Origin of the sequence: Streptomyces sp. NEAU-YJ-81 (genome assembly GCF_017592595.1) — a bacterium.
Lineage (GTDB): Bacteria > Actinomycetota > Actinomycetes > Streptomycetales > Streptomycetaceae > Streptomyces > Streptomyces hygroscopicus_B.
The window spans coordinates 1-57671 of record NZ_JAGFNO010000019.1 but is presented as its reverse complement, the minus strand read 5'-3'; the positions used below and the strand labels follow the sequence as shown (position 1 = coordinate 57671).

Sequence of the window (57671 nt, the reverse complement as noted above, 5' to 3'; positions counted from 1 at the left end):
CTGCAGCCGCTCCGCCACGGTCCAGCGGTCGTTGCCCGATCCGTCCAGCACCACCCGGACGACGTCGGCACCGCTCGTCGCCAGGCCGTTCACCGTGGCGGTCACGAGGGCATCGTCGGCGTGCGACGCGGGGAGGACGACGAGCCAGGTGCCCGAGAGGGCCGCCTCGGTGGCGGCCGCCAGCGGCTTCCAGACCACCTTGTAACGCCAGCTGTCCACCGTGTTCTGCTCACGCCGCTGACGACGCCAGGACGACAGCGCCGGAAGCAGCGCCGTCAGCGACGACTGCTGCTCCTCGTCCTCCACCTCCAGGGTGCGGACCAGAGCCTCCAGGTCCTCGCGCTCCACCGCCTCCCAGAAGCGCGCGTCCACCGCGTCCGCGGCGAGACCGTCGGCGGTGGCCTGCAGTTCCGCGGCCGACACCTCCAGCCAGTACCGCTGGCGCCGGAAGGCGTAGGTCGGCAGCTCGACACGGCGGGCGCCACGGCCCTCGAGCATGGCGGTCCAGTCCACCGTGGCGCCACGCACGAACACCTCGGCGGCGGAGGTCAGGAACCGCTCCAGGCCGCCCTCGTCACGCCGCAGCGTGCCCACGACCACCGCCTGCGCCTCGGCGGCCTCCACCGTCTGCTGCACCGGCAGGGTGAGCACCGGGTGCGGGCTCGCCTCGATGAACACGGTGTGACCGTCATCCAGCAACTTGCGGGTGGTGGCTTCCAGTTCGACGGTCTGCCGCAGGTTCCGGTACCAGTACTCCGCGTCCAGACCGGCCGTGTCCACCAGCTCACCGAGCACCGTCGAGTAGAACGGCACCTCCGAGGAACGCGGCTCAAGGTCCGCCAGGACCTTCAGCAGCTCCTCGTGGATCGCCTCCACGTGTGCGGAGTGCGAGGCGTAGTCCACCGGAACCCGGCGAACACGGACCTCCTCGCCCTCCAGCCGCGCGACCATCTCATCCAGCGCACCCGGATCACCCGAGACCACAACGGACCCCGGGCCGTTGACCGCGGCGACCGAGATCGCGCCGTCCCAGGCGGCGATACGCTCCCTGACCTGGTCGACCGGCAGCCCGACCGACACCATGCCACCACGCCCCGCAAGACCCACCGCGATCGCCTGCGACCGCAACGCCACCACCTTCGCGGCATCCTCCAGCGACAACGCACCCGCCACACACGCCGCGGCGATCTCACCCTGGCTATGACCCATCACCGCATCCGGCTCCACACCCACCGAACGCCACAACTTCGCCAACGACACCATCACCGCGAACAACACCGGCTGCACCACATCCACCCGATCAAAACCGGGAGCACCCTCGGCACCGCGCAGCACATCCGTCAGCGACCAGTCCACGTAAGCCGACAGGGCGGTCTCACACTCGCCGATCGCCTCCGCGAACACCGGCGAGGACTTCAACAAGCCCACCGCCATACCGACCCACTGCGCACCCTGCCCCGGGAACACGAACACCGAACGGCCGGCGTCGCCGGTCCTCCCCCGCACCACTCCGTTCGAGGTGGTGGCGTCCTCGGCGACCGCCTCCAGACGCTGGAGGAGTTCCTCGCGGTCGGCCCCGGTCACCACGGCCCGGTGCTCGAAGGCGGACCTGGTCGAGGCCAGCGAGAGGGACACGTCCGCCACGCTCAACTCCGGGCGCTCCGTGAGGAACTCCCGCAGTCGTCCGGCCTGCGCCTGCAGCGCCTCCCCGCTTCGGCCCGACACCACCCACGCCACCGGACCGTCGACGGCCTCGGCCTCAGCGGCCTCGGTCGGCTCGGCCTCCGGAGCCTGCTCCAGGATGGTGTGCGCGTTGGTGCCGCTCATGCCGAACGAGGACACGGCGGCGCGGCGCGGGTGGTCCCGGTCCGGCCACGGGGTCGAGTCGTGCAGCAGGGAGACGGCGCCGCCGGTCCAGTCGATGTGCGGCGAGGGCTCGTCCGCGTGGAGCGTCTTCGGCAGCACGCCCTCGCTCATGGCCATCACCATCTTGATGACGCCCGCGACACCGGCGGCGGCCTGCGTATGACCGATGTTGGACTTGATGCCGCCCAGCCAGAGCGGCTGGTCCACGGGCCGGTCCTGCCCGTACGTGGCCATCAGCGCCTGCGCCTCGATGGGGTCACCCAGTGTGGTGCCCGTACCGTGCGCCTCCACCGCGTCCACCTCGGCGGCCGACAGCCGGGCGCTGGTCAGCGCCTGCCGGATGACCCGCTGCTGCGATATGCCGTTGGGCGCCGTCAGGCCGTTGGACGCGCCGTCCTGGTTGATCGCCGAGCCCCGGACGATGGCCAGCACCTTGTGGCCGTTGCGCTGCGCGTCCGACAGCCGCTCCACGAGCAGCATGCCGACGCCCTCGCCCCAGCCGGTGCCGTCGGCCGCCGCCCCGAACGGCTTGCAGCGGCCGTCCGCCGCCAGGCCGCGCTGCCGGCTGAACTGGACGAACGCCGACGGCGTGGACATCACCGTGATGCCGCCGGCCAGCGCGAGCGTGCACTCGCGCTGGCGCAGTGCCTGAACGGCGAGGTGCAGGGTCACGAGAGACGACGAGCACGCCGTGTCCACGGAGAGCGCCGGGCCCTCGAGACCCATGGTGTAGGAGATCCGGCCGGAGACGATGCTCGCCGCGTTGCCCGTGCCGGAGTGGCCCTCGACATCTTCCACGGTCTCGGCGGCACCGAGCGTGAGCATGGAGTAGTCCTGGCCGTTGGTTCCGACGAACACGCCGGTTCTGCTGCCCCGCAGGGACATCGGGTCGATGCCCGCCCGCTCGAACGCCTCCCACGACGTCTCCAGCAGCAGCCGCTGCTGCGGGTCCATCGACAGCGCCTCGCGCGGCGAGATCCCGAAGAACGCCGGATCGAACTGGTCGGCGTTCTCCAGGAAGCCGCCCTCGGTCGTATAGCTGGTACCGGGACGGTCCGGGTCCTCGTCGTAGAGGGCGTCGATGTCCCAACCACGGTCCATGGGGAATTCCGAAATCGCGTCGGTGCCCTCCGCCACCAAGCGCCACAGGTCCTCCGGAGAGTTCACCCCTCCGGGGAACCGGCAGCTCATGGCGACGATCGCGATCGGTTCCTGGTCCGCTGACTCGGCCTCGAGCAGGCGCTGGCGAGTCTGCTGGAGATCCGCGGTCACCCGCTTGAGATAGTCGAGAAGCTTCTCTTCGTTCATTGTTATGTCACCCATGGAAGTAGTAAGGAACGACCCTCGGGAACCGACCGCGCCAGCTCAGGAGATCCCAAGCTCCTTGTCGATGAAGTCGAACATCTCGTCCGACGTCGCCGACTGAATCTTGTCCGAAACCGCCTTCTTGCCCGAATTGCTGGAATCCTGCTCCGCCTCTCCCCACTTCAGAAGGAGCGTCTGCAAGCGCGTCGTGATCCTCGGCCGGTCCACGTCGTCGGCGGAGATCGTGGCCATCGCCGCTTCGATCCGGTCCAGCTCGCCGAGGATCGGTGCGGCCGCCGAGATCCCGTCCTCGACGACGTCGGTACGCAGGCGGCGGGCGAGCGCCACGGGCGTCGGGTGGTCGAAGACGATCGTCGCGGGCAGGCGCAGGCCCGTCGCCGCGTCCAGCCGGTTGCGCAGTTCGACGGCGGTCAGCGAGTCGAAGCCGAGTTCCCGGAAGGCCCGCTCGGACTCGACCAACTCCACCGACGGGAAGCCCAGCACCATCGCCACCTGCGTGGTGACCAGGTCGAGCAGCGCTCGTTCCTGCTCCGCCTCCGACATTCCGGCGAGCCGCTCACGCAGTTCGGAGCCACCGGTCTCGAACTGCGCCGCGGTGCCACCGCTGATCGCGGCTTCCAGGATCCGGCGCGCCTCGGGCACCTCGTCCAGCAGTCGGCTGCCCCGAACGGCGACGTAGGAGGGTACGAATCGCTCCCAGTCGAGGTCGGCGATGGCCAGGTGCGTCTCCCGCAGGTCGAGGGCCTGCTGGAGGGCCTTGACCGCCAGCTCCGGGGTCATCGCGGCCATACCGCCGCGCCGCAGCCGCTCCTCCAGCGCCCCGTCGACCGCCATGCCGCCCTCGGCCCACGGGCCCCAGGCGACCGAGGTGGCCGCCAGTCCCTGGGCCCGGCGCTGCTGCGCCAGGGCGTCGAGGTAGGCGTTGGCCGCCGCGTAACTGCCCTGCCCGGCGCCGCCGATGGCTCCGGCGAGCGAGGAGAACAGCACGAACGCGGACAGGTCGAGGCCCTCGGTCAGCTCGTGCAGATTGCGGGCCCCGTCCACCTTGGGACGCAGCACGCCCGCGACCCGCTCCACCGACATCGAGTCCAGGACACCGTCGTCCAGGACACCCGCCGCGTGCACGACCGCGTTCAGCGGGTACCGGTCCGGGATGGCGGCCAGTACGGCGGCGAGGGCGTCGCGGTCGGCGGCGTCGCATGCCGCGACGGTCACCTCGGCGCCCAACTCGACGAGCTCGTCACGCAGTTCGGCGGCCCCGTCGGCCTCCAGGCCACGGCGGCTGGTCAGCACCAGATGCTCGGCACCGGCGCGCGCCAGCCACCGGGCCACCTGGCTGCCCACTCCCCCGGTGCCACCGGTCACCAGCACCGAGCCCCGCGCACTCCACGGCTGAGCCGAGGTCTGCGGCGCAGCGGCCCGCACCAGGCGCCGGGTGAACACGCCGGACGTGCGCACGGCCACCTGGTCCTCGAACTCGCCCGCGCCGCCGCCCAGCACACCGGCCAGCCGGTCCGCGGCCCGCTCGTCCAGCGTCTCCGGAAGGTCGACCAGACCGCCCCAGAGCCGGGGGTGCTCCAGACCGGCGACCCGGCCGAGGCCCCACATCTGCGCCTGGGCGGCGCTGCGCAGGGTGTCGGAGCCGGTCACCGACACGGCACCTCGCGTGGCCACCCACAACGGGGCCTCGACACCGGCGTCCACGAGTGCCTGCAAGGCAATGAGGTTCAGCGCGAGTCCTCGCGGCACAACCGCGTGGTCGGGGCTGGGGTTCTCGTCCAGGGCCAGCAGAGAGAGCACCCCGCTGACGGCCCCGTCCGACGCGCCCTCGGCCGCCGTGCGCAACCGCTCGGCGACCGCCGCGCGATCGATGTCCACGGCACCGTCGAGCACGATCCGCGCCACCTCCGCGCCCTGCCGCTCAAGCGTGTTCACCGCTGAGGTGACCAGCTCGTCGTCGGCGTGCGACGGGGGAACCATGATCATCCAGGTCCCGGTCAGCGCCCCCTCCGAGAGCTCGGACACCGGGGTCCACGCGATCTCGTAGCGCCAGCCGTCGACCGTGGAGCGCTCACGATGGCCCTTGCGGTAGGACGACAGGGCGGGCAGCACCTCGGTCAGCGAGGCGTCTCCGTCCACGTGCAGCGCGGTGGTCAGCGCCTCGAGGTCCTCACGCTCGACCGCGTCCCAGAACCGGGCGTCGACCGAGTCCACGGAGGCGGGGGCGGCGGAGGCATCGCTCTCGGGGTTCTCCAGCCAGTAGCGCTGCCGCTGGAACGCGTACGTCGGCAGCTCGACCCGCCGGACGTCCTGCCCGGCGAACATGACCTCCCACTCGACGGTGACGCCGTGGACATTAAGTTCGGCCAGCGCCGTGGTCAGCGACTGGGCCTCGGGGCGGTCCTTGCGCAGCGCCGGCACCACGACGGGAGCCGAAACCTCCTCCGCCGTCAGGCATTCGCGCGCCATCGCCGAAAGCACGCCGTCGGGGCCCACCTCGAAGAACCTGGTCACACCCGCGGTTTCGAGGGAGCGCATCCCGTCCAGGAAGCGCACCGACTCCCGGACGTGCCGCACCCAGTACTCCGGCGAGCACACCTCATCGGCACCCGCCGACTTGCCCGACACGTTGGAGACCAGCGCGATCGAGGGCGGGGCGAACGACAGCCCCTCGACGACCTTGCGGAAGTCGTCCAGCATCGCGTCCATACGGGGCGAGTGGAACGCGTGGCTGACCCGCAGTTGACGGGTCTTACGGCCCTGCTCCGCCCACTGTCCGGCGATCTCCATCGCCGCTTCCTCGTCACCGGCGATGACGACAGAGGTCGGGCTGTTGATGGCCGCGATGCTCACCTCGGCCTCACGACCGGCGAGCGACGCGGCGAGCTCTTCCTCGGACGCCTCGATGGCGACCATCGCGCCGCCCTCGGGAAGGGCCTGCATCAGGCGGCCACGGGCGGCCACCAGCGTGCAGGCGTCCTCCAGGGAGAACACCCCGGCCACATGCGCGGCGGCGATCTCACCGATGGAGTGACCGATCACCACATCCGGGGTGACACCCCACGCGGACAGCAACCGGAACAACGCCACCTCGATGGCGAACAGCGCGGGCTGGGTGAACGCCGTCTGATCCAGCAGTTCGGCGTCCGCACTGCCCTCCGCCGCGAACATCACATCCCGCAGCGGACGATCCAGCAGCATGTCCAGGTGCGCGCACACCTCGTCCAGCGCACGGGCGAACACCGGGAACGCCTCGTACAGCTCCCGGCCCATGCCGAGGCGCTGCGCGCCCTGGCCCGAGAACAGGAACGCCGTGATGCCCGTGGGAGTGGCGACCGAGCGCACGACCCCCGGAACCTCCTCGCCGGTGGCGACGGCTTCGAGCCCGCGCAGCAGCTCCGCGCGGCCCGTGCCCGTCAGCACGGCACGGTGTTCGAACACCGACCGGGTGGCGACAAGGGAGTAGCCCACGTCCTTCAGGCTCAGCTCCGGCCGTGCGGTCAGATGTGCCCGCAGCCGCCGCGCCTGGGCGCGCAGCCCGTCCGCGCTCCGGGCGGAGAGCGTCCAGGGAGCCTCGCCGCGGTCGTCGGGAACCGTCTCGTCGGCCGGTCGCGCGTCATCGGCGTCCGACGGGGCCTGCTCGATGATGGTGTGCACATTGGTGCCGCTGACGCCGAACGCGGAGATGCCGGCCCGGCGCGGCTGTCCCGTCTCCGGCCACGCGGTGGCCTCGGTCAGCAGCCGCACCTCACCCGCCGACCAGTCCACCTGCGGCGACGGCTCGTCCACGTGCAGCGTCTTCGGCAGCACGCCGTGCCGCATCGCCATGACCATCTTGATGACGCCGGCGAGTCCGGACGCGGCCTGAGTGTGACCGATGTTCGACTTCAGCGCGCCCAGCCACAGCGGGCGGCCCTCCGGCCGCTCCTTGCCGTAGGTGGCCAGCAGCGCCTGTGCCTCGATCGGGTCACCCAGCGACGTACCGGTGCCGTGGGCCTCGACCGCGTCCACCTCGGCGGCCGACACCCCGGCGTTGGCCAGCGCCTGACGGATCACCCGCTGCTGGGACGGGCCGTTGGGCGCCGTCAGGCCGTTGCTCGCACCGTCCTGGTTCACGGCGGAGCCCCGCACGATGCCCAGCACCTGGTGACCGTTGCGCCGGGCGTCCGACAGCCGCTCCACGAGCAGCACGTTGGCGCCCTCGGACCAGCCCGTACCGTCCGCCGCGGCCGCGAACGGCTTGCAGCGGCCATCGGGCGCGAGCCCGCCCTGACGGCTGAACTCGACGAACGCCATCGGGGTCGCCATCACCGTCACGCCGCCGACCAGCGCCATGGAGCATTCGCCCTGGCGCAGCGACTGGGCGGCCAGATGCAGGGCCACCAGCGACGACGAGCAGGCCGTGTCCACCGTGACGGCGGGGCCCTCCAGGCCGTAGGTGTAGGCGAGGCGGCCGGAGACGACGCTGCCGGCGTTGCCCGTCAGCAGATGGCCCTCGACGTCCTCGGGCACCGTCGTGAGGTTGGTGCCGTATCCGGAGCCCGAGAAGCCGACGAACACGCCGACCTGGCTGCCCCGCACGGTCGTGGGGTTGATGCCCGCCCGCTCGAACGCCTCCCAGGAGGTCTCCAGCAGCAGCCGCTGCTGCGGGTCGGTCGCCAGCGCCTCACGGGGCGAGATCCCGAAGAAGCCGGGGTCGAACTCGCCCACGTCGTAGAGGAATCCGCCTTCCCGGGCGTAGAACGTGCCCGGCCGGTCCGGGTCCGGGTCGTACATGCCCGACAGGTCCCAGCCGCGGTCGGACGGGAACGACGAGATGGCGTCACCGCCGCCCTCGACCAACTGCCACAAGTCCTCCGGGCTCCGCACCCCACCGGGGAAGCGGCAGCTCATGGAGACGATCGCGATGGGTTCGTCGTCCGCGCCGGACCCGGCGGGGGCACCGGACCCGGCGGTGAGCGCCAGGGACGATGTGCCGAGCACCTCGGTGCGCAGATGCGCCGCGAGCGTCGAGGCGCTGGGGTAGTCGAAGACCAGCGTGGCGGGAAGGCTGAGACCGGTCTCGGCGGTCAGCCGGTTGCGCAGGTCGACCGCGGTCAGCGAGTCGAAGCCCAGATCACGGAAGGCCCGGTTCGGCTCGACCATCTCCGCGGAGGCGTAGCCGAGCACGGAGGCGGCGTGCTTGCGCACCAGATCGAGCAGTGCCCGGTCCCGCTCGCCCTCGGTGAGCGGCTTCAGCCGCTCACGCAGCTGCGCCCCGGCGGTGTCGGCGCTCTCGCCACCGTCGCTCTTCGTTTCCAGCGCCTGGACCTCGTCGAGGTCGCTCAGGAACGGGCTGGGCCGGACCGCGGTGAACGAGGGCGCGAACCGCTCCCAGTCCACGTCCACGACCGTCACCACACCGTCGTCCCCGGCCACCGCGCGTTCCAGAGCGGCGATCGCCAACTCGGGTGCCATCGCGGGCAGTCCGCGCCGTGCCAGCTGCTCCCCCGCGTCGTCCCGGGTCGCCATGCCGCCCTCGGCCCACGGGCCCCAGGAGACGGCGGTGCCCGCGAGACCCCGCGCACGGCGCTGCTCCACCAGCGCGTCCAGGAAGGCGTTTCCGGAACCGTAGACGCCCTGGCTGCCGCCGCCCCAGATACCGGAGATGGACGAGAAGACCACGAACGCGTCGAGCTCACGGTCGCCGAGCAGCTCATCCAGGTTGACGGCGCCCGCCACCTTGCCCGATACCACCCTCGCCGCGTCCGCGAGCTCCGTCTCCAGCAGGGAGGCCGCGATCGTGACGCCCGCCGCGTGCACCACTCCGGTGAGCGGCTGGTGCTCCGGCACGGCGTCCAGGACGGCGGCGAGCGCGTCGCGGTCCGCCGCGTCGCACGCGGCCACCGTCACCTCGGCGCCCATGCCCTCCAGCTCCGCCTTCAACTCGGCGGCGCCTTCGGCCTCGAGGCCGCGGCGGCTGGTCAGCACCAGGTGCTCGGCACCGCTACGGACCAGCCAGCGGGCCACCTGGCCGCCGAGCCCGCCCGTGCCGCCGGTCACCAGCACCGTGCCACGCGCCCGCCACGTCGTTCCGTCGCCGTCGGCCGCGGCCGACCGCACCAGACGGCGTGCGAAGACACCGGAGCCGCGCACCGCGACCTGGTCCTCGCCGCCCTCGACGGACAGCACACCGGCCAGCCGCTCCGCACCGCGCTCATCCAGCGACTCGGGCAGATCCACCAGACCGCCCCACAGCGGTGCCAGCTCCAGCCCGGCCACCCGGCCCAGCGCCCAGACCATCGCCTGTGCCGGGCTGGTGAGCCGGTCCGAACGCCCCACCGACACGGCGCCCCGCGTACCGCACCACAACCGGGCCGGGATCTCGGCCTCGACCATGGCCTGCACCAGCACCAGGGTCAGCGCATAGCCGCCCGACAGCGCCGGGTACCCCGGGCAGGGCTCCTCGTCCAGGGCGAGCAGCGACAGCACACCGCCCAGCTCGGGCGTCTCCGCGGCCACCTCGCGCAGCCGCTCCGCCAGCGCGTCCGCGTCGAGGTCCCGCTCGTCCACCGTGACCGGGACCACGCCCGCGCCATGCCGCTCGAGCCCGGCGACAACGTTGGAGACCAGTTCGTCCTCGGCGCGGGATGCCGGAACCACCACCAGCCACGTCCCCGACAGCGAGCCGTCGGCGACGTCGGAGAACGGCTTCCACGACACCCGATAGCGCCAGCCGTCGATCGTGGACTGGTCGCGGTTGTTGCGGTGATACGCGGAGAGGGCGGGCAGCACCGCGCTCAGCGGCGCCTCACTGTCGACGGCCAGCGTCCCCGCCAGCGACTCCAGGTCCTGGCGCTCCACCACGTCCCAGAACCGCGCGTCGACGGAGCCGGTGGCATCGGCCACGCTTCCACTGGGCGGCAGGCCGAAGCCGTCCAGCCAGTAGCGCTCGCGCTGGAAGGCGTAGGTCGGCAGCTCGACACGGCGGGCGCCACGGCCCTCCAGGGTGGTGAGCCAGTCGACCTTCTTGCCGCGCGCGAACACCTCGGCGGCGGAGGTCAGGAACCGCTCCAGGCCACCCTCGTCACGCCGCAGCGTGCCCACGACCACGGCCTGGGCCTCGGCGGCCTCGACGGTCTGCTGAACGGGAAGGGCGAGCACGGGGTGCGGGCTCACCTCGATGAAGGTGGTGTGTCCCTTGCCGAGGAGTGCGCGGGTGGTGGCTTCCAGCTCGACGGTCTGGCGGAGGTTGCGGTACCAGTACTCCGCGTCCAGACCGGCGGTGTCCACCAGCTCACCGGTCACCGTCGAGTAGAACGGCACCTCGGACGAACGCGGCTGAAGGTCCGCCAGGACCTTCAGCAGCTCCTCGTGAATCGCCTCCACGTGTGCGGAGTGCGAGGCGTAGTCCACCGGGACCCGGCGGACCCGGATCTCCTCGCCCTCAAGCTGGGCCACCATCTCATCCAGCGCACCCGGGTCACCCGACACCACGACCGAGCCGGGACCGTTGACCGCCGCGACGGAAATCGCACCGTCCCAGGCGGCAATACGCTCCTTGGCCGCATCCGCCGACAGGCCGACCGACACCATGCCACCACGACCCGCAAGACCCACCGCGATCGCCTGCGACCGCAGGGTGACCACCTTCGCGGCATCCTCAAGCGACAACGCACCCGCCACACACGCCGCCGCGATCTCGCCCTGGCTGTGACCCATCACGGCATCGGGCTCGACACCCACCGAACGCCACAGCTTCGCCAGCGACACCATCACCGCGAACAGCACCGGCTGCACCACATCCACCCGGTCAAAACCGGGGGCACCGTCAACCCCGCGCAGTACATCCGTCAGCGACCAGTCCACGTAAGCGGACAGGGCCGTCTCACACTCGCCGATCGCCTCCGCGAAGACCGGCGAGGACTCCAGCAGCCCCACGGTCATGCCGACCCACTGCGCCCCCTGGCCGGGGAACACGAACACCGAGCGGCCGCGCACGTCCGCCACACCACGCGTCACACCCGAGGCGATCTCGTCCCCGGCCAGCGCGCCCAGCCGCTCCAGGAGCTCTTCACGGTCAGCCCCCGTCACCACCCCACGGTGCTCGAACACCGACCGGGACGCCACCAGCGAAAGCGCCACATCGGCGGCGCCCAGCTCCGGGCGCTCGGCCACGAACTTCCGCAGGCTGCCCGCCTGGGCCCGCAGGCCGGCCGCGCTACGGCCGGACACCACCCAGGCCACCGGGCCATCGGCGACCTCGGCCTCGGCCTCCTGAGCCGCCTCGGCCTCCGGGGCCTGCTCCAGGATCGCGTGCGCGTTCGTCCCGCTGATGCCGAACGAGGACACGCCCGCCCGCCGGGGCTGCTCCGACTCGGGCCAGGGGGTGGACTCGTTCAGCAGCCGGATATCGCCCTCCGACCAGTCCACCTGGCTGGACGGCTCATCCGCGTGGAGTGTCTTGGGCAGGACGCCGTTCCGTATGGCCATCACCATCTTGATGACCCCACCGACACCGGCGGCGGCCTGGGAGTGGCCGATGTTGGACTTCAGCGAGCCCAGCCACAGCGGCTTGTCCTCCGGCCGGTCCTTGCCGTAGGTGGCCATCAGCGCCTGCGCCTCGATCGGGTCGCCCAGCGACGTACCCGTACCGTGCGCCTCCACCGCGTCCACATCGACCGGTGTCAGGCCCGCGTTGCTCAGCGCCTGGCGGATCACCCGCCGCTGCGAGGGGCCGTTGGGCGCCGTGAGCCCGTTGCTCGCGCCGTCCTGGTTGATGGCCGAGCCCCGGATGACGGCCAGCACCGGGTGTCCGTTGCGCCGGGCGTCCGAGAGCCGCTCCAGGAGGAGCAGGCCCACGCCCTCCGCCCAGCCCGTGCCGTCGGCGCCCGCGCCGAACGCCTTGCACCGTCCGTCGGGGGCCAGCCCGCCCTGGCGGCTGAACTCGACGAACATGCTGGGGGTGAACATGACGGCCACGCCGCCCGCGAGGGCCAGTGAGCACTCCTCCTGACGGAGCGCCTGGCAGGCCCAGTGCAGGGCCACCAGCGACGACGAACAGGCGGTGTCCACCGTGACGGCGGGCCCCTCGAGGCCCAGGGTGTAGGCCACCCGCCCGGAGACCACGGAGGTGGCGTTGCCCGCGAGCATCAGCCCCTCCACGTCCGGGGGCATCTCGCTCACTCCGGCGCCGTAGCCGGAGGGCGAGGCGCCGACGAACACACCGGCCTGGCTGCCCCGCACCGACGCCGGGTCGATTCCGGCGCGCTCGAACGCCTCCCAGGCGGTTTCCAGCAGCAGCCGCTGCTGGGGGTCGGTGGCGAGCGCCTCCCGCGGGCTCATGGAGAAGAAGCCGGGGTCGAAGTCGCCGGGGGTTTCCAGGAATCCGCCCTCACGGACGGAGAAGGTGCCGGATCGCTCCGAGTCCGGGTCGAAGAAGCCATCGACGTCCCAGCCCCGGTCCGGAGGGAACTCGGTGATGGCATCGCCGCCCTCGGCGACGAGCCGCCACAGCTCCTCCGGCGTCTTCACGCCCCCGGGGTACCGGCAGCTCATCGCCACGATGGCGATGGGCTCCCGGTCCCGCTCCTCCACCTGTCGAAGTTGCCGACGAGCCTGACGCAGGTCTGCCGTCACCTTCTTGAGGTAGTCAAGGAGTTTTTCGTCTTCCGCCACTATCGCCAGCCCCTTGAAACCGTCTGTGAATTTCTGCTCGCCACGTCAGGACGTTCCGAATTCGTCATCGATGAGCTTGAAGATTTCGTCGGCGGTCGCCGATTCGATCTCGCTGTCGTCGTCCGCGTCGTCGTCCAGCGCCGGCGCGGTGCCGGACACCGGCCCGGTGCCGCCGGCGGACCACTTCGCCACCAGGCCCTGGAGTCGCTCCATGACCTTGGCGTGCGTCTCGCTGTCGTCGGAGTCGAGCCCCGACAGGGTGGATTCCAGCCGGTCGAGTTCTCCGAAGACGGGCGCGGTCGCGGGCCCGTCGGCGGGGGTGACCTCCTCGCGCAGGAACCGTGCGAGCACCGCCGGGGTCGGGTAGTCGAACACCAGGGTCGCCGGCAGCCGTGTTCCGGTGATCGCGTTGAGACGGTTGCGCAGTTCGACGGCCGACAGGGAGTCGAAGCCGAGGTCCTTGAACGCGTGTCCCGGCTCGATCGCCTGTCCCGACGCGTAGCCCAGGACGACGGCCACCTGTTCGCACACCAGGTCCACCAGGATGCGCTCGCGCTCCGTCTCGGACTTCCCGGCCAGGTGCTGCTTGAGCTCGGCGGCCGGGTCGGCCGTGGTGCTCGCGGCGCCCGCCTCCGCGGTCCTGCGCGCGGGGGCCCGCACCAGTCCGCGCAGGAGCGCGGGTACCGGCTCGCCCAGCGAGGACATGTCCATCGTCATGGGCACCAGGACGGCACCGTCGAGATCGCGGGTCGCGTCGAACAGCGCGAGTCCGGCCTCGGGGGTGAGGGCGACCATGCCGGTCCTGGTCATCCGGGTGACGTCGGCGTCGGCCAGTTCGGTGGTCATGCCGCCGTCCTGCGTCCACGGCCCCCAGACGAGCGAGGCGGCCGGGAGCCCGGCGGCCCTGCGGTGCTGGGCCAGGGCGTCCATGAAGGCGTTGCCCGCCGCGTAGTTGGCCTGGCCGGCGCCGCCGAAGGTACCGGAGACCGAGGAGAACAGGATGAAGGCCGAGAGGTCGAGGTCGCGGGTCAGCTCGTGCAGGTGCAGCGCGGCATCCACCTTCGGACGCAACACCTTGTCCACCCGCTCCGGCGTCAGCGACTCCACCACACCGTCATCCAGCACACCCGCCGCGTGCACCACGGCCGACAGCGGATGCTCCGACCCGATACCCGCCAGCAGGCTCTCCACCGACGCCCGGTCGGCGACATCGCACGCCACGACCTCCGCCTTGGCACCCAGCCCGGCCAGCTCCGCCACCAACTCCGCCGCACCCGGCGCCTCCACGCCACGACGACTCGTCAGCACCAGACGCTCAACCTTGTGCTCCACCACCAGATGACGGGCCAACAGCGCGCCCAGACCACCCGTACCACCCGTGATCAGCACCGTCCCCGGACCGTCCAGCGTCCTCGGGATGGTCAGCGCCACCTTGCCGGTATGCCGGGCCTGGCTGATGAAGCGGAAAGCCTCGGGCGCCCTGCGCACATCCCAAGTGCGCACCGGCAGCGGCCGCAGCACCCCGCCCTCGAACAGCGAGATCAGGTCGCCCCACATCTCGTCGATGCGGTCGGCTCCGGCGTCGAGGAGGTCGAACGCGTGGTACGAGACTCCGCTGTACTCGGCGGCCACCTCCTCCGGCACCCTGATGTCGGTCTTGCCCATCTCCAGGAACCGTCCGCCGCTCGGCAGCAGGCGCAGACCCGCGTCCACGAACTCCCGGGCCAGCGAGTCGAGCACCACGTCCATGCCGCGCCCGCCGGTCACATCGAGGAAGCGCTTCTCGAAGTCCAGCGTCCGCGACGACGCGATGTGCTCGTCGTCCAGACCCAGCGACCGCAGAGTGTCCCACTTGCCCTCACTCGCCGTACCGAAGACCTCGGCGCCGAGGTGCCGCGCCAACTGCAGCGTGGCCATGCCCACACCACCGGCCGCCGAATGCACCAGCACCGACTGGCCGGCCTGGAGACCGCCCAGGTCCACCATGGCGTAATAGGCCGTCAGGAACACGATGGGCGTGGAGGCCGCCTGCTCGAACGTCCAGTCCTCCGGGACCCGGGCGACGACACGCCGGTCGGTGATGGCGACCGGGCCGAACGACCCGCTGAAGATGCCCATCACCCGGTCGCCGGGCACCAGGTTCGTCACTCCGGGGCCGACCTCGGTCACGATGCCGGCGCCCTCGCCACCGAGCGGCCCGGCCTCCCCGGGGTACATCCCCAGGGCGTTGAGCACATCGCGGAAGTTCATACCCGCCGCGCGCATCGCGACCCTGATCTCGTTCTCGCCCAGGGCTCCGGTGGCATCGGGGCAGGGCAGCAGCGCCAGATTCTCCAGGGTTCCCTTGGCGTGCATGTCCAGCCGCCATTCGCGCACTCCCGCGGGCGGCAGCAGCGCGGTGCCCGAGGAGACCCGGGCCATGCGCTGACCGAGCACCGTGCCCTCGCGGACCACGGCCTGCGGCTCGTCGCCGGCGAGCACCGTGGGCAGTGCCGCCTTGGATGCCTCGGCGGGCTCCTGCGGGTCCAGGTCCACCAGGACGAAGCAGTTCGGGTTCTCCGACTGCGCGGACCGCACCATGCCCCAGAGGGGGGCGTGGATCATGTCCGGGGTCTCGTCGCGGTCTTCGGGCGCCATGGCGCCCGAGGTCACGAAGACCAGTCGGGAGGAGGCGAACCGGCGATCGCCGAGCCAGCCCTGGATCAAGCCCAGCGTGTGGTGCGTCACCGCGTGGATGGCGCCCGCGGGCTCCAGGCCCTGCTTGGCCTTGCTCTTGCCCTTGGCCCTGCCCTTCGCCTTGCTCTTGGGCTTGCCCTGCGCCGCCGGGTCGTCGAGACCGGGTGCGTAGGACACCAGCACGGCCTCCGGGGCAGCGGCGCCACCGTCGATCGCGGCGCCCAGCGCCTCGAGATCGGCGTAGGCGGTCACCTCGGCCCCGGCGATCTCACCGGCGGCCAGTCCGTAGGGGTCGGTGCCCACCACGGCCCACTGTGCCGTTGCCACCTCGGCCGGAGCGATGGCCGGGACGGGGGTCCAGTCCAGCGTGAACAGCGAGTCGCGGAACGCCGCTGTCCTGGCCGCGTCGATGTGTTCCACGGACACCGGGCGCAGCACGAGGGATTCGATCGACGCCACGGGGCGGCCGGTTCCGTCGGCCACCGCGAGGGAGATGGAATCCGGTCCGAGCTGGGTGAGCCGCACCCGAAGGGTGGAGGCGCCACCGGCGTGGAGCGACACTCCACTCCAGGAGAACGGGAGCCGGGAGAGGCCGACGTCCTCCAGGGCCACGAAGGTCACCGCCTGCACGGCGGCGTCCAGCAGGGCGGGGTGGAGGCCGAAGTCGGCCGCGTCCGACGCGTGCTTCTCACCGAGACCGACCTCGACGTAGACGTCGTCGCCGGAGCGCCAGGCGGCCCGCAGGCCCTGGAACACCGGGCCGTAGGCGAAGCCGGTGGCCGCGAAGCGCTCGTAGAAGTCGCTGATGTCCAGGGCTTCGGCGTCCGCCGGGGGCCATGCGCTCAGGTCGAACGACGGCTCGGGACCGGCCGGGGCCAGCGCACCGGCCGCGTGCTGCGTCCACGGCTCGTCCGAGGACGCGTCGGCCGGGCGGGAGTACAGGCTGAGCGAGCGGTAGCCCGTCTCGTCCGTGTCACCCACCCAGAGCTGCACCTGGACCGGTTCGTTCTCGGGCAGGACCATCGGGGTGGCCAGGGTGACCTCCTCGACCCGGCCGCAGCCGACCTGGTCGGCGGCGCGGATGGCCAGTTCGAGGAATCCGGTCCCGGGGAACAGCGCCGCGCCCCCGATCGCGTGGTCGGCGAGCCACGGCTGGCTCTGCACCGACAGCCTGCTGGTGAACAGGAATCCGTCGCTGCCCGCGAGCTCGACTCCGGCACCCAGCAGCGGGTGGTTGGGAGAGCTGAGCCCGGCGGAGGCGACATCCCCGGTCATCGGGCCGGGCGCCTTCGGCCAGTAGCGCTGCCGCTGGAAGGCGTAGGTGGGCAGTTCCACCCGCCGCACATCGTGTCCGGCGAACGCCGTCGACCAGTTCACGGTGGTGCCGTGGACGTGGAGTTCGGCCAGCGCCGTCGTCAGCGACTGGGTCTCGGGGCGGTTCTTGCGCAGCGCGGGGACGAGGGTGAGAGCGTCTCCGCCCTCGTCGGCCGTCAGGCAGTCCTGGGCCATCGCGGTGAGCACACCGTCGGGGCCCACCTCCAGGAACGAGGTCACCCCGAGCTTCTCCAGGGCGCGTACCCCGTCCGCGAAGCGCACCGCCTCCCGCACGTGCCGCACCCAGTACTCCGGCGAGCACACCTCGGCGGCTCCCGCCGACGCACCCGTGAGGTTGGAGACCAGGGAGAGCGACGGTGCCTGGAAGGACAAGCCGGAGACGACGTCACGGAAGTCGTCCAGCATCGCGTCCATGCGCGGCGAGTGGAAGGCGTGGCTGACCTTCAGCCGACGGGTCTTGCGACCCTCCTGCTCCCACTGCTCGGCGATCTCCAGTGCCGCTTCCTCATCACCGGCGATGACCACGGCCGTCGGGCCGTTGACCGCGGCCATGCTGACCTCAGTCTCACGACCGGCCAGCGACGCCGCGACCTCCTCCTCGGATGCCTGGATGGCCACCATCGCGCCACCCTCCGGCAGCGCCTGCATCAGACGGCCGCGCGCCGCGATGAGCGCGCACGCGTCCTCCAACGAGAGCACCCCGGCCACATGGGCCGCGGCGACCTCGCCCACCGAGTGGCCGATCAGAACATCCGCGGTGACGCCCCAGTGCTCCAGCAGCCGGAACAGCGCCACCTCGATGGCGAAGAGCGCCGGCTGGGTGAACGCCGTCTGGTTCAGCAGCTCGGCATCCGCGCTGCCCTCGGCGGCGAACATCACCTCCTGCAACGGCCGGTCGAGCAGCACATCGAGGTACGCGCACACCTCGTCCAGGGCGCGGGCGAACACCGGGAAGGCGTCGTACAGCTCCCGTCCCATGCCCAGACGCTGCGCACCCTGACCCGAGAACAGGAACGCCGTCTTGCCGGCCGTGCCCACGGATCCCTGGACGACTCCGGGGGTCGTGGCACCCGAGGCGATGGCCTCGAGACCGCTCAGCAGCCCGTCCCGGTCGCCGCTCAGGAGCACGGCGCGGTGGTCGAAGGCGGACCGGGTGGCCGCCAGCGAGTGGCCCACGTCGTTCAGGTCGAGCTCGGGGTGGGCCGTCACGTAGTCGTGCAGGTTCCTCGCCTGGGCGCGCAGCGCCTCGGCACCCTTGCCGGTGACCGTCCAGGGAAGTGCTTCCGCGTCGGCCTGGGGGGCGTCGTCCGTACGGACCCGCTCCACCGGCTCCGGCTCCGGGGCCTGCTCGATGATGGTGTGGGCATTGGTGCCGCTGATGCCGAACGAGGAGATGCCCGCCCGGCGCGGCTCGCCGTTCGCCGGCCACGCGGTCGGCGCGGTCAGCAGCCGGACCTCGCCCGCCGTCCAGTCCACATGCGGCGTGGGCTCATCGACATGGAGCGTCTGCGGCAGCACGCCCTCACGCATGGCCATCACCATCTTGATGATCCCGGCCACACCGGCGGCCGCCTGCGTGTGCCCGAGGTTCGACTTGATGGAGCCCAGCCACAGCGGCTGGTCCGCCGGCCGCCCCTGGCCGTAGGTGGCCAGCAGCGCCTGCGCCTCGATCGGGTCGCCGAGCCTGGTGCCGGTGCCGTGCGCCTCGACCGCCTGCACCTGGTGGGCGGCGAGGTCGGCGCTGGCCAGCGCCTGGCGGATGACCCGCTGCTGCGACGGGCCGTTGGGCGCCGTGATGCCGTTGGACGCACCGTCCTGGTTGATCGCGGAGCCACGCACGATCGCCATCACCGGGTGACCGTTGCGCCGCGCGTCCGACAGCCGCTCGAGCAGCAGCACGCCGACGCCCTCCGACCAGCCCGTGCCGTCCGCCGATGCGGCGAACGCCTTGCACCGCCCGTCCGACGACAGCCCCTTCTGGCGGCTGAAGTCCACGAACGATCCCGGGCTGGACATGATCGTGACACCGCCGGCCAGCGCGAGAGAGCACTCGCCCTGGCGCAGCGACTGCGCGGCCATGTGCAGCGCCACCAGCGACGACGAGCACGCCGTGTCCACCGTGACGGCCGGTCCTTCGAGGCCGAAGGTGTAGGAGATACGGCCCGATACGACGCTGGCCGCGTTGCCCGTTCCGAGGTAGCCGTCAGGTCCGCCCGGGGCGGTCAGCAGCAGACCGATGTAGTCCTGGCCGTTGCTTCCGGCGAAGACGCCCGTCCGGCTTCCCTTGAGCGACATGGGGTCGATGCCCGCCCGCTCGATCGCCTCCCAGGAGGTCTCCAGCAGCAGCCGCTGCTGCGGGTCGATGGTCAGCGCCTCGCGCGGAGCGATCCCGAAGAACTGCGGATCGAACTCGTCGGCGTCATAGACGAAGCCGCCGCCGCTCGAGTAGCTGGTGCCCGAGTTCTCCGGGTCCGGGTCGTAGAGGTCGTCGAGGTCCCAGCCACGGTTGGTCGGGTAGGCGCTGATCGCATCGCTGCCCTCGGAGACCAGCCGCCACAGGTCCTCGGGGGTGCGTACCCCACCGGGGAAGCGGCAGCTCATCGACACGATCGCGATCGGGTCGTCGTCCACGACGGTGCCCGTCACCACCGGCAGGTCGTCCACCGGCGCGGGTGCGGTGCCCTGCGTCTCATCCAGGATGAACCGGGCGAGCACCGTGGGTGTCGGGTAGTCGAAGGCCACGGTGACCGGCAGGTTCACACCGGCCGCCATGCTGAGGCCGTTACGCAGCTCCACGGCGGTCAGCGAGTCGAACCCGATGTCCCTGAAGGCCCGGTCGGGCTCCACCGCGTCGGCGCTCGGGTACCCGATCACCTCGGCGGCCTGGGACCTGACGAGGTCGAGCACCTCCGCCTCGCGTTCGACGGCCGACAGCCCTTCGAGGCGCTCGGCCAGCCCGGTGAGCGACGCGCCGAGTTCGGCCTCCGCCGCCTCCAGGGCCTGCCGCACCTCCGGCAGTTCGTTCAGCAGCGGACGCGGCCGGGCCGCGGCGAATCCGGGGGCGTAGCGCTCCCAGTCCACGTCGGCGACGGTGACGTCGACCTCGTCGTGATCGAGCACCTGCTGAAGGGCGTCGACGGCGAGGACGGGCTCCAGCGCCGGCATACCGCGCCGCTTGAGCTGAGCCGCGAGGGCGTCGTCGACCAGACCACCGCCGCCCCAGGCGCCCCATGCCACCGAGGTCGCCGCGAGGCCCTGTGTGCGGCGCTGCTGCGCCAGGGCGTCGAGGAAGGCGTTGGCGGCGGCGTAGCTGCCCTGACCGGCACCACCGACGGTTCCGGCGTAGGAGGAGAAGAGGATGAACGCGGACAGGTCCAGGTCCTGGGTCAGCTCATGGAGGTTCACCACGGCGTCCACCTTGGGCCGGAAGACACCCTGCGCCCTGGGGACGGTGAGGGTGTCGATGAGGCCGTCGTCCAGCACACCGGCCGCGTGCACCACCGCGGTCAGCGGATACTCCGCGGGCAGCCCGTCGAGGAGCTCCCGCAACGCGTCACGGTCGGCGACGTCACAGGCCGCGACGGTGACCCGCGCGCCGAGAGCGGTCAACTCGTCCCGCAGCTCGGCCGCGCCGGGGGCGTCCGGGCCGCGGCGGCTGGTCAGCACCAGGTGCTCGGCACCGGCCTGGACGAGCCAGCGGGCGAGGCGGCCACCGAGGGCACCGGTACCACCGGTGATCAGGACGCTTCCGCGAGGCTCCCAGGTACGGTCCGGCCGGGCGTCGCCCAAGGGCGCCCGGACGAGCCGACGGCCGAAGATCCCGGAGGCGCGCACCGCGACCTGATCCTCGTCACCGGAGCGCCCGATCAGGCCGACCAGACGGTTCAGCACCCGGTCGTCGATCGCGTCCGGCGACTCGGGGAGGTCGACGAGACCGCCCCAGCGCTGTGCGTACTCCAGGCCGACCACTCGGCCCAGACCCCACACCAGGGACTGCTTGACGCTGCCGACCCGGTCGGAGCGGCCCACGGACACGGCTCCGGTGGTGGCGAGCCAGAGCGGCACATCGATGTCGATGTCGCTCAGCGCCTGGACCAGGGTCACGGTGCCGGCGAAGCCCCGCGGAACACCCGGGTGTTCGGCGAGTGCCTCCTCGTCGAGCGCGAGCAGGGAGAGCACTCCGTCGATCGCGAGCGTCCCCTCCTGCTCGGCGCCATCCGCGGAGGGCGTGCGGGGGGCCGCGTCCCGGAGGAGTTCGGTCAGCGACGACCGCTCCGGCTCCGAGTCGTCCAGGTCGACCCGCACCATGCGGGCACCGTGGCGCTCCACGTCCCGCGCGATGCGCTCCGCCAGTTCGCGGGCGGTGTCGACCGGCGGTACGACGACCATCCAGGTACCGGTGATCGGGGCGCCCTGCTCCTGCTCGGAGCCGGACGACGGCTGGTCGATCAGGGGCTTCCAGTTGATCCGGTAGCGCCAGTTGTCGACGGTCGAGCGGTCACGCCTGCCTCGCCGGTATTGCGACAGGGCGGGCAGCACCGCGCTCAGCGGCGCCTCCCCGTCGAGCTCCAGCGTCTGCGCAAGTCCTTCGAGGTCCTCACGCTCGACGGCCTCCCAGAACCGGGCGTCCACCGCGTCGGCCTCGGAGACGGGGGCGTTGCCGAACCCGGCGTCGTCGGCCGGCTGCGGCCAGTACCGCTGCCGCTGGAAGGCGTAGGTGGGCAGGTCGATCTGGCGGGCGCTCTGTCCGCCGAACACCTTCCGCCAGTCGACACCGACCCCATTGACATGAAGTTCGGCGATCGAGGTCAGGAATCGCTCCAGGCCGCCCTCGTCGCGCCGCAGCGTGCCGACGACCACGGCCTGGGCCTCGGCGGCCTCCACGGTCTGCTGCACCGGAAGGGTCAGCACGGGATGCGGGCTGACCTCGATGAACACGTCATGCCCGCTGTCGAGCAGGGTGCGGGTGGTGGCTTCCAGTTCGACGGTCTGCCGCAAGTTGCGGTACCAGTACTCGGCGTCCAGACCGGCGGCGTCCACCAGCTCACCGGACACGGTGGAGTAGAACGGCACCTCGGAGGTACGCGGTTCAAGGTCCGCCAGGACCTTCAGCAGCTCCTCGTGGATCGCCTCCACATGCGCCGAGTGCGAGGCGTAGTCCACCGGAACCCGGCGAACACGAATCTCCTCGCCCTCGAGCTGGGCGACCATCTCATCGAGCGCACCCGGGTCGCCGGAGACCACGACGGAACCGGGGCCGTTGACCGCGGCGACGGATATTCCACCGTCCCACGCGGCGATCCGCTCCTTGACCTGGTCGACCGGCAACCCGACCGACACCATGCCACCACGACCGGCAAGACCCGCCGCGATCGCCTGCGACCGCAAGGTCACCACCTTCGCGGCGTCCTCCAGCGACAGCGCGCCCGCGACACAGGCCGCCGCGATCTCGCCCTGGCTGTGACCCATCACGGCATCCGGCTCGATCCCCACCGAACGCCACAACTTCGCCAACGACACCATCACCGCGAACAACACCGGCTGAACGACATCCACCCGGTCGAAACCGGGAGCGCCCTCGGCACCACGCAGCACATCCGTCAACGACCAGTCCACATGAGCCGACAGGGCCGACTCACACTCGCCGATCGCCTCCGCGAACACCGGCGAGCTCTCGAGCAGCCCCACCGCCATGCCCATCCACTGCGCACCCTGGCCGGGGAACACGAACACCGAACGGCCAGTTGCCTCGGCGGCGCTGGCGCGGACCACGCCCGGTGCCTTCGCACCCTGGGCCACCGCCTCCAGGCGCTCGAGGAGTTCCTCGCGGCTGGTCCCGGTCACCGCGGCCCGGTACTGGAACGCGGGCCTGGTCGTCGCCAGGGAGAGCGCCACATCGGCAGTCCGCAGCTCCGGGCGCTCGGCCACGAACTCCCGCAGCGCGTCGGCCTGGGCCTGCAGCGCGTCGCCGCTCTTGCCCGCCACGACCCACGCCACCGGGCCGTCGGCAACCTCGGCCTCGGCGACCTCGGCGGTCTCGGCCGCCTCGATCTCCGGAGCCTGCTCCAGGATGGTGTGCACGTTGGTGCCGCTCATGCCGAACGCCGACACACCCGCGCGCCGCGGATGTCCCGTCTCCGGCCACGGCTGGGCCTCGGCCAGCAGCTCGACGTCGCCCTCGGTCCAGTCCACGTGGGGCGAAGGCTCGTCGAGGTGCAGGGTCTTCGGCAGCACCCCGTGACGCATCGCCATCACCATCTTGATGACGCCGCCCACACCGGCGGCCGCCTGCGAGTGGCCGATGTTCGACTTGATGGCGCCCAGCATCAGCGGCTGGCCCTCGGGACGCTCCTGGCCGTAGGTGGCCAGCAGCGCCTGCGCCTCGATCGGGTCGCCCAGCGAGGTACCCGTGCCGTGCGCCTCGACCGCGTCCACCTCGGCGGCCGACAGGCGGGCGTTCGCCAGCGCCTGCCGGATGACCCGCTGCTGCGAGGGGCCGTTGGGCGCCGTCAGACCGTTGGACGCACCGTCCTGGTTCACCGCGCTACCGCGCACCACGGCGAGGATCGGGTGTCCGTTGCGGCGGGCATCCGAGAGCCGCTCGAGGACGAGCATGCCGACGCCTTCGGCCCAGCTCGCGCCGTCCGCGGCGGCCGAGAACGGCTTGCTGCGTCCGTCGGAGGCGAGCGCACGCTGCCGGCTGAACTCGACCAGCGACATCGGGGTGGACATCACCGTCACACCACCGGCCAGCGCCAGCGAGCACTCGCCCTGGCGCAGCGCCTGCCATGCGAGATGCAGGGCGACCAGCGACGACGAGCACGCGGTGTCCACCGTCATGGCGGGCCCCTCGAGGCCCATGGTGTAGGAGATACGGCCCGAAAGCACACTCGGCGAGACACCGGTGCCGACGAGGCCCTCGACGGCCTCCTGAGATCCGGCGAGGACACCGCCGTAGTCCTGGTAGGTCACGCCCGCGAAGACGCCGGTCTGGCTGCCCTTCGCCGAGAGCGGGTCGATACCGGCGCGCTCCAGCGCCTCCCACGAGGTTTCCAGCAGCAGACGGTGCTGCGGGTCCATCGCGATCGCCTCACGCGGCGAGATCCCGAAGAACGCCGGGTCGAACTGGCTGGCGCCGTGCAGGAAGCCGCCTTCCTGCGTGTAGCACTTGCCGGGCTCGTCCGGGTCCGGGTCGTAGAGGTTCTCCACGTCCCAGCCGCGGTCCGTCGGGAAGGGCGAGATGCCGTCCCGGCCCTGCGCGACGAGGTCCCACAGATCCTCCGGGGTGGCCACCCCTCCGGGATAGCGGCAGCTCATCCCCACGATCACGATCGGCTCGTCGCTGTCCGCCACCGCGACCGGCGCCGGCTGCCGCGCCCCGGTCAGCGAGCCGAGGACCTCGGCACGGGCGAACTTCGCCAGTTCGACGGGGGTCGGGTAGTCGAACACGGCGGTCGCCGGGATGCGCAGGCCAATGGCCTTGCTCACCCGGTTGCGGAACTCGACGGCGGTCAGCGAGCTGAAGCCGAGGTCCTTGAACGCCTGCGAGCCCTGGACCTGGTCGGCGGAGTCGTGTCCGAGCACCGCCGCGACATGCGTGCGGATTATCTCGAGCAGCACGCGGTCCTGCTCGGGCTCGGAGAGCCCGGCCAGGCGCTCCCTCAGCGATGCGAGCGGCCCGGCCTCCGGGCCGCCCCGCTGGGCGGTGCGCCGTGCGGTCCTGCGTCGACGGGCAGGCGGCATGGCAGTGGTCTCCTCAGCAGGGGTTTCGGTGGCCACGGGGGATTCGGTGGCCACCAGAGCGTCGGCGCTCGTCTCGGGCGAGACGGCGGGCTCCGGCAGGGTCTCGGTCGTCTTCGGTGCCGGGAGCTCCGGCTGGTCCGTGGCGACCTGGCGCAGCGTCAGCGTGTCGGCGGAGACCACGGCCTCGCCGACTCCGTCGACCGCGGCCAGGGAGAGGGTCTCCGGGCCCGTGCGGGCGAGCCGGACACGCAGCTCGGAGGCGCCTTCCGCGTACAGCGACACCCCGGCCAGGCTGAACAGGATGCGGCCGCGCCCCACGCCGTCCAGCACTCCGAGGCCGAGCGGCTGCAACGCCGCGTCCAGAAGGGCCGGGTGCAGTCCGAACCGCTCGGCGTCCGCAACGGACTCCTCGGCCAGGCTGATCTCGGCGAACACCTCGTCATCGCGCTGCCACACCGCTCGCAGGCCACGGAAGGAAGGTCCGTAGACGAGGCCGCCTTCGGCGAGCATCTCGTACAGGCCGTCCACCTCGACGCGCTCGGCGCCGGGCGGGGGCCATGCGGCGGAGGCGAAGCGCACCGCTCCTTCGGCGGTGGCGAGATCGTCCGGCTCGGGGGCGAGCACACCGCTGGCGTGGCAGATCCACTCGTCCTCGTCCTCGTCCGCCGGCTCGGCCACTCGCGAGTACATCTCCAGCGAGCGGGTGCCGAACTCGTCCTCCTCGCCGAGGACGAGCTGAATCTGGACTCCGCTCCCTCGGGGGAGGACCAGCGGCGCCTGGCTGACGAGCTCTTCCACATGGCCGAGGCCGACCTCGTCACCGGCGCGAATCGCCAGTTCGACGAGGGCCGTGGTGGCCAGGACCGCCTCGCCGCGCAGGACATGGTCCGCCAGCCAGGGCTGGGTGTGCAGCGAGAGCGTTCCGGTGAAGACCAGGCTGTCGGTGCCCGCGACGGGGACCGCTCCGCCCAGCAGCGGGTGATCGGCGGGGTCGAGGCCGAAGGCGGCGGCGTCTCCCGCCGCGGTGCCGGCCTCCAGCCAGTAGCGCTGGTACTGGAACGCGTAGGTGGGCAGGTCCACCCGGCGGGCGCCACGTCCGGCGAAGAAGGCCCGCCAGTCGACGGTTTCGCCGTGGACGTGTGTTTCGGCGAGAGCCGCGACGAGCGCCTGCGTCTCGGGACGGTCCTTGCGCAGCACCGGGACCAGCAGGGGGGCCGGTGTGTCGTCGGCCGCGATGTCGTCGACCGGTTCGGTCAGGCAGTCCTGGGCCATCGCGGACAGCACACCGTCGGGGCCCACCTCGATGTAGGTGGTGACGCCCTGCGCTTCGAGGGTCCGCACCCCGTTGAGGAAGCGGACGGTCTCGCGCACGTGCCGCACCCAGTACTCCGGCGAGCACACCTCTTCGGCACCGGCCTGCTCGCCCGTGACGTTCGAGATGAACGCGGTGGACGGGCCGTGGTAGGTGAGCGTCTCCGCGACGGCGCGGAAGCCGTCCAGCATCGCGTCCATATGCGGGGAGTGGAAGGCGTGGCTGACGCGCAGGCGGCGGGTCTTGCGGCCCTGCTCCGCCCACTGGGCGGCGATCTCCAGCGCCGCTTCCTCGTCACCGGCGATCACCACGGCGTTCGGGCCGTTGACGGCGGCCATGCTCAGCTCGGCCTCACGCCCGGCGAGCGAACGGGCGATCTCCTTCTCCGACGCCTCGACGGCGACCATCGCGCCGCCCTCGGGCAGCGCCTGCATCAGTCGACCGCGGGCGGCCACCAGGGCGCAGGCGTCCTCAAGCGAGAACACCCCGGCCACGTGGGCGGCGGCGATCTCGCCGATGGAGTGGCCGATCAGCACATCCGGGGTGACACCCCAGTGCTCCAACAGCCGGAACAACGCCACCTCGATGGCGAACAGCGCCGGCTGGGTGAACGCCGTCTGATCCAGCAGCTCGGCGTCCGCGCTCCCCTCGGCCGCGAACATCACCTCGGTGAGCGGACGATCCAGCACCACATCCAGGCGCGCACACACCTCGTCCAGCGCACGGGCGAACACCGGGAAGGCGTCGTACAGCTCCCGGCCCATACCCAGGCGCTGCGCACCCTGGCCGGTGAACAGGAACGCGGTCTTTCCGGCCTTGGCCGCCTGCCCCTGGACGATGCCGGGGGCGTCGTCCCCGGCGGCGACGGTCTCCAGGCCACGCAGCAGCGCCTCACGGTCGGTGCCCAGCAGCACCGCACGGTGCTCGAACACCGATCGCGTGGCGACCAGCGATTCGGCGATGTCCAGCACACCGGACTCGGCCCCCTCGGAAAGGTGGGCTCGCAGCCGCTCGGCCTGGGCACACAGGGCTTCCGGGCTCCGGGCGGAGAGCACCCAGGGGGTCATGCCGTGGTCGTCAACGGGGGCCGGGGCGGGCTCCGCCTCGTCCTGGACCGGGGCCTGTTCGATGATGGTGTGCGCGTTGGTGCCGCTCACACCGAAGGCGGAGATACCCGCCCGGCGCGGCTGCTCGGTCTCGGGCCATGCGGCGGCCTCGGTCAGCAGCCGCACCTCGCCCGCCGACCAGTCCACCTGACGCGAGGGCTCGTCCACATGCAGCGTCTGCGGCAACACACCGTGCCGCATGGCCATCACCATCTTGATGACACCGGCGACACCGGCCGCGGCCTGGGTGTGACCGATGTTCGACTTGATCGATCCCAGCCAGAGCGGCAGGTCCTCCGGGCGCTCCTGGCCGTAGGTGGCCAGCAGCGCCTGCGCCTCGATCGGGTCACCCAGGGTCGTTCCGGTGCCGTGTGCCTCGATCACCTGGACGTCGGCCGACGACAGCCTGGCGTTGGCGAGGGCCTGGCGGATCACTCGCTGCTGCGAGGGGCCGTTCGGCGCCGTCAGACCGTTGCTCGCACCGTCCTGGTTCACCGCCGAGCCCCGCACGATGGCCAGCACCTGGTGGCCGTTGCGCTTGGCGTCCGACAGCCGCTCCACGAGCAGCATGCCCACGCCCTCGGACCAGCCGGTGCCGTCCGCGGCGTCCGCGAACGGCTTGCACCGGCCGTCGGGGGCGAGGCCGCGCTGGCGGCTGAACTCCACGAAGGCGGCCGGGCTGGTCATCACGGTGACGCCACCGGCGAGCGCCATGGAGCACTCGCCCTGGCGCACCGCCTGCGCGGCCTGGTGCAGGGCGACCAGCGACGACGAGCACGCCGTGTCCACCGTCAGCGCGGGTCCCTCCAGACCCATGGTGTAGGAGATGCGGCCCGAGACGACCGAAGTGGCGCTACCGGTCAGCAGCTGCCCTTCGAGCCCCTCGGGGATCTCGTTCAGCCCCACTCCGTAACCGGAGGTCGCGGCTCCGACGTAGACGCCGATCTGGCTGCCACGCACGGACGCCGGGTCGATACCGGCCCGCTCGAACGCCTCCCAGGAGGTCTCCAGCAGCAGCCGCTGCTGCGGATCCATGGCGAGCGCCTCACGCGGCGAGATCCCGAAGAACGCCGCGTCGAACTCGCTCGCCCCGTCGAGGAACCCGCCCTCGCGGGCGTAGAACGTGCCCGACCGCTCCGGGTCGGGGTCGTACATCCCCTCGACATCCCAGCCACGGTCGGAGGGGAAGTCCATGATGGCGTCCGTACCGGCCGCCACGAGGTTCCAGAGCTCTTCCGGGCTGCGCACACCGCCCGGGAAGCGGCAGCTCATTCCGACGATCGCGATCGGGTCGTCGTCGGCCGGGACCATTACCGCCGACGGCGCGGTCACCGCGTCCCGCGTCCCGAGCACCTCGGCACGCAGATGGCCGGCCAGCACCGTGGCGCTCGGGTAGTCGAAGACCAGCGTGGCCGGCAGGACCAGTCCGGTCTCCGCGTTCAGCCGGTTACGGAACTCAACGGCCGTGAGCGAGTCGAAGCCCAGCTCCTTGAACGCACGGCCGGGCTCGACCGCCTCCGCACCCGCGAAGCCGAGGACGGCCGCGGCGTGGGCGCGCACCAGGTCGAGCAGAGTCCGGTCGATCTCGGCCTCGGTGAGGCCCGTCAGGCGCTCCCGCAGTGCCGAACCGGTACCGGTGCCTTCGGCGTTCTCGGCGTTCGCCAGCGCCCGCTGGACCTCGGGCAGATCCCCGAGGAGCGGGCTCGGCCGCCCGATCGTGAACGCGGGGGCGAACCGCTCCCAGTCCACATCGGCGACCGTGACCAGACCCTCGTCACCCGCGACCGCTCCCTGCAGCGCGGCGATCGCCAGGCCGGGCACCATCGCGGGCAGACCGCGACGCGCCAGCTGGTCGGCCTCGTCTCCGGCCGCCATGCCGCCCTCGGCCCAGGGGCCCCAGGCCACGGCCGTACCGGCGAGACCCCGCGCACGGCGGTCCTCCACCAGCGCGTCCAGGTAGGCGTTGGCAGCACCGTAGGCGGCCTGGCCTCCGCTGCCCCACACACCGGCGATCGAGGAGAAGACCACGAACGCGTCCAGCTCACGGTCGCCCAGCAGCTCGTCCAGGTTGACGGCGCCGGCCACCTTGCCGGAGACCACGGCGGCGGCGTCGGCCAGCCCGGTCTCCGTCAGCGGCGCCACTCCGTTGGCGCCCGCCGCGTGGACGACCGCCGTCAGCGGATACTCCCGCGGAACGGCGTCCAGCACCGCGGCCAGTTGCTCACGGTCGGCCACGTCACAGGCCGCCACGGTCACCCGGGCGCCCAGCGCCTCCAGTTCCTCACGCAGCTCGGGCGCGCCCGGCGCCTCGAGACCACGACGGCTGGTCAGCACCAAGTGTTCGGCACCGTTGCGCACCAGCCAGCGGGCCACCTGCCCGCCCAGCGCACCCGTGCCACCGGTCACCAGCACCGTGCCACGCGCCCGCCATGTCGTGCCGTCGGCAGCGGGTGCGGCCGATCGCGTCAGGCGGCGTGCGAACACGCCCGAGCCGCGCACCGCGACCTGGTCCTCGGTGGCCTCGGCGGACAGCACACCGGCCAGGCGCGCCACCGCACGCTCATCGAGCGTCTCGGGCAGATCGACCAGGCCACCCCACAGCTGCGGCAGCTCCAGCGCGGCCACCCGGCCGAGCGCCCACACCATCGCCTGCTTCGGGTGGCTGAGCCGTTCGGAGCGGCCCACCGACACGGCACCCCGCGTACCGGACCACAGCGAAGCCTCGATTCCGGCGTCCGCCATGGCCCGCACCAACGTCAGCGTCAGGGCGAGACCGTTCGACAGCGCCGGGTGCTCCGGGCAGAGCTCCTCGTCCAGGGCGAGCAGGGACAACACGCCGCTCAGTGCGGGCGCGTCGGCTGTCGCCGCACGCAGCCGCTCCCCCAGCGCCTCGGCGTCGAGGTCCCGCTCGTCGGCCACCAGCGACACCACGCCCGCGCCATGCCGCTCGAGCCCGGAGACGATCTCCGTCACCAGGTCGTCCTCGGCGCGGGAGGCCGGTACCACTACCAGCCACGTTCCCGACAGCGACCCATCGGCCACGTCCGAGACCGGCTTCCAGGCCACCCGGTAGCGCCAGTTGTCGATCGTGGACTGGTCACGCCGGTTGCGGTGGTACGTGGACAGGGCGGGCAGCACCGCGCTCAGCGGCGTCTCGCCGTCGACGTCGAGCGTCTCGGCGAGCGCTTCGAGATCCTCGCGCTCGACCGCTTCCCAGAACCGCGCGTCCACCGAGTCCACGGCGCTCGACGCGTTCAAGCCGTTCAGGGAGATGGACACCTCGGGCCAGAACCGCTCGCGCTGGAAGGCGTACGTCGGCAGCTCCACCATCCGCGCACCGCGCCCGGCGATCACGGACTCCCACTCCACCGAGGCTCCGTGGACGTGGAGTTCGGCCAGCGCCATGGTCAGCGCCTGGGCCTCGGGACGGTCCTTGCGCAGCACCGGCACCACGGCCGTGGCCGCGGTCTGGTCCGCCGTCAGGCAGTCCCGCGCCATCGCGGACAGCACACCGTCGGGGCCTACCTCCAGGAACCTGGTGACGCCCTGGGCGGTGAGTGCCCGCATGCCGTCCGCGAACCGCACCGCTTCCCGGACGTGGCGCACCCAGTACTCCGGCGTGCACACCTCGTCGCGGCTCGCCGCCTCGCCCGTCACATTGGAGACCAGGGCGATGGACGGTGTCTGGAAGGACAGGCCCGTGACGACGTCACGGAAGTCGTCCAGCATCGCGTCCATGCGCGGCGAGTGGAAGGCGTGGCTGACCCGCAGGCGGCGGGTCTTGCGACCCTGCTCCGCCCACTGTCCCGCGATCTCCAGCGCCGCGGGCTCATCGCCCGCGATGACCACGGCCGTCGGGCCGTTGACCGCGGCGATGCTCACCTCGGCCTCACGACCGGCGAGCGAACCGGCGATCTCTTCCTCGGACGCCTCGATGGCGACCATGGCCCCGCCCTCGGGCAGCGCCTGCATCAGGCGACCACGGGCGGCCACCAGCGTGCACGCGTCCTCCAGCGAGAACACCCCAGCCACGTGGGCGGCGGCGATCTCACCGATGGAGTGACCGATCACCACATCCGGGGTGACACCCCAGTGCTCCAACAACCGGAAGAGTGCCACCTCGATGGCAAAGAGCGCGGGCTGAGTGAAGGCCGTCTGGTCCAGCAGCTCGGCGTCCGCGCTGCCCTCCGCCGCGAAGATCACCTCACGCAGCGGACGATCCAGCATCACATCGAGATGTGCGCACACCTCGTCCAAGGCGCGGGCGAACACCGGGAAGGCGTCATACAGCTCACGCCCCATGCCCAGGCGCTGCGCACCCTGACCCGAGAACAGGAACGCCGACTTTCCGCCGGTTACGGCCTGTCCCTGGACGGCTCCCGAGGCGATTCCGCCCTGCGCGAGAGCCTGCAGGCCACGCAGCAGGGTCTCGCGGTCCTCACCCACCAGCACGGCCCGGTGCTCGAACACCGACCTGGCCGCCAGGGTGTGCCCGACGTCGAGCACACCGACGTCTTCGCGGGCCGCCACATGCCCGTACAGCCGCTCGGCCTGCGCCCGCAGCGCCTCCCGGTTCTTCCCGGAAACCAGCCACGGCACCACGGCCGCCGACACCGGCGCCTCGGGCGCGACCGCCTCCGAGGCCGCGGCCTCTTCCAGGTCAGGAGCCTGCTCGATGATCGTGTGGGCGTTGGTCCCGCTCAGTCCGAACGAGGAGATACCGGCCCGGCGCGGCCGGCCAGTCTCCGGCCACGCGGTGGCCTCCGTCAGCAGCCGCACCTCGCCCGCCGACCAGTCCACCTCCCGCGACGGCTCATCCACATGCAGCGTCATCGGCAGCATGCCCGCACGCATGGCCATCACCATCTTGATGACCCCGGCCACGCCCGCCGCGGCCTGCGTATGGCCGAGGTTGGACTTGACGGCGCCCAGCCACAGCGGGTGGCCCTCCGGCCGCTCCTGGCCGTAGGTGGCGAGCAGAGCCTGCGCCTCGATCGGGTCGCCCAGCGTCGTACCGGTGCCGTGCGCCTCGACCGCGTCCACCTCGGCGGCCGACAGTCCGGCGCTGGCCAGCGCCTGCCGGATGACCCGCTGCTGCGAGGGGCCGTTCGGCGCCGTCAGACCGTTGGACGCACCGTCCTGGTTGATGGCGCTGCCTCGCACCACCGCCAGCACCGGGTGGCCGTTCTTCCGCGCGTCCGACAGCCGCTCCACGAGCAGCATGCCGACACCCTCGGACCAGCCGGTGCCATCCGCGCCCTCCGCGAACGGCTTGCACCGGCCGTCGGGCGCCAGCCCGCGCTGGCGGCTGAACTCGACGAAGGCACCCGGTGTCGACATCACCGACACACCACCGGCGAGCGCCAGGTCGCACTCGCCCTGGCGCAGCGCCTGCGCCGCGAGATGCAGCGCCACCAGCGACGACGAACACGCCGTGTCCACCGTCATCGCCGGCCCCTCGAGGCCGAACGTGTACGAGATGCGCCCGGACACCACGCTGGCCGCGCTGCCCGTGCCCACATGGCCACCGAAGTCCTCGGGGGCGTCGAGCATGATCGTGGAGTAGTCCTGGCCGTTGGTGCCGACGAACACACCGGTGCGGGTGCCCCGCAGCGCGGCCGGCTTGACGCCCGCGTACTCGAACGCCTCCCACGACGTCTCCAGCAGCAGTCGCTGCTGCGGGTCCATGGCCATCGCCTCGCGCGGCGAGATGCCGAAGAACACCGGGTCGAACTGGGGCGCCCCGTAGAGGAAGCCGCCCTCGCGGGCGTAGAAGGTGTTTGGGTGCTCGGGGTCCGGGTGATACATCCCCTCGACGTCCCAGCCACGGTCGCCGGGGAACCCGGCGATGGCGTCGCCGCCTTCGGCCAGGAGGCGCCACAGGTCCTGCGGGGTCTCGACGCCTCCGGGGAAGCGGCAGCTCATCGCCACGATCGCGATGGGGTCGTCGTCATCGGGCCGCACCCGGTGCGCCACCGTCGAGCCGACCGCATCGGTGTGGGCGCCGCCCAGCTCCTGAAGCAGATGGCCGGCGAGCACCTCGGCGGTCGGGTAGTCGAAGACGAGGGTCGACGGCAGGCGCAGACCGGTGGCCAGGTCGAGCCGGTTGCGCAGCTCGATGGCGGTGAGGGAGTCGAACCCGAGGTCCCGGAAGGCACGGCCGGGCTCGACGGAGTCCGCCGAGAAGTGGCCGAGCGCCGAGGCCGCGTGGGTGCGGATGAGGTCCAGCAGGACAGCGCGCTGTTCGGCGTCCGAAAGTCCGGCCAGTTGCTCCGGCAGGCCGGATCCCGGCTCTGTCCGGGCGGCGGCACCACCCGAGGCGGTCAGGAACTCGCGTGCCTCGGGGATGTCGCTGACGAGGGCGCTGGGGCCCGCGCTCATCATCGAGGCCATGCCGGACCAGTCGATGTCGGCCACGACCAGCGCGGCCTCGTCGTGGCCGACGGCCCAGCGCAGCGCGTCCACGGCCAGCGAGGGCGTCATGGGGGGCAGTGGCCCGCCGCGCATCCGGTCCCCGGCGCGGCCGCTCGCGGCCATGCCGCTCTCGGCCCACGGGCCCCAGGCGACCGCGGTGGCGGCCAGGCCCTGAGCGCGGCGCTGCTGCGCCAGCGCGTCCAAGTAGGCGTTGGCCGCCGCGTAGGCGGCCTGGCCCGCGCCGCCGACGACGCCGGCGAAGGAGGAGAACAGCACGAACGCGTCGAGCGACAGTCCTTCGGTCAGCTCGTGCAGCTGCCGCGCGCCCTCCACCTTCGCGGTCAGGGTCCCGGCGAGCTGGTCGACGGTCAGGCCGTCCAGCACGCCGTCGTCCAGGATGCCCGCCGCGTGCACGACGGCGCTCAGGGGGTGCCGCTCGGGAATGGCGGCCAGCACCGCGGCGAGGGCGTCCCGGTCGGCGGCGTCGCAGGCCGCGACGGTCACCTCGGCGCCCAGTTCCTCGAGTTCCGCCTTGAGCTCGGAAGCGCCTTCGGCCGCCGGGCCGCGACGGCTCGTCAGCACCAGGTGTTCGGCGCCCTCGCGTACGGCCCAGCGCGCCACCTGCGCGCCCAGGGCGCCGGTGCCACCGGTGATCAGCACCGAGCCCCGGGGCCGCCACGCGCGCTCGGCCGACTCGTTGCCGACCGCGATGCGGGAAAGGCGCCGGGCGTACGCTCCGGATCCGCGCAGTGCCACCTGGTCCTCGCCGCCTTCGGCGGACAGTGCCCAGGCCAGTCGCGCGGCGGCGCGCTCGTCCAGCGTCTCCGGCAGATCGACGAGGCCGCCCCAGATCCGCGGGTGTTCCATGGCCGCGACCCGGCCGAGGCCCCAAATCTCCGCCTGTGCGGGGCTGGTGAGCTGGTCGGAGCGGCCCACCGACACGGCCCCCCGGGTGCCGCACCACAGTCGGGCCTCGATGTCCGCCTCGGCCAGGGCCCGCACCAGCGTCAGGGTCAGCGCCAGGCCACGGGAGACCACCGGGTGCTCGGTGCAGGGCCGCTCGTCCGGCCCCACCAGGGACAGCACACCGCCGATCCCGGGCAGGCCGGTGGCGATCTCGCGCAGCCGCTCGGCCAGCACACCGGGGGCAAGGTCGCTCTCGTCCGCCACCACGCGGACGACATCGGCACCGTGCCGCTGGAGAGCGGCGGACGCCGACTCCCCGAAGGTGTCATCGACGCCGGAGGCGGGGACGACCACGAGCCATGTCCCCGAAAGGGTGGCAGCGGGGATCTCCGAGACCGGCTTCCATGAAATCCGGTACCGCCAGCCGTCGACGGTGGCCCGGTCACGCTGCTGGCGCCGGTACGAGGACAGCGCGGGCAGCAGTTCGCCGAGTGAGCCGGCGCCGTCGACATCCAGCGCCTGGGCCAGCGCCTCCAGGTCTTCGCGCTCCACCGCGTCCCAGAACCGCGCGTCCACACTGTCCGCGGCGGACCTCTTGGACGCCGCGCTCGTACCCTCCAGCCAGTAGCGCTGACGCTGGAAGGGGTACGTCGGCAGCTCAACCTTGCGGGCGCCCCGCCCGTCGAAGACCTGCGCCCAGTTCACCGTCACACCGTGGACGTGGGCCTCGGTCAGCGCGGCCATCACAGCCTGTGCGTCGGGGCGTCCCTTGCGCAGAACGGGCACCACGACCGGGGCCGACGCCGACTCGGCCGCCAGGCAGTCCCGGGCCATCGCCGAGAGCACACCATCGGGCCCGACCTCCAGGTAGGCGGTCACGCCCTGGGCATGGAGGGAGCGTATGCCGTCGGCGAACCGCACGGCCTCGCGCACATGCCGCACCCAGTAGTCGGGCGAGCTGATTTCTTCGGCGCCAACGGGCTCGCCGGTGACATTGGAAACCAATGCCTGGGTAGGAGTCTGGAAGGACAGCCCCCGCACGACACGGCGGAAGTCGTCCAGCATCGCGTCCATACGCGGGGAGTGGAAAGCGTGACTGACCTTCAGCCGGCTCGTCTTACGACCTTGTTCCGACCACTGGGCCGCGATCTCCAGCACCGCGGCCTCGTCACCGGCGATGACGACGGCGGTGGGGCCGTTGACGGCGGCGATGCTCACCTCGGCCTCACGACCGGCGAGCGAACCGGCGATCTCCTCCTCCGACGCCTGCACCGCCACCATGGCGCCGCCCTCGGGCAGCGCCTGCATCAACCGGCCGCGGGCCGCCACCAGCGTGCAGGCGTCCTCCAGGGAGAACACCCCGGCCACGTGGGCGGCGGCGATCTCGCCGATGGAGTGGCCGATCAGCACATCCGGGGTGACGCCCCAGTGCTCCAACAGCCGGAACAACGCCACCTCGATGGCGAACAGCGCCGGCTGGGTGAACGCCGTCTGGTCCAGCAGCTCGGCGTCCGCGCTCCCCTCCGCCGCGAACACCACCTCACGCAGCGGGCGGTCCAACACGACATCCAGGTGCGCACACACCTCGTCCAGCGCCTGGGCGAACACGGGGAAGCCGTCGTACAGCTCCCGGCCCATCCCAAGGCGCTGCGCGCCCTGACCCGAGAAGAGGAACGCCGTTTTGACGGCCGTCCCCGCCACGCCCTGGGCCACGGCGGGAGCGACATCGCCCGTGGCCACGGCTTCGAGCCCGGCGAGGAGTTCCGCATGGTTCGCACCGGACACCACCGCGCGGTGCTCGAACATCGACCGGGTCGCCACCAGGGAATGGCCGACGTCCTGGGCGCTCAGCTCGGTCCGCTCCAGCAGGAACGCCTTGAGCCGGGCGGCCTGGGCGCGCAGCGCGTCCGAGTCACGACCCGACAGCAGCCAGGTGGCCACACCAGTGTCACCCTCGGACACCGGGGTCGCCTCGGCCTCGTCCTCGACCGGCGGGGCCTGCTCGATGATGGTGTGCGCGTTGGTGCCGCTCACACCGAAGGCGGAGACACCGGCCCGGCGCGGCTGCTCGGTCTCGGGCCAGTCGGTGGCCTCCGTCAGCAGCCGCACCTCGCCCGCCGACCAGTCCACCTGACGCGAGGGCTCGTCCACATGCAGCGTCTGCGGCAACACACCGTGCCGCATCGCCATCACCATCTTGATGACACCGGCGACACCGGCCGCGGCCTGGGTGTGCCCGATGTTCGACTTGAGCGCGCCCAGCCATAGCGGGCGGCCCTCCGGCCGCTCCTGGCCGTAGGTGGCCAGCAGCGCCTGCGCCTCGATCGGGTCGCCCAGGGACGTACCGGTCCCGTGCCCTTCCACCACGTCCACATCGGCCGGGGCCAGCCGGGCGCTCGACAGGGCGTCCCGGATGACCCGCTGCTGGGACGGGCCGTTGGGCGCCGTCAGACCGTTGGACGCACCGTCCTGGTTCACCGCCGAACCCCGCACGACCGCCAGTACCGGGTGGCCGTGTCGGCGCGCGTCCGACAGCCGCTCCACGAGCAGCATGCCGACGCCCTCGGACCAGCCCGTACCATCCGCGGCGTCCGCGTACGGCTTGCACCGGCCATCGGGTGCCAGCCCACGCTGCCGGCTGAACTCCACGAAGGCGCTCGGGGACGACATCACCGTCACACCACCGGCCAGCGCCAGGTCACACTCACCCTGGCGCAGCGCCTGTGCCGCGAGATGGAGCGCCACCAGCGACGAAGAACACGCCGTGTCCACGGTCACCGCGGGCCCCTCGAGACCGAAGGTGTACGCGATACGGCCTGATACGACGGAAGTCGAGGTACCCGTCAGCAAATGGCCTTCGGCTTCCTCCGGGACCTCGTCGACATCCGCCCCGTAACCCGAGGTCGAGGCTCCCACGAAGACACCGCCTCGACGGCCCTTCACCGACCCCGGAGCGATGCCCGCACGCTCGAACGCCTCCCATGAGGTCTCCAGCAGCAACCGCTGCTGCGGATCCATGGCAAGGGCCTCACGCGGCGAGATCCCGAAGAAGCCCGCGTCGAACTCGGCCGCGTCGTGAAGGAAACCACCCTCACGGGAGTAGAACGTGCCCGAGCTCTCGGGATCGGGGTCGTACATCCCGTCCACGTCCCAGCCACGGTTGGACGGGAAGTCGGAGATGGCGTCACCACCGCCGGCCACCAACCGCCACAGGTCCTCGGGGCTCCCCACACCGCCCGGGAAACGGCAGCTCATCGCCACGATCGCGATGGGCTCCTGCTCTCCTGCCTCCAGCTCGCGCAGGCGTTGGCGCGCTTGGTGCAGATCTGCCGTTACCCGTTTGAGGTAGTCCCGAAGCCTATCTTCGTTCACCATGAAAACCTTGCCTGTTACGAGTCAAAGAAGACTGAAGAATGAAAGGAGGCCAGAGAACTGCACCTCGGCGGTCACATTTAGCTGAGCTCGTTTTCGATGAAATCGAAGAGATCGTCGTCCGACGCCCCGTCAAGCCGCTGCGTAATGCTCTCAGTGTCCGACGCCCCGCCCTCGCCACCGTTCAGCTTGGCGAGGAGCACCTGGAGTCGGGATGCGATGGCCATTCGCTCGGCGTTGTCCGGCTCAGCCGTGGAAAGTGATGCCTCGAGTTTTTCCAGATCCGCGATCAGCGGAGTGGCGGATGTCCCTTCGTCGGGCAGTACGCCCGCTCGTACGTGTTCGGCGAGAGTCCTTGCGTTGGGATAGTCGAAGACCAGCGTGGTCGGCAGCCGGAGTCCGGTGTCCGCGTTCAACCGGTTTCGGAATTCTACCGCCGTGAGCGAGTCGAATCCCAATTCCTTGAAGGCACGGTCGGATTCCACGCCCTCCATACCGGAGAAACCGAGAACCGCGGCCGCGTGACCCCGTACCAGGTCGAGGACGGCGCGCTCCCGCTCCCCCGGAGCCAGCGCGAGAAGCCGTTCCCTCAGGCGCGATCCGCCCTCCGCGTGGCTCTCCTCGTTGGCACGGGCCTGCTCCAGGGCCGATATGACCTCGGGCAGTTCGCCGATGAGCGGGCTGGGCCGCCCGATCGTGAACGCGGGGGCGAATCGCTCCCAGTCCACATCGGCGACCGTCACCACACCGTCGTCACCGGCGACCGCTCCCTGCAGCGCGGCGATCGCCAGGCCGGGCGCCATCGCGGGCAGACCGCGACGCGCCAGCTGGTCGCCGCCGTCGCCGGCCGCCATACCGCCCTCGGCCCAGGGGCCCCAGGCCACCGCGGTACCGGCGAGACCCCGGGCGCGGCGGCCCTCCACCAGCGCGTCCAGATACGCGTTCGCCGCACCGTAGGCGGCCTGGCCACCACTGCCCCACACACCCGAGATCGAGGAGAAGACCACGAACGCGTCCAGCTCACGGTCGCCCAGCAGGGCATCCAGATGGCCGGCTCCCGCCGCCTTACCCGACACCACCGGCGCCGCGTCCGCCAGACCCATCCCCACCAGCTCGGCAGCCTGCTCCACACCGGCCGCGTGGAAGACGGCCCGCAGCGGGAACTCCTCCGGGACGGCGTCGAGCACCGCGGCCAGTTGCTCACGGTCGGCCACATCACAGGCCGCCACGGTCACCCGGGCGCCCAGCGCCTCGAGCTCCTCACGCAACTCGGGCGCGCCCGGCGCCTCCAGACCACGACGGCTGGTCAGCACCAGATGCTCGGCGCCCTGGCCCGCCGCCCACCGCGCGATCCGTGCGCCCAGCGCGCCCGTACCACCGGTCACCAGCACCGAGCCGCCAACCCGCCACGACCGCTCCGCACCCTCGACGACCTCGGCTTCAGCCCTCATCAGGCGCCGGACGAACACTCCCGAACCGCGCACGGCGACCTGGTCCTCATCGCCCCCGGCGGACAGCACGCCCACCAACCGGCTCACCGCACGCTCGTCCAGCACCTCGGGCAGATCCACCAGACCACCCCACACCTCGGAGTGCTCCAGCCCCACGACCCGGCCCAGACCCCACACCTGCGACTGCGTCACACCGGCGAGCCGGTCGGAACGTCCCACCGACACCGCGCCCCGTGAAGCACACCACAGCGGAGCCCCGGCACCCACCTCCACCAGCGCCTGCACCAGCGTCAACGTGGAAGCGAAGCCGCCGGACAGCGCGGGGTGCTCCGGGCAGGGCTCCTCGTCCAGGGCGAGCAGCGACAACACACCACCCAGTTCGGGCACATCCGCGACCATCTCACGCAGCCGCTCCCCCAGGACCACGGCGTCAAGGTGGTGCTCATCCACCACCAGCGACACCACATCCGCGCCATGCCGCCCGAGCCCGGAGACAACGCCCGCCACCAGTTCGTCCTCGGCACGCGACGCCGGAACCACCGCCAACCACGTCCCCGACAGCGACCCACCGGTCACGTCCGCAACCGGCTTCCACGACACCCGGTAGCGCCAGCCGTCGATCGTCGACTGCTCGCGGTTGCTCCGGTGATACGCGGACAGCGCGGGCAGAACCGCGCTCAGCGGCGTATTGCCGTCGACGTCGAGCGCCTCGGCGAGCGCTTCGAGATCCTCGCGCTCTACCGCCTCCCAGAATCGCGCGTCCACCGAATCCGCGGCGGTCGAACCGGCATCCCGGCCGCCGCCGGCCGCGGACGTCTCCGGCCAGAACCGCTCGCGCTGGAACGCGTATGTGGGCAACTGCACATGGCCCGCACCGCGGTCCGCGAATACCGATTCCCAGTTCACCGCGCCACCGTGCGCATGCAATTCGGCCAGCGCCGTCACCAACGCCCCTGTTTCGGGGCGCTGCTTGCGCAGCACGGGGGCCAGCATTGCCGCCGAAGTGTCTTCGGCGCTTTCCGCGAGGCACTCCTGAGCCATCGCGGTGAGCACACCATCGGGACCCACTTCCAAGAACCTGGTCACACCCAACGCCTTAAGCGAACGTACCCCATCCGCGAACCGGACCGCCTCACGCACATGCCGAACCCAATACTCCGGAGAACACGTCTCCGCCTCCGTTACCAGCCCACCGGTGACATTGGACACCAGCGCCATGGTCGGCGGTTCAAAAGAGACCTCACGGACCACGTGGCCGAACGCGTCCAACATACTGTCCATGAGGCAAGAGTGAAACGCATGAGAGACCCGCAAACGCCTAGTCTTTGCCCCCTTCGCCGTCCATCTGTCCGCCACCTCCTGGACCCCGGCCGCATGCCCGGCGATCACCACTGCCGACGGACCGTTGACCGCCGCGATGCTCATCTCGTGCTCGCGGCCGACGATCGAGGCGGCGACCTCCTCCTCGGATGCCTGGATAGCGACCATGGCGCCGCCCTCGGGCAGCGCCTGCATCAGCCGGCCGCGTGCCGCGATCAGCGTGCACGCGTCCTCCAGTGAGAACACCCCGGCCACATGCGCGGCGGCGATCTCACCGATGGAGTGGCCGATCACCACATCCGGGGTGACACCCCAGTGCTCCAACAGCCGGAACAACGCCACCTCGATGGCGAACAGCGCCGGCTGAGTGAACGCCGTCTGATCCAGCAGCTCGGCATCCGCACTGCCCTCGGCCGCGAACATCACCTCGCGCAGCGGACGATCCAGCACCACGTCCAGGTGCGCACACACCTCGTCCAGCGCACGGGCGAACGCCGGGAAGGCGCCGTACAACTCCCGTCCCATGCCCAGGCGCTGCGCACCCTGACCCGAGAACAGGAACGCTGTCTTGCCACCCGGTACCGCCTGCCCCTGGACGACGCCGGAGGCGATCCCGCGCCCGGCCACGGCCTCAAGACCACGCAGAAGGGCTTCCCGGTCCTCGCCGACCAGCACGGCCCGGTGCTCGAACACCGAGCGGGTCGCCAACGAGTACCCCACGTCCAGCGCCCCGAGGTCGGCCCGGGCCGCCACATGCGTGTGCAGCCGTTCGGCCTGCGCCCGCAACGCCTCCGGGCTCTTCCCGGAGACCAGCCACGGCACCATGTCCATCGACTCGGCCGTTCCGGGGGTCGCGGGGTCCGAGACCTCGGACTCCGCCACGGCGGGGGCCTGTTCGATGATGGTGTGCGCGTTGGTGCCGCTCAGTCCGAACGAGGAGATACCCGCTCGGCGCGGTCGGTCCGTCTCCGGCCACGCGGTCGTCTCGGTCAGCAGCCGCACCTCACCCGCCGACCAGTCCACCTGCCGCGACGGCTCGCCCACATGCAGCGTCTTCGGCAGCACGCCGTGCCGCATCGCCATCACCATCTTGATGATCCCGGCGACACCGGCGGCGGCCTGGGTATGGCCGATGTTCGACTTGATGGCCCCCAGCCACAGCGGACTTCCCTCCGCCCGGCCCTGGCCGTAGGTGGCCAGCAGCGCCTGCGCCTCGATCGGGTCACCCAGCATGGTGCCGGTGCCGTGCGCCTCCACCGCGTCCACCTCGGCGGCCGACAGTCCGGCACTGGCGAGCGCCTGCCGGATCACCCGCTGCTGCGACGGGCCGTTCGGTGCCGTCAGACCGTTCGACGCTCCGTCCTGGTTAATGGCGCTGCCACGGACCACCGCCAGCACCGGGTGGCCGTTGCGGCGGGCGTCCGACAGCCGCTCCACGAGCAGCATGCCGATGCCCTCGCCCCACCCGGTGCCATCCGCCCCGTCGGAGAACGGCTTGCACCGACCGTCGGGAGCGAGTCCACGCTGACGGCTGAACTCCACGAACGCACCCGGTGTCGACATCACCGACACACCACCGGCCAGCGCCAGATCACACTCGCCCTGGCGCAGCGCCTGCATGGCCATGTGGAGTGCCACGAGCGACGAGGAGCACGCGGTGTCCACCGTCACCGCGGGTCCCTCGAGACCGAAGGTGTAGGAGATGCGCCCCGACGCCACGCTGGCCGCACTGCCCGTGCCCAGGTGCCCCTCGAGGTCACCCTGCGCGTCCATCCACAACCCGGCGTAGTCCTGGCCGTTCGTGCCGACGAACACACCCGCCCGGGTGCCCCGCAGCGACTCCGGAGCGATACCGGCCCCCTCGAACGCCTCCCACGACGTCTCCAGCAGCAGCCGCTGCTGCGGGTCCATGGCGACCGCCTCGCGCGGCGAGATCCCGAAGAACCCCGCGTCGAAGTCCGAGGCGCCATAAAGGAAGCCGCCCTCGCGTGCGTAGGACGTGCCGAACCGCTCGGGGTCGGGGTCGTACAGCCCGTCGAGGTCCCAACCGCGGTCGGCGGGGAACTCGGCGATGGCGTCGCCGCCCTCGGCGACCAGCCGCCACAGCTCCTCCGGGGTATGGACATCCCCGGGGAAGTGGCAGCTCATCGCGACGATCGCGATCGGGTCACTGTCCACGGCGACGGCCCTCGGCTCGGCCGCGACCACGGCCGGCTGGGTGGTGCCGAACGCCTCGGCGTCCAGGTAGTCGGCCAGTTCGACGGCGCTCGGATAGTCGAAGACCAGCGTGGCCGGGAGACGCAGCCCCGTCGCGAGGTCCAGCCGGTTGCGCAGTTCGACCGCGGTGAGGGAGTCGAACCCGAGGTCGCGGAAGGCCCGGCCGGGCTCGACCGACTCCGCCGAAGCATGGCCGAGCACAGCGGCCGCGTGCCCCCGTACCAGTTCCAGTACGGCCTGGTTCCGCTCGGTCGCCGACAGTCCGGCGAGCTTCTGGGCGAAGGTGGCGGCTTCCGCCTCGGCACCGGCCTCGACCGCGGTCAGGTGCTTGTGCGCTTCGGGGATGTCGCTGATGAAAGCACCGCCGCCGGACGCGGCATGTGCCGAGGCCAGGCGCTCCCAGTCGACGTCCGCGACGACGAGTGCCGCCTCGTCATGGCCGACGGCCCAACCGAGCGCCGCCACGGCCAGCGCCGGGTCCATCGCGGCCACCACACCACCGCGCACCCGTTCCCCGGCGCGACCCTCCACGGCCATACCGGCCTCGGCCCACGGCCCCCAGGCGACCGCCGTACCGGCGAGTCCGGCGCCACGACGCAGCACCGCGAGCGCGTCCAGGTGGGCGTTGGCCGCCGCGTAGGCCCCCTGTCCGGCGCCGCCCATGACGCCGGCGAACGACGAGAACAGCACGAACGCGTCGAGATCCAGATGTGCCGTCAGTTCGTGTAGCTGCCGGGCGCCAGCCACCTTGGCGCCGAGCACCCCGGCGACCCGGTCGACGGACAGGCCGTCCAGCACACCGTCATCCAGCACGCCGGCCGCGTGCACCACTCCGCGCAGGGGGAACTCCTCGGGGATCCCCGCCAGCAGCTCGGTGAGCGCTTCGCGGTCGGCCACATCGCACGCGGCCACGGAGACCAGAGCGCCCATGGCCTCGAGTTCCGCCTTGAGCTCGGGCGCACCGTCGGCCGCCAGGCCGCGGCGGCTTGTGAGGACGATGTGCTCCGCGCCCTCGCGCACCGCCCAACGGGCCACATGCGCGCCCAACGCGCCCGTACCACCGGTCACCAGAACCGAGCCGGTCGGCCGCCAGGCTCCGCCACCCGACGACGCGACACGCGCCAGCCGCCGGACGAACACTCCGGAGCCCCGCACCGCCGCCTGGTCCTCGGCGCCCTCGGCGCCCTCGGCGGACAGCACACCGGCCAGCCGCCCGACGGCACGCTCGTCGAGTACCTCGGGCAGATCGACCAGGCCACCCCAGATCCGGGGGTGCTCCAGGGCGGCGACCCGGCCAAGGCCCCACACCTCCGCCTGCACCGGGCTGGTGAGCCGGTCGGAACGCCCCACCGAGACCGCGCCCCGCGAGGCGCACCACAGCCGAACGCCCATGTCCAGCCCGGCCAGGGCCTGCACCAACCGCAGGGTCAGCGCGAGTCCGGCCGCGACCACCGGCTCCTCGACGAGGGGCTCCTCGTCCAAGCCGAGCAACGACAACACGCCGACCTCGGACTCACCGTCGAGTGCGGCGAGCAGTGCTCGGGCCAGCCCGTCGGCGTCCGTGTCGGCGGCAACCGCCACCGGTACCGCCCGGGCGCCGTACTTCTCGAATCCATGGCGGATCGACGTGGTGACGTCGCTGTCCGCCAGTCCGGCCGGCACCACCAGCAGCCAGGTCCCCGACAGGGACCCGGTGGCCAGGTCCGGGACCGGCTTCCAGGAGACGCGGTAACGCCAGCCGTCGACCGTGGCCCGGTCGCGCTGCTGCCGACGGTACGACGACAGCGCGGGCAGCAACTCGCTCAGCGAGCCCTCCCCGTCGATGTCCAGCGCCTCGGCGAGAGCCTCCAGGTCCTCGCGCTCAACCGCTTCCCAGAACCGGGCGTCCACACTGTCGGCGGCGGCGGAGCCACCCGACGCACCACCCGCGTCCTCCAGCCAGTAGCGCTGTCGCTGGAAGGCGTAGGTGGGCAGTTCGACCTTCCGCGCACCGCGTCCGGCGAAGAGCTGCTCCCAGTCGACGGTGACGCCGTGGGCGTGGAGTTCGGCCAGAGCCGTCGTCAACGCCTGCGGCTCGGGGCGGTCCTTGCGCAGCACCGGCACGACGACCGAGGCCGATGCATCCTCCGCCGTCAGGCACTCCCGCGTCATCGCCGAGAGCACACCGTCGGGGCCCACCTCCAGGAAGGTGGTCACGCCCTGCGCCTCGAGTGCCCGTGCCCCATCCGCGAACCGCACGGCCTCCCGCACATGCCGCACCCAGTACTCCGGCGAGCACACCTCGTCCGCACCCGCCGACTTACCCGTCACGTTGGAGACGAGCGCGATCGAGGGCGGGGCGAACGACAGGCCCTCGACGACCTTGCGGAAGTCGGCCAGCATCGCGTCCATCCGCGGCGAGTGGAACGCGTGGCTGACCCGCAACCGACGGGTCTTACGCCCCTGCTCCGCCCACCGCTCGGCGATCTCCACAGCTGCGGCCTCGTCACCGGCGATGACCACGGACGTCGGCCCGTTGACGGCCGCGATGCTCACCTCGGCCTCACGACCGGCCAGCGACGGAGCGACCTCCTCCTCCGATGCCTCGACGGCCACCATCGCGCCACCCTCCGGCAGCGCCTGCATCAGACGACCACGAGCGGCCACCAGCGTGCACGCGTCCTCCAGCGAGAACACCCCCGCCACATGCGCGGCGGCGATCTCACCGATGGAGTGACCGATCACCACATCCGGCGTCACGCCCCACATGGACAGCAACCGGAACAGCGCCACCTCGACCGCGAACAGCGCGGGCTGAGTGAACGCCGTCTGATCCAGCAACTCGGCATCCACACTCCCCTCCGCCGCGAACATCACGTCCTTCAGCGGACGGTCCAGCAGCACATCGAGGTGGGCGCACACCTCGTCCAGCGCACGCGCGAACACCGGGAACGCCTCGTACAACTCCCGCCCCATGCCCAGGCGCTGCGCACCCTGACCCGAGAACAGGAACGCGGTCGAACCCGACGTACGCGCAGCGGACTGAATCACACCAGGGGCCGTCTCACCGGCCGCGACAGCCTCGAGCCCCCGGAGCAGTTCGGCACGGTCCGCCCCCGTGACCACCGCACGGTGTTCCAGGACCGAGCGCGTCGCCACCAGCGAGTAGCCCACATCCAGCGCACCCAGTTCGGTGCGCTCCATCAGACGCGACCTCAGCCGTTCGGCCTGGGCGCGCAGGGCTTCAGGGCTCCAGCCGGAGAGCGCCCATGCAAGGACGCCGCGGTCCTCGGCGGGAGCCTCGTTCCGCACCGCCTCCTCGTACACCGGGGCCTGCTCGATGATGGTGTGCGCGTTGGTTCCGCTCACACCGAACGCCGACACACCGACCCGGCGCGGCTGACCCGTCTCCGGCCACTCGGTGGCCTCGGTCAGCAGCCGCACCTCCCCCGCCGACCAGTCCACCTGCCGCGACGGCTCGTCCACATGCAGCATCTTCGGCAGCACCCCGTGCCGCATCGCCATGACCATCTTGATGATCCCGGCGACACCGGCGGCGGCCTGCGTGTGACCGATGTTCGACTTCAGCGCGCCCAGCCACAGCGGGCGGCCCTCCGGCCGCTCCTGACCGTACGTCGCGAGCAGCGCCTGCGCCTCGATCGGGTCGCCGAGCATGGTGCCGGTGCCATGGGCCTCCACCGCATCCACCTCGGCGGCCGACAGGCGGGCGTTCGCCAGCGCCTGCCGGATGACCCGCTGCTGCGAGGGGCCGTTCGGCGCCGTCAGACCGTTCGAGGCGCCGTCCTGGTTGATGGCGCTGCCGCGCACAATTGCCAGCACCTGGTGGCCGTTGCGCTCGGCATCGGACAGCCGCTCCACCAGCAGCATGCCCACACCCTCGGACCACCCCGTGCCGTCCGCGGCGTCCGCGAACGGCTTGCACCGGCCATCGGGCGCCAGTCCACGCTGGCGGCTGAACTCCACGAAGGCCGCCGGCGTGGCCAGCACGGTGACACCGCCGGCGAGCGCCATGTCGCACTCGCCCTGACGCAGCGCCTGCGCGGCCTGGTGCAGGGCGACCAGCGACGACGAGCACGCCGAGTCCATCGTCATCGCGGGCCCCTCGAGACCCAAGGTATAGGAGATACGACCGGACACGACCGATGTCGCGTTACCGGTCAGCAGCTGTCCTTCCAGGTCGTTGGCGCCGGACCCGTAGCCCGAGGTGGCGGCCCCCACGAACACGCCGATCTGGTTGCCGCGCACGGACGTGGGAGCGATACCGGCGCGCTCGAACACCTCCCACGACGTCTCCAGCAGCAGCCGCTGCTGCGGATCCATGGCGAGCGCCTCACGCGGCGAGATCCCGAAGAACGAGGCGTCGAACTCGCCCGCCTCGTGCAGGAAACCGCCCTCGCGCGAGTAGAACGTGCCCGAGCGCTCGGGGTCCGGGTCGTACATCCCGTCCACGTCCCATCCGCGGTTGGACGGGAATTCGGAGATCGCGTCGCTGCCGCCGACCACGAGGTCCCACAGATCCTCCGGGCTGTGCACCCCGCCCGGGAAGCGGCAGCTCATGCCGACGATCGCGATCGGATCGTCATCGACCCGAGCCGCCACCGCCACCGGCGCGGCCACCGCACCCCGCGTGCCCAGCACCTCGGCACGCAGGTGGTCCGCCAGAATCGACGCGTTCGGGTAGTCGAAGACGAGCGTCGCCGACAGGGCCAGCCCGGTCTCCGCGTTCAGCCGGTTACGGAGCTCCACCGCGGTCAGCGAGTCGAAGCCCAGCTCCTTGAACGCGCGCTCGGCGTCAACCGTCTCCCCACCGGTGAACCCGAGGACCGCGGCCACATGGCCACGCACCAGGTCGAGCAGGGCCCGGTCGGTCTCCGCCTCGGTCAGCCCCGCCAACCGCTCCCGCAGGCCCGACGAAGCATCCGCCCCGCCGGACGCGCCCGCGGCCTCGAGCACCTTCGCGACCTCGGGGAGGTCTCCGATCAACGAGCTCGGCCGCCCCAGGGTGAACGAGGGGGCGAACCGCTCCCAGTCCATATCGGCGACCGTCACCGCACCGTCGTCACCCGCGATCGCGCCCTGCAAGGCGGCGATGGCCAGCCCCGGAGCCATGACGCGCAGGCCACGACGGGCGAGTTCCCTCTCCGCCCCCTCCGCGGCCGCCATACCGCCCTCGGCCCAGGGGCCCCAGGCCACGGCGGTACCGGCGAGACCCCGCGCACGGCGCTCCTCCACCAGCGCGTCCAGATAGGCGTTGGCGGCGCTGTACGCCGCCTGGCCACCACTGCCCCACACACCGGCGATCGACGAGAAGACCACGAACGCGTCGAGCTCTCGGTCGCCCAGCAGCTCATCCAGGTACGCGGCCCCCGCGGCCTTCCCGGACACCACCGCCGCCGCGTCCGCCAGGCTCATCCCCAAAAGCTCGGCCGCCTGCTCGACACCCGCCGCGTGGAACACCGCGCTGAGCGGGAACTCCTCCGGAATGTCATCGAGGACAGCGGCCAACGCGTCACGGTCCGTCACATCACACGCCACCACGGTCACCCGCGCGCCCAGCACCTCGAGCTCATCGCGCAGTTCGGCAGCGCCCGGTGCGTCGAGGCCGCGTCGGCTGGTCAGCACCAGACGCTCCGCACCGCTGCGCGCCAGCCAACCGGCCACCTGGCCGCCCAGCGCGCCGGTGCCACCGGTCACCAGCACCGTGCCACGCGCCCGCCACGGCCGCTCCGCTCCCACACCCGCGTCAGCCCGCACCAGACGCCTGGCGAACACCCCCGAGCCACGGATCGCGACCTGGTCCTCGCCATCCCCGGCGGACAGCACACCGGCCAGCCGCGCCGCACCGCGCTCATCCAGCGACTCGGGCAGATCCACCAGACCACCCCACACCGCGGAGTGCTCCAGCGCCACCACCCGTCCCAGACCCCAGACCTGCGACTGCACCGCGCCGGTCAGCCGGTCCCAGCGCCCCACGGACACCGCGCCACGCGTACCGCACCACAACCGGGCCGGAACATCCGCCGCGACCATCGCCTGCGCCAGCACCAGGCTCCGCGCATAACCACCCGACAGTGCCGGATACTCCGAGTTCGGCTCCTCGTCCAGGGCGAGCAGCGACAGCACACCACTCAGCTCGGGCGTCTGCCCGACCACCTCACGCAGCCGCCCCGCCAGCACGCTTCCGTCCAGGTCCCGCTCGTCCAGCACGAGCGAGACCACGCCCGCACCATGCCGCTCGAGCCCGGCGACAACCCCCGGGACCAGCTCGTCCTCGGCGCGGGACGCCGGAACCACCACCAGCCACGTCCCCGACAACGACCCCTCGGCCACGTCCGGGACCGGCTTCCACGACACCCGGTAGCGCCAGCCGTCGATCGTCGACTGATCGCGGCTGCTGCGCCAGTATGCCGACAGAGCGGGCAGCACCGCGCCCAGCGACGCCTCATCCTCGAAGTCCAGCGTCCTCGCGAGCGATTCGAGGTCCTCCCGCTCCACGGCCTGCCAGAACCGCGCGTCCACCTCGTGGCGGATGCCGAGATCGGCACCGGCCGCATCGGCGGACTTCTCGGCCCAGTAGCGCCGACGCTGGAAGGCGTAGGTCGGCAGGTCGACCCTGCGGGCCCCGAGACCGTCGAAGGCCGAGGTCCAGTCGACGGCGGACCCGTGAACGTGCAGCCTGGCCAGCGCCGTGGTCAGGGCCACGACCTCCGAGCGGTCCTTGCGCAGCCCCGGCACGATCACGGGCGCCGAGGCGGGCTCGGACCGTTCCGACAGGCAGTCCTGCGCCATCGCCGAGAGCACACCGTCGGGACCCACCTCCAGGAGGGTGGTCACGCCCTGTCCCTCGAGTGCCCGCACTCCATCCAGGAAGCGCACGGCCTCCCGCACATGCCGCACCCAGTACTCCGGCGAACACACCTCGGCGTCCGAGGCCACCCCACCGGTCACATTGGAGACCAGATCGATGGAGGGCGCGGCGAACGAGAGCCCTTCGACGACCTTGCGGAAGTCGTCCAGCATCGCGTCCATGCGCGGCGAGTGGAAGGCGTGGCTGACCTTCAGCCGACGGGTCTTGCGACCCTGCTCCGCCCACTGCCCGGCGATCTCCAGCGCCGCTCCCTCGTCACCGGCGATGACCACGGCGGCCGGGCCGTTGACGGCCGCGATGCTCACCTCGGCCGCACGACCGGCCAGCGACGCCGCGATCTCCTCCTCCGACGCCTGCACCGCCACCATGGCGCCGCCCTCGGGCAGCGCCTGCATCAGCCGGCCGCGGGCCGCGATCAGCGTGCACGCGTCCTCCAGCGAGAACACCCCCGCCACATGCGCGGCCGCGATCTCGCCCACCGAGTGGCCGATGAGGACATCCGGGGTGACGCCGAATTGCTCGAGCAGCCGGAACAGCGCCACCTCGATGGCGAACAGCGCCGGCTGGGTGAACGCCGTCTGATCCAGCAGCTCGGCATCCGCACTGCCCTCGGCCGCGAACATCACCTCACGCAGCGGACGGTCCAGCACCACATCCAGGTGCGCGCACACCTCGTCCAGCGCCTGCGCGAACCCCGGGAAGGCGTCGTACAGCTCCCGCCCCATGCCCAGGCGCTGCGCGCCCTGGCCCGAGAACAGGAACGCGAGGGTGTCCTCGACGCGTGTCGTGCCCTGAATGACCTGAGCCGCGTTCTCGCCGGTGGCCAGAGCCTTCAGGCCGCGGAGGAATTCGTCCCGGTCCCCGGCGACCAGGGCCGCACGGTGCTCGAAAGCCGATCGGGTCGTGGCCAGGGAGAAGCCGACGTCCGTCAGCGCCGGCTCCGAGTGGGCGCTCAGATGGGCGTGGAGCCGACCGGCCTGGGCGGCGAGCGCCTCCGCGCTCTTGCCGGACAGCAGCCATGGCAGGACAACGGACCGCTTGGCCTCGTCCCCCTCGGGGGCCGTCGTCTGGGTCTGTCCATCACGGTCGGCTTCCGGAGCCTGCTCGATGATGGTGTGCGCGTTGGTCCCGCTCACCCCGAACGAAGAGATACCCGCCCGGCGCGGTCGGTCCGTCTCCGGCCACGCGGTGGTCTCGGTCAGCAACCGCACCTCACCCGCGGACCAGTCCACCTGCCGCGACGGCTCATCCACATGCAAGGTCTTCGGCAGCACACCGTGCCGCATCGCCATCACCATCTTGATGACACCCGCGACACCAGCAGCGGCCTGGCTATGGCCGATGTTCGACTTGATGGCACCCAGCCACAGCGGACTGTCCGCCGACCGCTCCTTGCCATACGTCGCCAGCAGCGCCTGCGCCTCGATCGGGTCACCCAGCGTGGTACCCGTACCGTGCGCCTCCACCGCGTCCACCTCCGACGCCGACAACCCCGCACTCGCCAGCGCCTGACGGATCACCCGCTGCTGCGACGGGCCGTTGGGCGCCGTCAGACCGTTCGACGCGCCGTCCTGGTTGATCGCCGAACCCCGGACGATCGCCAGCACCGGGTGACCATTCTTGCGCGCGTCCGACAGCCGCTCCACGAGGAGCATGCCGACGCCCTCGGACCAGCCGGTGCCATCCGCCGCGTCCGCGAACGGCTTGCACCGGCCATCAGGAGCGAGCCCCCGTTGCCGGCTGAACTCCACGAAGGCACCCGGCGTCGACATCACCGACACACCACCGGCCAGCGCCAGCTCACACTCGCCCTGCCGCAGCGCCTGCATGGCCATGTGCAGCGCCACCAGCGATGCCGAACACGCCGTGTCCACCGACACCGCGGGCCCCTCAAGACCCAAGGTGTAGGAAATACGCCCCGACACCACGCTGACCGCGCTACCCGTCAGATAGCCCTCGAGCCCACCTCCTGCCTCGAGAAGATGAGTCGAGTAGTCCTGACCGTTCGTGCCGACGAAAACCCCGACCGGCTTGCCACGCAGAGACAGTGGGTCAATGCCGGTTCGCTCGAACGCCTCCCATGACGCTTCGAGCACCAACCGCTGCTGCGGGTCAGTCGCCACAGCCTCACGGGGAGATATTCCGAAGAACTGCGGGTCGAACTCGTCAGCCTCGTAGCAGAAACCGCCCTCTCGGGCGTAACTCGTCCCCGGATTGTCCGGGTCCGGGTGGTACAGCCCCTCGGCATCCCAGCCGCGATTCGTCGGAAACCCGGAGATGGCGTCGACGCCATCGACGACGAGGTCCCACAGTTGCTCCGGGGTGTGCACGCCCCCAGGAAAACGACAGCTCATCCCGACAATGGCAATGGGCTCTCGCGACGCCGCGACCAGGCGCTGATTCTGTAGCTTGAGGCGGTCGTTTTCCCGCAAAGAAGCGCGCAGCGCTTCGACAACTCTCTCGGAGGACGTAGCCATCAGTAGCTCCACACTTCCAAAAACATCAGAGGTCTGCGCCGCCCAGTGCCCTCTGGACAAGGTCGTCGACATCCATCGCGTCGACCGCGCTGTTCATTCCTTCTTGGGGCTCCAGCTCAGAACCGCTCTCCGAGATCTGGGCAAGTTCCAGTAGGGCGTCCATCAGTCCGGCTTCACGGAACCGCGCGAGCGGAATGGAGGTCAACGCCTCGCGAATCCGGTCCTCCTCCGGGTCATTCGACTCAGCCCCATCGGCCTGCGGAAACATATTCGTCTCCAGATGCTCGGCCAGTACGGTGAGGTTCGGGTAGTCGAATGCCAACGTGGTCGGCAGTTCCAGGCCGGTGATCGCACTCAATCGGTTCCGGAGCTGAACGGCGGTCAGCGAGTCGAAACCGAGCTCCCTGAACGACTGATCGCTCTCGACGGCCTCGGGAGTCGCATGCACCAGGACCGCGGCGACGTGCTGCCGGACCAGCTTGCGCAGGGATCGCTGACGCTTCGCCGAGGAGAGCCCCTCCAGCTCCGCACGCAGCTCCGCCGCGGCCGACTCGCCCGGTGCCGGATCCGTGGGCTCCGACGCCGCGTTCGACTGCCGCCTCGTCATCAGCTCGCTCAGCAGCGGAGTCGGCCGGGCGCCACCCAGCTCCCCCCCGAAGCGCTCCCATGCGGCATCGACCACAAGGGCGTAGGTCTCGTCCAGGTCAAGAACACACTGGAGCGCGGAGATCGCCAGTTCCGGGTCCATCGGAGCGACACCGCTCCGCTTCATGTACTCGTCGAGACCCCCATCGATCACCATGCCACTTCCGGCCCAGGCGCCCCAGGCGATGGAGGTCGCCGGAAGGCCGTCCGCGCGCCGCTGCGACGCCAGCGCGTCCAGGAACGCGTTACCCGCCGCGTAACTCCCCTGCCCTGGGCCGCCTATCGTGCCCGCCGCCGAGGAGAACAGCACGAACGCCGACAGATCCATCCCGGCGGTCAGCTCATGCAGATTCCGCGCCGCGTCCACCTTCGGACGCAACACCCCGGCCGCCCGCTGCACCGTCAGTGCATCAATCACACCGTCGTCCAGCACACCCGCCGTATGCACCACCGCGCTCAACGGCGACTGCGAGGGAATTCCCTCCAGCACCGCCGCCAGCGCCTCGCGGTCCGCCGCGTCACACGCCGCCACCGTCACCCGGGCGCCCATGGCCTCCAGCTCCGCCTTCAACTCGGCGGCACCCTCGGCCTCCATACCCCGACGGCTGGTCAGCACCAGATGTTCGGCACCCGTACGCGCCAACCACCGCGCCACATGACCACCCAGCGCACCCGTACCACCGGTCACCAGCACCGAACCAGTCGGACGCCAGCCATCCCCGGTCGTGCTCTCCGACGCCGAGGCCCGCACCAGCCGCTTGGCGAACACTCCCGAACCACGTATCGCGACCTGGTTCTCAGCCTCCGCTCCGGCCAGTACACCGGCCAGACGGTCCACCGCACGACTGTCCATGGTCTCGGGCAGGTCGACCAGACCGCCCCACCGCTGGGGATACTCCACTTCCACGATCCGCCCCAGCCCCCAGACCATCGCCTGGGTCGGACTCACCAGCCGCTCGAAGCGCCCCACCGACACCGCGCCCCGCGTCCCGCACCACAGCGGGGCCACCACACCGGCGTCGCCCAGCCCCTGGACCAGTCCCACCGTCGCCGCCAGCCCGGCCGGGACCACCCCGAACGACCCGTGCGCCGACTCGTCCAGCCCCAGCAACGAGAACACACCCGCCACCCCCGCCGGGTCCACTCCCGCTTCGTCGAGCGCCTCACGCAGCCGCTCCGTCATCGCCTCACGGCCATCGGCCGCATCGACAACGACACGAACCACATGCGCGCCACGCCCCGCCACACCATCCACCACGGAGGCGAGCAACGCGTCGTCGCCACAGACCTTGGGGACGACAACCAGCCACGTGCCGGTGAGCGTGGCCTCAGCGGCGGACACCACGGACTTCCAGGCGGCGCTGTAGCGCCAGCTGTCCACCGTGCTCCGCTCACGCCGCTGACGACGCCACGACGACAGCGCCGGAAGCAACGCGGTCAAGGACGACTGCTGCTCCTCGTCCTCCACCTCCAGCGTCCGGACCAGCGCCTCCAGGTCCTCGCGCTCGACGGCCTCCCAGAACCGCGCGTCCACACTGTCCGCGCCCAGCCCCTCACCGCCGGCGGGCACCTCACCAACCGTCGCATCCAGCCAGTACCGCTGGCGCCGGAAGGCGTAGGTCGGCAAATCGACCCGACGGGCACCACGGCCCTCGAACACCTTCCGCCAGTCGACATCGGCCCCGCTGACGTGGAGTTCGGAGGCGGAGGTCAGGAACTGCTCCAGGCCGCCCTCGTCACGCCGCAGCGTGCCCACGACCACCGCCCGCGCCCCGGCGGCCTCCACGGTCTGCTGCAACGGCAGCATCAGTACGGGATGCGGGCTCGCCTCGATGAACACGTCATGCCCGCTGTCGAGCAGTGCGCGGGTGGTGGCCTCCAGCTCGACGGTCTGCCGCAGGTTCCGGTACCAGTACTCCGCGTCCAGACCAGCGGTGTCCACCAGCTCACCGGACACCGTCGAGTAGAACGGCACCTCCGAGGAACGCGGCTGAAGATCCGCCAGGACCTTCAGCAGCTCCTCGTGGATCGCCTCCACGTGTGCGGAGTGCGAGGCGTAGTCCACCGGAACCCGGCGAACACGGACCTCCTCGCCCTCCAGCCGCGCGACCATCTCATCCAGCGCACCCGGATCACCCGAGACCACAACGGACCCCGGGCCGTTGACCGCAGCGACCGAGATCGCGCCGTCCCAGGCAGCGATACGCTCCCTGACCTGGTCGACCGGCAGCCCGACCGACACCATGCCACCACGCCCCGCAAGACCCACCGCGATCGCCTGCGACCGCAACGCCACCACCTTCGCGGCATCCTCAAGCGACAACGCACCCGCCACACACGCCGCGGCGATCTCACCCTGGCTATGCCCCATCACCGCATCCGGCTCCACACCCACCGAACGCCACAACTTCGCCAACGACACCATCACCGCGAACAACACCGGCTGCACCACATCCACCCGGTCGAAACCGGGAGCGCCCTCGGCACCGCGCAGCACATCCGTCAGCGACCAGTCCACGTAAGCCGACAGGGCGGTCTCACACTCGCCGATCGCCTCCGCGAACACCGGCGAGGACTCCAACAAGCCCACCGCCATACCGACCCACTGCGCACCCTGCCCCGGGAACACGAAGACTGAACGCCCCCGGACATCCGTCACACCACGCGTGACGCCCGAGACGGCCTCGTTCCCGGCCAACGCGCCCAGCCGAGCCAGGAGCTCCTCGCGATCAGCCCCGGTCACCACACCACGATGCTCGAACGAGGACCTGGTCGTCGCCAGCGACAACGCCACATCGGAATCACCCAACTCCGGATGGGCCGCCACGAACTCCCGCAGCCGGCCGGCCTGCGCCTGCAGGCCGGCCGCGCTACGGCCCGACACCACCCACGCCACGGGACCCTCGACCACCTCGGCCTCAGCGACCTCGGCCGCCTCGGCCTCCGGAGCCTGCTCCAGGATGGTGTGCGCGTTCGTCCCGCTCACGCCGAACGACGACACAGCGGCCCGACGCGGATGGCCCGTCTCCGGCCACTTCGTGGCTTCCGCCAGCAGTCGCACCTCACCCGCCGACCAATCCACCTCCTTCGACGGCTCATCAAGATGCAGCGTCTTCGGCAGTGTCCCGTGCCGCATCGCCATCACCATCTTGATCACACCCGTCACACCGGCTGCCGCCTGCGGATGGCCGATGTTCGACTTCACCGAGCCCAACAGCAGCGGCCGGCCCTCGGGGCGCCCTTGCCCGTATGTCGCCAGCACTGCCTGTGCCTCGATCGGGTCGCCCAGAGGCGTACCGGTCCCGTGCGCCTCCACGGCATCCACGTCGGCCGCCAACAGGCCGGCGCTCGCCAGCGCCTGGCGGATCACGCGTTGCTGCGACGGGCCATTGGGAGCCGTCAGACCGTTGCTCGCGCCGTCCTGGTTGATCGCCGAGCCACGGACCACCGCCAGCACCGGGTGACCCTTGCGCCGGGCGTCCGACAGCCGCTCCAGGAGCAGCATCCCCACGCCCTCGGCCCAGCCCGTGCCGTCCGCCTCGTTCGAGAACGGCTTGCACCGGCCGTCGACAGAAAGGCCCCGCTGACGGCTGAACTCCACGAACACACTCGGCGACGACATCACCGTGACACCGCCGGCCAGCGCCAGGTCGCATTCGCCCTGACGCAGTGCCTGAGCCGCCATATGCAGCGCCACCAGCGACGACGAACACGCCGTGTCCACCGTCACCGCCGGCCCCTCGAGACCCAAGGTGTACGAGATACGACCGGACGCGACACTGCCCGCGCTGCCGGTACCGAGGGAGCCCTCGAAGCCTTCCGGAGCGTTCCCCTGCAGACGAGTGGCGTAGTCGTTGTACATGACACCGACGAATACGCCAGATCGGCTGCCCCGGTTGGCCACCGGATCGATTCCCGCCCGCTCGAACGCCTCCCACGACGTCTCCAGCAGCAGCCGCTGCTGCGGGTCCATCGACAGCGCCTCACGCGGCGAAATCCCGAAGAACGCCGGGTCGAACTGGTCGGCGTCATGGAGGAATCCGCCGTGGCGTACGTAGTACGTGCCCTCCCGATCGGGGTCCGGGTCGTACATCCCGTCGAGGTCCCAACCGCGATTGGACGGGAACTCGGACACCGCATCGGTGCCTGCCATCATCAGGTGCCACAGTTCCTCCGGCGTCTGCACCCCGCCCGGGAGCCGGCAGCTCATGCTCACGATCACGATGGGGTCACTGTCCACCGGTGCGCCTGCCGCGGCCTCCACACCCGCGCCCGCCGATGTGGTGACAGCGTCGCCCCCCAGGATCTCGTCGCGCAGGTGACCGACGAGTGCCATCGGGGTCGGATAGTCGAAGATCAGCGTGGCAGGCAGTCGCAGGCCGGTCTCCGCGGTGAGCCGATTCCTCAGGTCGACAGCCATCAGTGAGTCGAAGCCGAGGTCCTTGAAGGGCTGCCGCGTGTTCACCGTCGCGGGGGTGGCGTGCCCAAGGGCCGCCGCGGTCTGAACGCGGACCAGCTCCAACAGCATCTCGTCCTGCGATGTCCGCGGCAGACCCGCGAGGCGTCGACGCAGTTCGTCGGGAAGACCTTCGCTCTGCTCCGATCGCGCGGTGCGGCGCGTCATCACGTTGGGCACGACGTTGCGGAAAAGAGCGGGGAGTTCGGCACCCTGCGCACGCAGCGTAGGGACGTCCAACCGCAGCGGAGCCGGCACGCTTTCATCCGACGCCAGGGCGGCATCGAACAGTTCGAGCCCTTCCTCGGAGGAGAGCGGCACCAGACCCGAACGCGACACCCTGCGCAGGTCTTCCTCGTCGAGGTGTCCGGTCATGCCGCTGGCCTCGGCCCACAGGCCCCACGCCATCGACACACCCGGCAGCCCCCGGGTCCGGCGCCAGGACGCCAGCCCGTCCAGGAACACATTCGCCGCCGCGTAGTTGCTCTGCCCCGCGCCACCCAGCACACCAGTAGCCGACGAGA

At 71.4% G+C, this 57671-nt stretch carries 5 protein-coding genes (1 of these 5 running past the window's edge); all 5 read right to left on the bottom strand.

The window, feature by feature from the left end; genetic code table 11:
• Positions 1–3174, bottom strand: partial view of a type I polyketide synthase gene (locus J5X86_RS31880; protein WP_208520165.1) — the beginning only. It extends 7185 nt beyond the left edge of the window; only the first 3174 of its 10359 coding nucleotides appear in the window; its start codon is at positions 3172–3174; its stop codon lies beyond the left edge, outside the window.
• A gap of 57 nt (positions 3175–3231) precedes the next feature.
• Positions 3232–12849, bottom strand: a complete 9618-nt coding sequence (locus tag J5X86_RS31875; RefSeq protein WP_308124788.1) for a type I polyketide synthase — start codon at positions 12847–12849, stop codon at positions 3232–3234.
• Positions 12850–12894: 45 nt separating this feature from the next.
• Positions 12895–37716 carry a type I polyketide synthase gene (locus J5X86_RS31865; protein WP_208520164.1) on the bottom strand — a complete coding sequence of 8274 codons (24822 nt, stop codon included), beginning with the start codon at positions 37714–37716 and terminating at the stop codon, positions 12895–12897.
• Between the two features lie 77 nt (positions 37717–37793).
• Positions 37794–52046 carry a type I polyketide synthase gene (locus tag J5X86_RS31860; RefSeq protein WP_208520163.1) on the bottom strand — a complete coding sequence of 4751 codons (14253 nt, stop codon included), beginning with the start codon at positions 52044–52046 and terminating at the stop codon, positions 37794–37796.
• 25 nt (positions 52047–52071) lie between these two features.
• The coding region (locus tag J5X86_RS31855) for a type I polyketide synthase (RefSeq protein ID WP_208520162.1) at positions 52072–57671 on the bottom strand (5600 nt) is incomplete at its 5' end.

Excerpts from the sequence above, each read along its gene's own strand:
- J5X86_RS31865 (WP_208520164.1), bottom strand. The coding sequence starts at position 37,716 with ATGGTGAACGAAGATAGGCTTCGGGACTACCTCAAACGGGTAACGGCA.
- J5X86_RS31860 (WP_208520163.1), bottom strand. The coding sequence starts at position 52,046 with ATGGCTACGTCCTCCGAGAGAGTTGTCGAAGCGCTGCGCGCTTCTTTG.